Source organism: Curtobacterium sp. MCBD17_030, from assembly GCF_003224255.1.
Lineage (GTDB): Bacteria > Actinomycetota > Actinomycetes > Actinomycetales > Microbacteriaceae > Curtobacterium.
The window spans coordinates 1-55,513 of record NZ_QKLI01000002.1 but is presented as its reverse complement, the minus strand read 5'-3'; the positions used below and the strand labels follow the sequence as shown (position 1 = coordinate 55,513).

Genomic DNA, 55,513 nt, shown 5'->3' with positions numbered 1-55,513 from the left:
GCCGTGCCACAGGACGACCTCCGCGGCGAGCAGGTCCGCCGCGGTGTTGCCGCCGCCGGGCAGCCGCGGGTTCCACATCGGCATCCGGTCGGTGCTGATGCCCATCGCCTTCGCGGTGTTCCGGCCCAGGTGCTGGTCGGGGAAGAACAGCACGCGCTGCCCCCGCTCGAACGCCCACTCGAGCACGGTGGCGGCGTTCGAGGACGTGCAGACGATGCCGCCGTTCCGCCCGCAGAACGCCTTGAGGTCCGCAGCGGAGTTCATGTACGTGACCGGGATGACCGGCACTCGCCCGTCGGCGTCAGGCTCCGTGCCGTAGAGCGCTTCGAGCTCGGCCCAGGCGGCCTCGACGCTGTCGATGGCGGCCATGTCCGCCATCGAGCAGCCGGCGGCCAGGTTCGGCAGGATCACCCGCTGGTCGTCCCGCGCCAGGATGTCGGCCGTCTCCGCCATGAAGTGCACGCCGCAGAACACGATCGCCTCGGCATCGGGCTTCGTCAGTGCCGCGTTCGCCAGCTGGAACGAGTCGCCGAGGAAGTCCGCGTGCCGGACGACCTCGTCCCGCTGGTAGAAGTGCCCGAGGACGACCACCCGGTCCCCCAGCGTCGCCTTCGCCCGTTCGATGCGCTCGTGCAGTTCGTCGTCCGGGGCGTTCCGGTACTCGTCCGGGATCACGCCCTGCCGTGGAGCCGAGGTCGGGATGACATCGGACATCGACGAACCGGGGCCGTAGCCGGGGACGGTGTCGAAGTCCCAGGTCGGCGCCGCGAGGTCTGGCGTGCAGGTGGCACCGGCAGCCCGGCCGTTGGAGATCAGTTCGATGGTGGTCGCGATGGACACGGCGGTTCCCGTCTCAGGTGGGGGTCGGATGTCAGCGGGTCGTCAGCGGGCCGTTGTCCGCGTACGACAGGTCGGGGTTCGAGCGGTACAGCCGGGCCGGTCGGTGCCGCCCGCCGCTCGTGGTCTCGTCGGTCGGCAGGACCGCGTCGCCCTGGGCGACCTGCCGTCGGAAGTTCGCGGGGTCCAGCGTCTGCCCGAGCACCGCCTCGTACACGCCACGGAGTTCGGCGAGCGTGAACCGGTCGCCGAGGAACGCCTGTGCGATCCGGGAGTACGACATCTTGTTGCCCAGTCGCCAGAGCGCGTACTCGACGATGCGGTCGTGGTCGAACGCCAGCGGCGGGTGCTCGTCGGCGAGGAACCACCGCACGTTCCAGTCGTCCGGCACGACGTTCGCCTCGTCCGGGTGCACGAGTGCCCAGTAGACGACCGAGACCACCCGGCTCGGCGAGCGGTCGACGGCCCCGAACGCGTAGAGCTGCTCGAGGTACCGCGGCTGCACCTTCGTCGTCTCGCGGAGGCGCGCGGCGGCCGAGTCGTCGAGCCCCTCGTCCGACCCGACCCAGCCACCGGGCAGCGCCCAGGAACCCTCGAACGGCTCGGCGACGCGACGGACCAGCGGCATCCACAGCGCGGGGACGCCGGTGTCGGGGTGCGGGCGGAGCGCGACGATGACGGTCGAGACCGCGAGCCGGATCCCGGGGTCGCCCATCGCTGCTCCTGGTTGTTATGGTCATTCTGACCCGAACTGTTCGGGTACTGACGACCGTATCACGATGGTCACCGGACCGGAACGCAGCCGTGACGCCCGGGTAACACGTCGCTCGTAGCATCGGGCCATGGGCAGCACCACGAGGAAGCACGCCGTCGTGACCGGGACCGTGCAGGGCGTCGGATTCCGGTACTGGACGGCACGGAAGGCCGACGGACTCGAACTCGTCGGATACGCACGGAACCTGTTCGACGGCACCGTCGAGGTCGAGGCGGAGGGCCCCGGCCCCGCGGTCGACGCCCTCGTCGTGATGCTCCGCTCCGGTCCGCCCTCGGCGACCGTCACCGACGTGGCCGTCCGCGAGGTCACCCCGCTCGGCGAGGACGACGGCTTCCGCATCCTGCACTGACGCGAGCAACACGCGGAGTTCACCCCGCGTTCGGCAGCAGTCGGGAATGCTGTGGTGCTGTCAGGTCTTGCAGCCTCGGTACGCACCCGTCGTGCCCACTCGTCGTGGGTCCACCCGTCACACCACGAAGACACCAGGAGCCCCCTTGACCCAGGCCGTCGACTCCGCACCCCGCACCGGGTCCGTCGAAGAGTCCTCCCCCGCGGGCAACCGCCTCGTGATCGGGCTGCTGCTCGTCTCCGCGTTCGTCGTCATCCTCAACGAGACGATCATGGGCGTGGCGCTGCCGCGACTCATGGACGACCTCGGCATCAGCGCCGCCACCGGTCAGTGGCTGACCACCGGCTTCCTGCTCACCATGGCCGTCGTGATCCCGATCACCGGTTACCTGCTGCAGCGCTTCAACACCCGTCCGGTGTTCGTCTGGGCGATGAGCCTGTTCTCCGCCGGGACGCTGATCGCACTGCTGGCCCCCGGCTTCACGATGCTGCTCATCGGGCGCATCGTGCAGGCGAGCGGCACCGCGATCATGATGCCGCTGCTCATGACCACCGTCCTGACCCTCATCGAGCCGGCCCACCGCGGCCGCGTGATGGGCAACATCTCGATCGTCATCTCGGTCGCCCCCGCGATCGGCCCGACGATCTCCGGCCTCATCCTCAACGCGTTCTCGTGGCGCTGGCTGTTCGGGTTCGTCCTGCCGATCGCCCTCGCCGCCCTGGTGCTCGGCATGCTGAAGGTCCGGAACGTCTCGACCCCGCGCAAGTCCGCGATCGACGTGTTCTCGGTGATCCTCTGCGCCTTCGCGTTCGGTGGGATCGTCTACGGCCTGTCGAGCATCGGCGAGGCCCGCGACACCGGGTACGGGCTACCGATCGGTTCGCTCGTCGTCGGGTTCGTCGCCCTGGCGGTGTTCATCCTCCGCCAGACCCGTCTGCAGCGCCGCGACGCCGCGCTCCTCGACCTGCGCACCTTCAGCACGAAGGGCTTCACGATCCCGATCGTCGCGATGGCGATCAGCTTCATGGCGATGTTCGGCACGCTGATCCTGCTGCCGATCTACCTGGAGCGCGTGCTCGGCCTCGAGGTCCTGCAGGTCGGACTCCTGCTGCTCCCCGGTGGTCTGCTGATGGGGCTCCTGTCCCCGATCGTCGGTCGCATCTACGACCGGCACGGGCCGCGCATGCTGCTCATCCCCGGGTCGGTCATCATCAGCGCCGTGCTCTGGGCGCTCTCGACGGTCACCGCGGACACCAGCGTCTGGTTCGTCCTCGTCGCACACATCGTGCTGAGCCTGGGCCTGGCGCTGACCTTCACGCCGCTGTTCACCGCTGCGCTCGGCGGGCTCCCGCCGCGCCTGTACTCGCACGGCAGCGCGGTCCTCGGCACCGCCCAGCAGCTCGCCGGCGCGGCCGGCACGGCACTGTTCGTCACGCTGCTGACCCTCGGCGCCACCGCCGCGGCGACGAACGGCGACGTCGCGGGTGCCGCGACGGCCGCCGAGGCCACGGCCCGGGCGACCGCGTCCGGCGTGCACTCGGCGTTCCTCGTCGGCGCGGTGATCTCGATGCTCGGCATCGTCGCCTCGGCGATGGTCCGGAAGCCGGCCACCCCGGAGGGCGCACCCGCGCCCGCCATGCACTGACGGCGGCCGGACACACAGCGCACCGACCACCCAGCGTGCACGACGCGCCCCCTCTTCCCGAGGGGGCGCGTCGTCCGTTGCGCAGCCGTGACATCGTGGGCACATGCGGTCGACGACGAGCGAGCTGAACTGGTCCGGCACGGTCACCTACACGGCCGAGCGGGTGGTGCGGCCGACCTCGCTCGACGACGTCGCCGAACTCGTCGCCCGCAGTCCGCGGATCCACGGCCTCGGCACCCGGCACTCCTTCAACGACGTCGCCGACACCGCGGGTGTGCTGCTCGACCTCACCGCGGTGCCCACCGACCTGGTCGTCGCCGAGGACCGCCGCACCGCCACGATGGGTGCCGGCACCCGGTACGGACTGGTCGCGCCCGCTCTCGACGCCGCCGGGGTCGCCCTGCACAACGAGGGGTCCCTCCCCCACGTCTCCCTCGGCGGTGCGATCGCCACCGGCACGCACGGCTCCGGCACCACCCTCGGCTCGCTGAGCACCGCGGTGGCCGCGCTCGAGCTGATCGGCCCGGACGGCACCACGACGACGATCCGGCGCGGTGACGCGGACCTGCCCGGTGCCGCGATCCACCTCGGGTTGCTCGGCATCGTCACCCGCGTGACCGTCGACGTGCAACCCGCCTACCGGATGCGACAGGACCTCTACGGGCCGATCCCGTGGGACACCTTCACCGCTTCCGCCGCCCAGGTCTTCGCCGCCGGCTACTCGGTCTGCGCCTACACGCTCTTCGGCGACACCGTGTCGGAGGTGCTCGTGAAGTCCCGGGTTCCGGACGGCGCCGACGACGTCCAGGTCCCCGCGAGCCTCCTGGGCGCACCCCGTCTGCCCGGCTCACCCGGTGACGGCCACCACACCGCGCGCGACGGCTCGGTCGGGCCGTGGTGGGACCGCCTGCCGCACTTCCCGATCGAGTCGGTGCCCTCGGTCGGGTCCGAGGTGCAGAGCGAGCACTTCGTGCCGCTCCGGCACGCGGCCGCCGCGCTCGACGCGTTGCGCGGCCTGGCCGACCGGATCCAGCCACACCTGCACGTCTGCGAGCTGCGGACCATGGCGGCCGACGACCTCTGGCTCAGTCCGACGCAGGGCGAGGACGTGCTCTGCATCGCCTTCACCTGGCAGAAGCACCCGGACGAGGTCGCGGCCCTCCTGCCCGAGCTGGAGGCACGGCTCGCCCCGTTCGGCGGGCGTCCGCACTGGGGGAAGATGAGTTCCCTCGACGGGGCGGCGATCGCCGCGCTCCACCCACACCTCCCGGCGTTCCGCGACCTGGTCGCGCGACGCGACCCGGCCGGCAAGTTCTCGTCCGCGTTCGGCGAGCGGGTCCTGGGGACCTGAGCAGGGCCTCCCGGGAGGCACGTGATCCGCCCGTCAGACGAGCCGCGTGACCGTCTTCGTCCCGCCGTCCCAGTGCCGGACGCCGGCGACGTCCAGCGTCTCCGGCAGCGGCACCGACGCGAGCACCTCGAGCATCCGCGGCAGGTCCACGTCCCGCGGGCGGCGCGCCAGCGTCAGGTGCGGCGCCCACCGACCCGGCAGGGAGGTGTCGACGCCGCCGGGGGCCGCGCGGTGCACCGCCTCGTGGAACACGGCGAGCGAGCGGTCGACCACGACGGACACTCCCAGGACGTGACGCCCGGGGCCGGCCGGGAACAGCAGGAGACCGGCTGGGCGGATGCTCGTCGGCAGCGGCGCGTCGAAGTGGGACGGCACGGGCAGGGTCTCCCCAGCCGTCAGGGTGACGTGAGGGACGTTCGTGTCGGACGTGTGCCGGCCCATGCTCGGCAGGTCGGCGACGACCAGGGCCTCCCAGGCGGCCCGGACGGCCCGTTCGGCGTCCGGAGCGAGGACGAGTTCGATGCTGCGCACGCGTCCGAGCCTGCCCGTCGTCGAACGCCGACGTCTCAGGACGACGCCGTGCCGTCACGCAGCGACCTCCGCCGTAACACGACGGAACGCGAATCGACCCGGTCGCGCCCCGCCCGGCACACTCGTGGCTGTCCCGCGGCCCGACACCCGGCGTCGGGACCCCCACAGCACCGTCCCTGCCACCAGGGCGACCCCTTCACGAGGAGCACCCATGTCCGCCGCACCCGTCCTGCCCGACCGTCCGCAGCGCAAGCGCCCGATCGGGTGGATCATCGCCGCAGCCGTCGTCGTCGTCGCGATCGTCATCGCCGTCGTGGTCGTCGCCGTCCGCGGTGGCGGCTCCGACCAGGCCGGTGCCGCCGGGACGTCCGGCTCGGACCGGAAGGCCCAGACCGTCACGATCGGCGTCGCGGACAAGGCGCTGCCGTACTGGAAGACCTACACGGCGCTCGCGAAGGAACGACTCGACGTCACGGTGAAGCTGACCAACTTCGCCGACTACTCGTTGCCGAACCCCGCGCTGAAGGACGGGCAGGTCGACATCAACCAGTTCCAGCACATCCAGTACCTGGCGAACTACAACGTCACCGCGAAGGACGACCTGCAGCCGATCGGGTCGACCGCGGTCTACCCGCTGCCCCTCTACGCCACGAAGTACGACGAGCCGTCCGCGATCCCCGAGGGCGCGAAGGTCGCGATCCCGAACGACGCCATCAACGAGGCCCGCGCCCTGCTCGTCCTGCAGTCCGCGAAGCTCGTCGAGCTGAAGGACGGCGGCAGCGCGTTCTCGACCACCGACGACATCGAGTCGCACAAGGTGGACGTGCAGCCGCTCGACGCCTCGCAGACCGCGAACGCGCTGCAGCAGGGCTCCGTCGCCGCCGCCGTCGTGAACAACAACTTCGCCACCGCCGCCGGGCTGCCCGCCTCCGACAAGGTCTTCACCGACGACCCGTCCAGCTCCTCCGCGGCTCCGTACGTGAACGTCTTCGCCGTCCGGAGCGAGGACAAGACGAACAAGACCTACCTGGACCTCGCGGACCTGTTCCAGGACAGTGCCGTGCAGAAGGTGTTCAAGAAGGACTACCCGGACGCGGTCGCCCGGAACGAGAAGGCCTCGACCCTGCAGGACGAGCTCGCCGCCGTCGAGCAGGACGCGAAGGCAGCAGCGGAGTAGTGGCCGCCCTCGTCGAACTCCGCGGTGTCACCAAGAGCTACCGCCGCGCCGACACCGGAGAGACCGTCACCGCGGTCGAGGGCGTCGACCTCGACGTCCACCAGGGCGAGGTCCTCGGGGTGATCGGGTACTCCGGCGCCGGCAAGTCGACCCTCGTCCGACTCGTCAACGCGCTGGAGCTCCCGACCTCCGGCACCGTCACCGTCGCCGGACAGGAACTGACGGCGATCCCCGAGCGGGACCGCCGTCAGGCCCGTCGGCGCATCGGGATGGTCTTCCAGCAGTTCAACCTGTTCCGCTCCCGCACCGTCGCCGGCAACGTGGCGTACCCGCTGAAGGTCGCCGGTGTCGCGAAGGCCGAACGGGACCGTCGCGTCGCGGAACTGCTCGACTTCGTCGGGCTGCTCGACCGCGCGTACGCCTACCCGGAGCAGCTGTCCGGCGGCCAGAAGCAGCGCGTCGGCATCGCCCGAGCGCTCGCGTCGAGCCCCGAGCTGCTCCTCGCCGACGAGGCCACCAGCGCCCTCGACCCGGAGACCACGTCCGAGGTCCTCGCGCTGCTGCGCCGTGTGAACCGCGAGCTCGGCGTCACGATCATCGTCATCACCCACGAGATGGACGCCGTCCGGCGGATCGCCGACCGGGTCGCCGTGATGGAGCAGGGCCGCGTGGTGGAGGTCGGGGACGTCTACGACGTGTTCTCCGCCCCCACGACCGAGGCTGCGCAGCGCTTCGTCCGTACCGCCCTGCACGACCGCCCCTCGGCCGAGACCGTCGCACGGCTGCACGAACGCCACCCCGGACGCCTCGTGTCCGTCCGGATCACCGACGAGGCCGGACTGCAGGGCCGCATCGACCAGGCGTTCCGCGACACCACCGTCACTGCCGAACTCGTCTTCGGCGGTGTCAGCGAGATCCGCGAGCGCCGCATCGGGTCGCTCACCTACGAACTCGGTGGGACCGACGCCGACGTCGACCGGGCGGTCGGTGCCCTGCGGTCCGTCGGCATCACCGTCGTCGAGGAGGCACGCGCATGAACAACTCGTTCCAGAGCGTCATCGACACGTTCGACGTGTTCCTCGCCGCCACCCGGGACACGATCGTCATGTCCCTGGTGTCGCTCGTCATCGCGGGCGTCATCGGCTTGGCCCTCGGGCTGCTGCTCTACGCCACCAGGCCGGGCAACCTGCTGTCGAACCGCACCGCGTACACGGTCATCAACCTGGTCGTGAACCTGGTGCGGCCGATCCCGTTCGTGATCTTCCTCGCCGCGATCGCACCGCTCTCGCGCGTCGCTGTGCAGACCACGATCGGCGTCCCCGCCGTGACGTTCGCGATCTCCCTCGCGGCCGCGTTCGCGGTGTCGCGGATCGTGGAGCAGAACCTGCTGGCGGTCGATCCGGGCGTCGTCGAGGCGGCACGGGCCTCCGGTGCGCACCCGGTGTCGATCCTGCTCACCGTGCTCATCCCCGAGGGGCTCGGACCACTGATCCTCGGCTACACGTTCATCTACATCGGCATCGTCGACATGACCGCACAGGGCGCGCTGGTCGGTGGCGGCGGCCTCGGTGAGTACGCCATCACGTACGGGTCGCAGCGCTACGACTGGTGGGTCGTCTACGTGTCCGTCGCGGCGATCGTCGTGATCGTGCAGCTCGGCCAGTTCGTCGGCAACCGCCTGGCGCGCGCGACGCTCCGTCGCTGACGCCCGGCCCGGGCGTGGTGCGTCCGCCCGCGTCGGCCGCCGGGGTCGCACGATCTGCCGCCGGATCGCTCCCCGGGCGGCAGATCGTGCGACCCCGGCGGAACGCCGACGGCACGTCGTGCGACCTCGCCGAACCGACGCCGGCCGGGAGGCACGCGACCAGGCCGCCACGCGACTGCCCGCAGACGCCGAGCGGTCAGGCGACGGCGGACGCCGTCCCGGCAGCAGAGGCGGGCACGTCGTAGTCGGCGCGCACGAGGATCGGGCGGTGGTCGGAGATGCCCGCGGGCAGGGTCTCGACGCCGGCGATGTGCAGCCCGACGCTCGTGGCGAAGTCGAAGTGCCCGGTGAACTTGCGGTAGCGCAGGTACGTCGGCTGGTCCGAGAGCGACAGCGCGAAGCCGGACTCCTCGATCTTCCGGCGCAGGTTCGTCTGGAACCACGGGTAGTTGAAGTCGCCGACCATGATCGCCGGGGCCTCGCTCGACAGGTCGCGGACGAAGTCGTGCGCGGCCTCGATCTGCTTGCGGCGCAGGGAGTTCGTCGCGGTCAGGGGCGAGGCGTGGAACGACGCGACGATGACCTCGGCCTCGGCCTCCTTGTCGTACAGGTGCATGGCGATCAGTCGCTCGTGCGCGGGCGAGAGGACCCGGTCGTGCAGGGACTTCTGCAGCGAGTGGATGCCGAGGTCCTGCACGTCGAAGCGGTCGTCGCGCTTGTAGATGGCGAGACCGAGACGGTTCGCCTGGGTCGACGCGGCGAGGGTCAGCCCACCGACTGAGGTGGCGAGGTCGGTGCTGTCGCACTCCTGGACGCAGAGCACATCGGCCTGCGAGGCCTCGGCCAAGGCGGCGAGCTCGCTGTTCGCGGTGTGCTCACGGAGGTTGTAGCTCACGACACGCAAGGACCTCTGCCCGACTGCGGTGGTCGGTTCGGTCGATCCCTGCTCGTGTGGCGCCGCCATGCTGCCTTCCGTCCTGGGCCCTGAACGGCCCGCTCTCCTGCCGCGGTCACGGTACTCGGGCATCGCAGCAGGTTGCTGAGACTGTAGCGCGCTGCGCATCCCGGACACGTGACCTGCGGGTGCACGCCCGGTGACGAGCCGTGACGCCTGCTCAGCCCCGCGGAACGCCCGACGACCCGGTTCGCAGACGCCGCGACGGCCGCACCGTCTCCCCGGCGGTCCGGCTCATCAGGAACCCCTCGACGCAGGCGACGACCAGCAGCACCGCGATCACGACGAACGCGACCGCGTAGGGCCCGGAGCCGGCGAGTCCCTCCCCGCCGACCCCGGCGGCGGCCCGGAGCACGACGGCGACGACGGCGACGCCGAACCCGGCCGCGGTCTGCTGCAGCGTCGAGGACAGCGTGTTCGCCGCCGTCATGTCGGGCTGCTCGACGTCGGCGAACGCGATGGTGTTGTACGCGGTGAACCCGACCGAGCGTGCGGCTCCGCTGACGACCAGGAGCACGACGAGCAGCCAGAACGGGGTCGTCGGCGTGAGGAACACCATCGCCACGACGGACAGCGCGGCGACGGCCGAGGACACCACGATCACCGGCCGGTACCCCCACCAGCGGAGGAACGGCGTGGTCGCGGGCTTGATGCCGAGGTTCCCGACGAAGACCCAGAGCACGGCGGACCCGGCCTCGAGCGCGGTCCACCCCCAGGCGTCCTGGAACAGCAGCGGCAGCACGAACGGCACGGCGGACACGGCCAGGCGGAACAGGCTGCCGCCGGCGTGGGACACCCGGAAGGTCTCGAGCCGGAACGCGCCGAGCCCCATGATCGGGTGTGCGGCTCGGAGGAAGTGCCGGATCGCGAGCCAGGTGCAGAGCGCCCCGACGACGCCCGCGAGCACGGTCGGCACGACGGGCACGGTCTCGAGCGCGAGCAGCGACGCCATGACGACGAGCGTCCCCAGCCCCAGGCACGCCAGCAGCGACCCGAGCCAGTCGAACGGCACCCGCTCCGGCGCCCGCTCCTGCGGCACGATCAGGAGCGCCGCGACGACGGCGACCACCCCGAGCGGGATGTTGACGAGGAAGATCCAGTGCCAGGACAACGTGTCGACGAGCACCCCGCCGAGGAAGGGCGCGATGATCGGCGCCGCGAGCGCGGGCCAGGTCAGGATCGCGATCGCCGTGACGAGCTGGTCCCGACCGGCGCTCCTGAGCACCACGAGCCTCCCGACCGGCACCATGAGCGCGCCGCCGAGCCCCTGCAGGATCCGCCAGAGCGTGAGCTCGACGAGCCCGGTGGCGGCGGCGCAGAGCGCGGACGCGACCGTGAAGAGCGCGATGGCGCCGACGAAGACGGTCCGTGAGCCGACGCGGTCGGTGATCCATCCGCTGACCGGGATGAACACCGCGAGGGTGACCAGGTACGCGGTGATCGCGACGCCGACCGCTGCGGAGTCGACCCCCAGGTCGCGCCCCATGGCCGGGGCCGCGGTGGCCAGGATCGTGCCGTCCAGGAGCTCCATGAAGAAGGTGCCGGCCACGAGCACGGCGACCGCCGTGCTGCTCGTCCGTCGTGCTGTCGTCGTCGTCATCGCCTGGCATGCTAGTCCGGCTCGCGTCCCGGCTCGCGTTCCGGCCGACGCCGTCGGGAGGCCCGGATCACGCGCTCTGGACACCCGCACCGTCGCGCGTCCCTCCTCTCCAGGGATCGCCGACTACCGTGGCCTCGTGCAGTCTGCCGTACCCGACCTCCGCGGACCGCGCGCGTGAGCCGCCCGGACGGTGTCCTGACGGGCTCGGTCGCCGCGGGCCGCCGCCGCGTGGTCGACACGGTCGTCAGCATGCCGGCGTGGGCGGCCGTCCTGCTCCTCTGGGCCGTGGGACGTCTGCTGTCGACGATGTGGCTGATGGTCGCCTACCCCCTGATGGGCCGGGTCCAGCCCGACAACGCGCTCTGGGGCAACGACCACGGGTTCACGGCGTTCCTGACCTCATGGGACGGCCAGTACTACGAGGCGATCTCACTGCACGGGTACCCATCGGTGCTGCCGCTCGACGCCACCGGTCACGTCGCCCAGAACGCGTGGGCGTTCCTGCCGGCGTTCCCCTTCACGATCCGCCTGCTGACGGTCTCCACAGGTCTGCCGTTCACGATCGGCGGCCCGGCGGTCGCGATCATCGCCGGACTCGTCGCGGCGTTCCTGCTCCACCGACTCGTCCAGGACCACGCGGGCGACACGGCGGCGCTGTGGGCGGTCTTCTTCTTCACCTGCGGTCCGCTGTCGTTCCTGCTGCAGGTCGGGTACGCCGAGACCGCGTTCCTCGCGCTGACCTTCGGGGCGCTGCTGGCGATGGAACGACGACGGTACGGCTTGCTCACGGTGCTCGGGATCGTCGCCTCGTTCACACGTCCGGGTGCGCTCGCCATCCCCCTGACCCTCGGCGTCATCGCGCTCGTCCGGTACGTCGGGGCCCGTCGCTCCGGCGCCCGCAGCCTCGACGAGTTCCCCGTCCGCGAGCGGGTCCAGGTCGTGGTCGCCGGACTCGTGATGGCCGCCGCCGGAGCCGCGTGGCCGGTCATCGCAGGCTGGGCCACCGGTCGCCCCGACGCCTACCTGGCGACCGAGATGTCCTGGTGGGTGAACTTCATCGGCCGGGTGCACTTCGTCCCGCTGTCGCCGTGGTTCCTGACCACCGCGAAGTGGCTCGGTGTGGGCGGTGTGCTCATGGTCGTCGTGCTGCTCGTGCTCTACCCGATGTGGTTGGCGCGCCGGTCGACCCGGAAGCTCGGGACGACCACGCTCGTGTTCGCCGCCGGGTACGCGCTCTACGTGTTCGCCGTGTCGCTGCCGATGGCGTCGACCCCGCGGCTGCTCATGCCGCTCGCGCCGCTGATGGGCTCGCCGGAACTCGTCGCCAAGCCGGCGATGCGCTGGACCCTCGTCGCCGGGGCGCTGGTCCTGCAGCCGGTGTTCGTCGCGGTGCTCTGGCTGCTCGGGCCACCCTGACGGTACCCGGAGCGCTGGCACACGCACACGCACGCGCACCCGCCCGGGCCGGCGCGGCCCGGGCGGGTGCGCGCGGCTAGACCTCGAGCGTGCCGTGGCTGCCGACGTCCGGCTGGGACTGGTGCCCGAGCGCGGCCTTGAGGGTCTGCACGAGCGACCCGACCGGGCCGGTGTCCTGCGTCCAGTACTCGACCGAGACGCCCTCGACGGTGAGCAGCCGGATCGACGGGTCGTCGCGTCCCTCGGGGAACCACGCCTCGGCGAACGGCGACCACAGTTCGTCGACGACCGCCCGGTCCTCGGTGACGGTGGCCGTGCCGGCGATGGACAGGTAGCCGCCCTGGGACTCGATCGCGACGTTCACGTGCGGGTTCCGGGCGATGTCCTCGACCTTCTCGCTGCCGTCCTGCACCAGGAAGCGCAGGCTGCCGTGGAAGGACTTGTCCTGCACGGCGAGAGGCCTGGCGTGCAGCTGCCCGTCCTCGCTCACCGTCGTGAGGAGCGCCGTGCGGGCACCGTGGACGATGTCCGAGATGGCGGCACGGTGGTCGGTCTGGGTGTCGGTCATGATGCTCCTTTGCGTCGTGCGCCCCGTCCTCGCTGACACGTCAGCCGGGCGTCGGGCGCGAACCGTTCCGACCAGTGTGCCCCCGTTCACTGGACGCGCGCGAGGGGCCTGTCCGTGCCTCAGGCGCGCTCGCGGATCGTGGTCTCGACGTCGACGACCTGTGGGATCCGCGGCAATGAGGCGAACCCGAACCGCACGGGCGGGTCGAGCGGCGCGAGGTCGCCGAGCGCCTCCCCCGCCCAGGTGCCGCGGACGCCGACGACGTCGTGTGCCCCGGTGACCCCGTAGTACTCGCGTCGGCCGTTGCCGGCGGTGCCGGCGGTCCCGGCCCCCGGGGCGACGAGCTTCGCGACCGGGTCGATCACGGTCAGCCAGCGAGGGTCGCGGGCGATGCGCTTCGGGACGATCCGCAGGACCCTGCCGAGGGGGGAGATCGCGCCGACGTCGACCGAGGCGACGAGCGGGCCGGCGTCGAGCTCCAGGCCGCGGGCGGTGCGGCGGGCGTCGATGTCGACCACGGACACGGCGTCGAAGCGGTACGTGCCGGAGACGTAGGCGGCGACGATCTCGTCCGGGGCCAGCAGGACGCTCAAGCCGTCGGGCAGCTCCACGAAGACGTCGGTGAAGGCGCCGAACGGTGACGACTCCCACATGCCGACCACGAACCGGACGCCGGAGGTGCTCCCGGCGCCGAGGATCCGCCCGCGGAACCGTCGTTCGGTGGTCTCGTTGCTGCTCGGCGACATGCGCCCGACGCTACCCGCGTCGTCCCGGGAGCCGCCGGGCGGGCTTGCACCGGGCCTCCCGGCCGCCGTCGGCAGGCCGGGCCGGACGGGAGGCGCGCTCAGGGCACCGGGACCGGCTCGGCCAACAGCTCGCGGACCCGCGGCGCGACGCGCGTGCCGTAGAGCTCGATCGACCGCAACATGTCGGCGTGCGGGAGGCGTCCGGTGGCGTACCGCATGTCGAACCGCGAGACCCCGAGGATCCGCATGTTGCGCGCGGTCTTCCGCGCGACGGTCTCCGGCGACCCGACGTACAGCGACCCGCCGGCGGACAGCCCGGCGCGGTAGCCGGCCTGGTCGAGCGGCGGCCAGCCACGCTCCCGGCCCAGCTGGTCGGTGACGGCCTTGTGGAAGGGCCAGTAGCGCTCGGCCGCTTCCTCGTCGGTCTCGGCGATGAAGCCCGGCGAGTGCATGGCGATCGGCTGCTGCGGGAGTTCGAGCTGGTCGAGCGCCTGGCGGTAGAGCCGCGCGAAGGGGGCGAACTGCGCGGGCTGCCCGCCGATGATCGCGAGGAACAGTGGCATGCCGTAGGACGCCGCCCGGATCACCGACTGCGGGGAGCCGCCGACGCCGATCCAGGTCGGGATCGGGCCGTGCTCGAGCTTCGGGAAGACGTCCTGCTCGACGAGCGAGGCACGCTTGGTGCCCTGCCAGGTGACGGTGTCGCCCCCGCGGAGGGCGCTCCAGAGTTGGAGCTTCTCCTCGAACAGGACCTCGTAGTCGTGCAGGTCGAAGCCGAACAGCGGGAAGGACTCGGTGAAGGACCCGCGGCCCAGGATGACCTCGGCGCGCCCGTCCGAGATCGCGTCGACGGTGGCGAAGCGCTCGTACACGCGGACGGGGTCGTCGGAGGAGAGCACCGTGACGGCGCTGCCGAGTCGGATGCGCTCGGTGCGGGCGGCGATCGCGGCGAGGACGACCTCGGGGGCGCTCACGGAGTAGTCGGCGCGGTGGTGCTCCCCGACGCCGATGAAGTCGATGCCGACCTGGTCGGCGAGGACGGCTTCGTCGAGCAGGTCGCGGAGGGTCTGGGCGTGGGTCTGCACGCCGCCGTCCGCGGACTGGGTGACATCGCCGAAGGTGTCGAGGCCGAGCTGCACGGGGCCGATGCGGTCCGGTGCCGGGGGCGGCACGTCCGAGGGTCGGTCGGTGCCGAAGGCGTTGCTCATGCGACCCTCCCGGATCTCGCAGTCGATCAATGCGAACGCATGAAAAATAGCACGATCCGCCCGCCCCCGCACCCCCAGCACGGCTGTGTACGGTCCGACGCATGGTGCAGCCCTCGGACCTCCCCGACCAGACCGGCCGACGCATCGTCGTCACCGGGTCGAACAGCGGCACCGGCAAGGAGACCGCCCGCAGGCTCGCAGGAGCCGGCGCGAGCGTCGTCATCGCCGTCCGCACGGCGTCCAAGGGCGAGGCCGCCGCCGCCGAGATCCGCCGCGAGCACCCCGACGCCGACCTCGAGGTCCGCGAACTCGACCTCGCCGACATGTCGAGCGTGCACCGCTTCGCCGACGGGATCATCGCCGACGACCGTCCGCTCGACGTGCTCGTCAACAACGCCGGCGTGATGGCGCCCCGGGAGCGCTTCGAGACCGCGGACGGCTTCGAGCTCCAGTTCGGGACGAACTACCTCGGCCCGTTCGCGCTGACGAACCTGCTGCTGCCCACCCTGCTGCGTGCCGAAGCCCCCCGGGTCGCGACGATGTCGAGCATCGCCGCGGTGCCGGGCAGGATCCACTTCGGCGACCTGCAGTGGCAGACCGGCTACCAGCCGTGGCTCGCCTACGCCCAGTCGAAGCTCGCCGACCTGCTCCTCGGACTGCACCTGCACCAGGCGGCGGTCACCCGCGACTGGCACCTGTCCTCGACCATCGCGCACCCCGGCTACACCCGGACGAACCTGCAGTCGGCGGGTCGGTCGCTCGGCCGCGACCGCCCCGTGCAGTCGAGCGATCGGGCGCTGCCGTTCACGCAGGACGTCGAGCAGGGCTCCGAGCCGCTGCTGTACGCGGCCGTCGGGCGGAACGCCGCCTCCGGGGCCTACTACGGGCCGGCCGGGGCGTTCGGCCTGACCGGGCCGACCACTCTCACCTCGGTGCCCCGCTCAGCCCGTGGCGTCGACCTCGCCAGGTCCCTGTGGGCCGTGGCCGAGGACCTCACCGGCACGCGCCTGCCGGACTGACACGAGCGGGCCTCCCGACCGGTCAGCACGCGCCGGCCCAGTCGGGAGGCGCACCCCGCCCCCGCCCCGCCACCCCCTGGTCAGCCGGCGCTGTCGAGCCGCAGCTCCCCCGGCTCCGCGAGCCTGGTGTGCCGGAGCACCGTCCGCCCGGGTCCGACCGCCGCGGCCACGATCGACAGCGTCGCGAAGTGCCCCTCCGGCTCGACCGTGTCCCGGAGGATCGCGTCCCGGTCGTCCGGTGCCAGCGCGGTGGACCCGGCGAGCACCCCGAACCACGGCGCCCACCCGTCATCCGGCGTGGTGCTGAGTTCATCGACGGGTTCGGCGGCCGGAGGCCCGGTCGGAGCGGGCACCGCGCGGAAGGCGTCGAGCCACCGCCCGATCCGGGGTGCGGCCGGGTCGTCCGGCTCCCCGTGCGTGACCATGTGCACGCCCGGTCCGAGCGCCGTCGTCCGGACGGCGGTGCCGTCCCAGGTGACGACCTCGGCGCCGTCGGCGGTGGCACGGACCAGGTTGAACGCGCGGCTCGTCGGCAGCACGCCGTCCGCGCCCGGGACGACGTCGTCCACGACCGCGTCCAGCGGCAGGGTCCCCCGGGTGGTCCAGGCGCCGTCGACACCCGGGGTCGACTCCCACCGGTTGAGCACCACGGCCAGGCCGTTGCGGTCCGAGGCGGCCAGCCACGCGCCTCCCGCCTGCTGGTCCCGGACGCCGACGACGCCGGTGTCACGCTCCGGCCACCACGCGGCCGGCGGGTCCCACGGCCGGTCCGGGGACTCGTCCCGGAGCGCCAGGACGGTCACGGGCCACGCCGCGCCGGGATCGACACGGACGACGACGGTGCACATGCGGCCGATCCTGCCACCCGCGCTCCGGGAACCGACCCGGCGGCGTGCGGAGCCGCCCGGGTAGCGTGAGCGCTGTGAACGACGCAGCCACGCAGCCCGCCCGTCCCCGCACCGTCGTCGTCGGCATCACGGGCGGGATCGCCGCCTACAAGGCCGTCGGCGTCGTCCGCGACCTGGTCAAGCGCGGCCACGACGTGCACGTCGTCCCCACCGAGGGCGCGCTGCGGTTCGTCGGCCTGCCCACCCTGGAGGCCCTCAGCCGCAACCCCGTCTCGACCAGCGTCTGGGACGACGTCGCCGAGGTCCGGCACGTCGCGCTCGGCCGTCGCGCCGACCTCGTCGTGATCGCCCCCGCCACCGCCGACAGCCTTGCCAAGATGGCCGCCGGGCTCGCCGGTGACCTGCTCGGCACCACCCTCCTGGCCACCGGAGCCCCTGTCGTCGTCGCCCCCGCCATGCACCCGCAGATGTGGGAGCACCCCGCGACCCGGGCGAACCTCGCCACCCTGCGCGCCCGCGGCGTGCACGTCGTCGGGCCGGTCGTCGGCGCGCTCACCGGGGACGACGCCGGCATCGGTCGGATGTCGGAGCCGGAGGACATCGTCGTCGCGGCACTCGCGGTGCTCGAGGCCGCCGAAGCGCCGGACCGCACCGGATCGCTCGACGCCACACCGGGCCTCCACACCGGCGCCCGAGGCGAGCAGGGCGACCTGGCCGGCGTCCGTGTCGTCGTCAGCGCCGGTGGCACCCGCGAACCCCTCGACCCGGTCCGCTTCGTCGGCAACCGGTCGAGCGGCCGGCAAGGGTTGGCGCTCGCCGCCGAGGCCGCCCGCCGCGGTGCCGTCGTCACCCTCGTCGCCGCGAACACCGACCCCGGCCTCACCGAGGGCTTGGCGGTCCGCATCGTCCGGGTCGGGTCCGCGCAGGAGCTCGCCGCCGCCATGCACGCCGAAGCACCCGAGGCGGACGTCCTGGTGATGACCGCAGCGGTCGCCGACTACCGACCGGCCGAGGTGCTCGAGTCGAAGCTCAAGAAGGAGCAGCAGGGCGACCGGATGACGCTCGAGCTGGTGAAGAACCCCGACGTCCTCGCCGAACTCGTCGCAGCACGCCGGGCCGGTCAGGTCGTCGTGGGCTTCGCGGCGGAGACCGAACCCGACCGCGAGGCGCGCCTCGAACTCGGCCGCGCCAAGATCGCCCGGAAGCCCGCCGACCTGCTCGTCGTGAACCACGTCGGCTGGTCGCACGGGTTCGAGCGCGAGGAGAACGCCATCGAGGTGCTCGTCCCCGGCGGCTCGGTCGTCCGCGAGACCTCGGGCACGAAGGCCGAGGTCGCCACGGCGGTGCTCGACCTGGTCGCGACCGCGCTGACCTGAGCGCACCTGCGCTCCCCTGGACCGGACCTGGGCGTGGACCGTGTGCGGTCGGGCACGATGGGGCGATGCGACGCCGGACCGAACGCGCACGACGTGCCAGGAGGACCGCCGGGGTCCTCGCTCTCCTCCTGGGCAGCGCCGGGGTGACCCACTTCCTCCGGCCCCGAGGTTACGACCGGATCGTCCCGGAGGCCCTGCCGCCCCGGACCACGACGCTCGTCTCGGGTCTCGCCGAGCTCGGCATCGCCGCCGGTCTCCTCGTCCCCGCGACCCGGCGACGCGCGGGCTGGGCGGCGGCCGCCCTCTTCCTCGCGGTGTTCCCCGCCAACGTGAAGATGGCGAGCGACCTGCTCGAGCACCCACGGGCCTCCCGGGCGGCACGCCTGATCGCGGTCCTCCGGCTGCCGCTGCAGGCGCCGCTCGTCGCGTCGGCGGTCCGCGTCGCCCGGAACGCCCCACGCCGATGACCGACGACGGCCAGGAGCCACCGGCCGGGCTCGGGGCCGGTGACGCCGATCCACGCACCCGTGCCACGGTCGCCCTCCGACACCGGGCGGTGACGGTGCACGCCTGGGACGACGTCGTCTTCGCGCACTGGCGGTGCGAGCCGGAGACGCTGGCCCGCCTGGTCCCCCGGGGCACGCGGCCGGACATCGTGGACGGCAGCGCCTGGGTGGGCCTCGTCTCGTACGTATTCCGCGAGACGCAGGTGCCGCCGTTCCCGCCATCGACCCGCCTCGGCTCGATGACGGAGGTCACGGTCGAGGTCCTCACCGTCGACGACGTCGGCCGACGCGGCATCGCCTACCTCACCGTGGACACCCCGAACGTGCCCGCGATCGTCGCCGCGCACGCGCTGCTCGGCGTCCCCTACGCGTTCGCCTGGGCGCGCTCCCGTCGCCGCGGCGAGACCCTCGGGCACCGGTCGGTCCGCCACCCGGACCGGGTCCGGCACCCGATCCGCGCGGTCCGCCAGGCCCGTCGGACGGGAGGCGCGACCGGCCCCCGCCACGCCGCCTCGGTCCGCGTCGTGGCCGGTGAGGTCGACCGCTCAGCGCTGGCGGCGGACCTCACGACCCGCGCCGGGATCCACGCGCGACTGCTCGCGCAGACGCTGTACTGGCAGCGACAGCACGCGCCCCTCACGGTGCGGTCGGCCCGACTGGAGCGCCTGGAGGGTGACCTCCCCGATGCGGTGGGACTACCCGGACTGTTCGACCGCGAGCCCGACTCGCTCCTCGTGGTGGACGGCACCACGGTCCGGTACGCGTGGGGGGACGTGGTCCGGTGAACGACACAGCACGTGACCCGTACGGTCTCGACCGGTTCGTGGCCGCGCAACGGGGTGTCCACGACACCGCCCTGGCCGAACTCGCGGCCGGGCGGAAGCGCTCCCACTGGATGTGGTTCGTCATGCCGCAGATCGCCGGGCTCGGACGCAGTGCGACCGCGCAGCGGTACGCGGTGTCCGGGCTGGCCGAGGCGCGCGCGTACCTGGCGCACCCGGTGCTCGGACCGCGACTGCGCACGGTCGCGGTGACGGTGCTCGACGCGCCCGCGACCTCGGCCGAGGAGTTGTTCGGCGGGATCGACGCGGTGAAGGCCCGCTCGTCGATGACGCTCTTCGCCCGGGCGGCCGATGACCCGACGCCGTTCACCGCCGTGCTCGACCGGTGGTTCGCCGGGGCCGAGGACCCGGAGACGCTCCGCCTGCTCGGGCTCTGAGCGCACTGGGCTGCGAGGGCACCGGGCTCCGAGCGCGCTCGGCCCGGGCAACCGTCCGGTACCACATCAGGTACGGTGAGCGGGCACCCGTCCTGAACCCGGAAGGCCTCCCATGCCGGTCCCCAGCAGCGCCCCGACCGAGCACAAGCTGCTCCGCGACACCGTCCGTCAGAAGATCCACGAGGCGATCATGGACGGCACGCTCGAGCCCGGGGAACGCCTGAACGACGACGAGCTCATCGCCTGGCTCGGGGTCTCGCGGACGCCGATCCGCGAGGCACTGAGCCAGCTCGCGCGCGCCGGACTCATCGAGATGGCGCCGAACCGGTACACGCGGGTCACGACCCCCGACCCGGCCGAGGTGATCGAGGCCATGCAGACGCTGGGCGTGCTCTTCGGAGGCGTCGTCCGCCTGGCGGTCCCCCGACTCGGCACCGCGACACGCAAGCGGATCCTCGGAGCGCTCGACAAGACCATCACCGAGCTCGAGGCGCACGACGTCCCGGCCGTGAACCGCGACGCCCTCGGGGTGTTCGCCCTGTACGTCGCCGAGTGCGGCAACGAGAACCTGCGGCGGGTCTGCCATGACACGATGGACGGCCTGGCGTTCCGACTGCGCCTGCCGAACCTGGACGAGCTCCTCGACTGGGACCAGATGACCGCGGACTTCCGACGCCTGCGGGCAGCCACCGCGGACGGCGACAACGTCGCGGCGGAACTCGCGACGGAGGCGATCCACCTACTCCCGGGCGAGAAGCGCTGACCCGGACTCGCGGGATGTCCTGAGCGTCCGTACAGGAAACGATCGCCGTCCGTCGGTCGGGGCGGGCGAGCGGTGTGCCGGGCATCGGGCGCCGCCGGCCGGGACCGCAGCCGTGTCCCCCGTTCGACGCGTGTTCCCCGACCGCTACGATCGTGCTCACCACCCGAACGACACCCGCGGAGCGACCATGACCGACCTCGACCCGGACCGCACCGAGGTCGCCGCCCGCCTCGCCGCGGCCGTCGGCCGGATCAACCGGCGCGCACGCACCGACTCGGCCTCGCTCGGCTACGGCATCGTCTCGGCCCTGGCGTCGATCGTGCAGCACGGTCCCCTCCGCCCCGGCGACCTGTCGCGGATCGAGGTCGTCACCAAGCCCACGATGACCCGGATCCTCACCGAGCTCGAACAGCGCGGGTTCATCGTCCGGGACCCGGACCCGCGTGACGGCCGGGCCTTCATGGTGAGCGCGACCCAGGCGGGCATGGACGCCGTCGACGCGGCCCGGTCGCAGCGCACCGGCATCGTGGCCGGGCTCATCGCCGAGCTGTCCCCCGACGACGTCGACTCCATCGCGCAGGCACTCGACGCCCTCGAGCGGGTCGCACAGAGCCCGACGAGCCAGGCGACCCCCACACGCTGATCACCACCGGCTCGTTACTGAACCGTTACCGAACCGTGGAGCGACGGTTCTGGGAGTGGACTCGGACGGGGCACCCAGGATCGCAGGTCATCGTTGCCGCTTCGCCCCCGCGAGTGACGTGATCGTCACCCGCTCGGAGGCGGAACGGACGGGCCCCACATCACCGTCCGGTCCTCCCCCGGCTCGCGGGTCCACGCGACGACGCCGCTGACAGCAGGTCCCCCCCTCCTGTCCTCCCGGAGCCCTCACCGTCCCCCCGACGGTCGACGGGCACCGGTGACCGGCGTGCGCACCACCCGTGCGCACGCCACGCCTCGACGCCCACACGGACCCGCACCACGAGCCGGCCGACAAGCGGAAACGATGACGAGAACCACTCCCCGCACGAGCACCCCGGCCCCCGGCACCCGCCGCGCAGCCCTCGACACCCCGTCCCGCCGGATGCGCCGGACCCTCCGTCGGCACGGCGTCCTGATCGCCGGCAGCGCCGCGGTCGTCGCGATCGCCGGCGGCGCCCTCACCATCACGCAGCCCGCACTCGGCGAGGCGCTCGGTGTCCCCAGCGCCACCGCGACGCCCCACCTGTCCGGTACCGACCTCGACCGGGCCCAGGCCGCCGCCACGATCTCGACGGCACGCACGGTCGTCCGGGACGCGAACGAGGGGACCGACACCTCCCGGCTCGAACACCGGATCGCCTCGCTGTCCGACTACACCTCGCTCTCCGGCTCGGCGCTGACCGAACGGATCGCGTCGACCGTCGACACCACGCAGGACGTCGCCCAGGCGAGCGCGGACCAGGACCACGCCGACGCACAGGCCGCCGCCGCACGCGAGGCGGCCGCGAAGCGTGCCGCGGACGCGGCAGCAGCGGCGAAGGCCGCTGCTGAGCGTGCCGCGGCGGAGCGAGCAGCCGCCGAGGCCCAGGCTCGGGCGAACACCCCCGCCGGCGCGCGGGCGGCAGCCGCCGCGCTGGCGTCGTCGCAGTACGGCTGGGGATCCGACCAGTTCCAGTGCCTCGACAGCCTGTGGACCAAGGAGTCCGGCTGGGACTACCGCGCCGTCAACGCGAACGGTGGCGCGACCGGCATCCCGCAGGCACTCCCCGGCTCGAAGATGGCCTCGATCGCCGCGGACTGGCAGACGAACGCCGCCACCCAGGTCGCCTGGGGCCTGCAGTACATCGAGGGCTCCTACGGCACCCCGTGCAGTGCGTGGTCGCACTCGCAGGCGGTCAACTGGTACTGAGCCGGACCGGCTGCCGATGGATCCGAGCGTCGACGAGATCCGTCCGGCGTCGCTGCGGTTGCACGGTCCCCTCCTCCTGCTGACGGCGCAGATCGGCCTGCGTGTCGAGCTGCCAGGTGCACAGCGGGGCCGCCGTACGGCAGGGTGGACCCATGCCCGTCGTCACCGCCGTCTGCCGCGTCGAACAGCTGCACCGCGACTCCGGCACGATCGGCATCACCGCCATCGACAAACGCCCGGTCGACGGGCCGGTCCGCGTCCGCCCGCTCGGGCTGTACGCGGACGTGCAGGCGGACCGCAAGCACCACGGCGGCGAGGACCAGGCCGTCTACGTGTACGCCGACGAGGACGCCGCGTACTTCGCCGGACAGCTGGACCGACCGATCCCGCCCGGGCTGTTCGGCGAGAACCTCCGGACGACGGGCATCGACGTCACCGGCCTGGTCATCGGGGAGCGCCTGCGCATCGGCGACACCCTGGAACTCGAGGTCACGATCCCGCGGACCCCCTGCGGCACCTTCGCGCGCCGGATGCAGGTCGACAAGTGGGTCAAGCGCTTCGCCGAAGAGGGCCGTCCCGGCGCGTACTTCCGGGTCCGGCGCTCCGGTGCGGTCGCCGCGGGCAACGCGGTGACGGTGCTGGACCGCCCCGAGCACGGGGTCACGATCGGGCAGATGTTCGCCGGACTCACGGCGGAGCAGGCCACGGCGGTGCTCGCCTCGGGCGGCGGACTCGCGCCGAAGGTCGTCCGGGAGGCCCAGCTCGCCCTCCGGCGCGCAGCCGTCTGACCGCGGGGCCCGCGCTGGCCCGGCGGGTTCCGCGTCGGCCTGGCGGTCCGGCGCGCGCGTCAGGCCGGTCCGGCGCCACGGCCCGGGTCGTACGGGCGGCGGGCACGCGGCAGGCCGGCGACGACGAGGTCCCAGGCGTTCGCGACGAGGTCCTCGACCATCTGCTCGTCGATCCCCTCCCCCGGCGACAGCGTGATCCAGTGCCGCTTGTCCATGTGCCAGCCCGGGGTGATCTCCGGGTGGTCCCGCACCAGCGCGGCACCGTGGGGTGGGGCGCACTTGAGGTTCACGATCGCCACACCACGGAGCTCCGCGTTCATCGCGAACATCTTGTCGACCACCTTGTAGACGTCGGTCCCCTCGCCGAACGGCTGCGTCTCGGTCACGGCCGGCAGCGCCATCGCGGTCCGCGCGACGATCGTGTGCAGGGTGGTCCCGTCCATCGCACCAGGATGCCCGTTCCTGCCTCGTTGTGGGGGTGAAGTTCCCTCAAGGATCGGCAGTACCCTCGTCGTGCCGCACGTACCCGACGGTCGGCGAACGCACCTCCAGGAGGAACCCGTGACGACCACTCGAACCCTCGGCATCGCTGCCGTCGCCCTCGCCCTCACCGTCGGCGGTGTCGCCGGCACCGCGACGAGCGCCTCCGCCGCGCCGAAGGCCTACGCCAACTGCACCGCCGTCAACAAGGTGTACTCGGGCGGGATCGCCAAGAAGTCCGTCACCCAGAACAAGGTGACCTCCGGCGGCAAGACCTCGTACCGCGCACTCAAGGGCACCGTGAAGAAGGACGACGCCCTCTACAACGCGAACAAGAAGATGGACCGCGACGCCGACGGGATCGCCTGCGAGAAGAGCTGACCCGGCAGTCCCCGGGACGCCCGGGAGTTCGGCCTCAGAGCTCCGGGACGCCCTCGTGTCCGGACCGCGGACGTGCGGTGCCGGCGATCCCGGTCACGACGGAGTTCGCCGGCACGTCCTTCGTGACGACGGTCCCCGCGCCGATGACGGCGTCGTCACCGACCGTGATGCCGCCGATCAGCGCCGAGCCGGCACCCAGGACGACCCGGTCGCCCACCGTCGGGTGCCGCTTGGAGCCCGGCCCCGGGCCTCCACCCCGACCGCCCAGGGTCACGCCGTGGAACACGAGGACGTCGTCGCCGACCACCGCCGTCTCGCCGATGACGACACCGAAGCCGTGGTCGATGAAGAACCGGCGACCGATGCGGGCACCGGGGTGGATCTCGATGCCCGTGAGGGTCCGCGCGACCTGCGCGAGGATCCGAGCCGCCGTCCGTGAACCGGGCAGGCCCTGCGCGACCCACAGTCGATGCGTGACCCGGTACGCCCAGATCGCGTGCAGCCCCGAGTAGACGATCGCGTTCTCGAGGTCCCCGCGCGCGGCGGGGTCACCGCGGCGTGCGGCGGCGAGGTCCTCCCGGACCGTCCGCAGCACGCCGCGGCGTTGAGCCGTCGTCACGCAGAGAGCCCCTCGAAGAGCACCGTCGACAGGTAGCGCTCCCCCGTGTCGCAGACGATCGCGACGATGCGCTTGCCGGCGTTCTCCGGCCGCGCCGCGACCTGCAGGGCCGCGTGGATGATGGCACCCGAGGAGATGCCGGAGAGGATGCCCTCCTCCGTGGCCAGCGCGCGGGCGACCCGCAGGGCGTCGTCGAGCTCGACGTCGATGACCTCGTCGATCACGGAACGGTCGAGGACCTCGGGGATGAAGTTCGCCCCGATGCCGGCGATCTTGTGCGGCCCGGCCGTGCCCTTGGTCAGGAGGGGCGAGTCGGCCGGTTCGACGGCGATGACCTGCACACCGGGGACGCGCTCCTTGAGGACCTGCCCGACACCGGTGATGGTGCCGCCGGTCCCGACACCCGCGACGAACACGTCGACGTGCTCCTCGGTGTCGCGGAGGATCTCCTGCGCCGTGGTCCGACGGTGGATCGCTGCGTTCGCGGTCGTCTCGAACTGGTGGGCGAGGATCGCGCCCGGGGTCTCGTCGACGATCTGACCGGCGCGTTCGACGGCGCCCTTCATGCCCTCGGAGCCCGGGGTCAGGACGATCTCCGCTCCGTACGCACGCATGACGGCCCGGCGCTCGACACTCATGGTCTCGGGCATCGTGATGACGACCTTGTACCCGCGGGCCGCACCCACGAGGGCGAGGGCGATGCCGGTGTTGCCCGACGAACCCTCGACGATCGTGCCGCCGGGCTTCAGGTCACCGGACTCCTCCGCTGCGTCGATGATCGCGACGCCGAGACGGTCCTTGACGCTGGCGCCCGGGTTGTAGAACTCGAGCTTGGCGAGGACCTCGGCCCCGCCCTCCTGGGGCAGTCGGTTCAGCCGCACGAGCGGGGTGTTGCCGAAGGCCTGGGAGATGTTGTCGTAGATGGTGCCGGTCATGCGTTGCGTCCTCACGTCGGTCCCAGGGCCTCCATCCCAGGAGGCTCGGTGTGCGGCCTGATCTTAGCGAGCCGGTCCGGGGCGCATCCCTGGTGTGACGTCGTGGGTGCGCGACGACGGGGCACCAGTTCGGGGGTGCTCCGAGCGCCGCAGATCAGCGGACGTGGGCGGTGCGTGCGAACCGGCCGTCGGTGGCCTCGAGCACGCGGAGCACGTTGCCGCCCGCCAGCGCCCGCAGATCGCCGTCGCCCCAGCCGCGGCGGCGGAGCTCCTCGGCGAGCACCGGGTACCGCGAGACGTCGCGCAGGTCCGACGGCAGCACCGGCGTGCCGTCGTAGTCCCCGCCGAGGCCGATGTGTGCCGCACCCGCGACGCTGCGGGCGTGCTCGACGTGGTCCGCGACGTCGGAGACCGTGACGAGGGGCGGTTCGCCGGCGGCGCCGGCCTCTTCCCAGTCGGCCCAGACCCGGGAGACGAACTTCGGCACGAAGGTGAGCATCACCACGCCGCTGTTGTCGGCCAAGCGCGCGAGCACGTCGTCCGGCACGTTCCGGGGGTGGTCGTCGATCGCCACCGTCGACGAGTGGCTGAACACGACCGGCCGGGTGGCCACGTCGAGGGTGTCCCGCATGGTGGTGGGTGCGGTGTGGGACAGGTCGACGAGCATGCCGATCCGTTCCATCTCGGCGACGACGTCGCGCCCGCGGTCGGTCAGGCCTCCGTGCGCCCGGGCACCGGTGGCCGAGTCGGCCCACGGGGTGTCGTCGTTGTGCGTCAGCGTCATGTACCGGACGCCGAGCCGTGCGAAGTCGCGGAGGACGGCCAGGTCGTCACCGATCGAGTGCCCGCCCTCGGCGCCGAGCAGCGAGGCGATCCGGCCTGAGGCGATCGCCGCCCGCACCTCGGCGGCGGTCCGCGCGAGCGCCAGGTCGTCCGGGTAGCGCTCGATCATGCGATGGGCGAGGTCGATCTGCTGCAGCGTCGTCCGGACCGGGTCGGGCTCCTCGACCGGGACGAACACCGACCAGAACTGGCCGACGACCCCACCGGCACGGAGCTTCGGCAGGTCGGTGTGCAGCGAGTCGGTCTCGGAATCGATCCCCTCGACGCCGGACCCGTGCGTCTCGCGACGCTCCCACGGCAGGTCGTTGTGTCCGTCGATGACGGGGAAGGGGAGGGCGTCGAGGTCCATCCCCCGACCGTACCGGGCGGGGTCTGCCGGGCGGGGTCTGCCGGCTGTCGGCGTCAGATGCTGCCGGTGAGGGCCTGCAGGCCGAGGCTCGACAGCGACACCACGATCCAGAGCGACCCGCCGAGGACCAGCGGCCGGAACCCGGCGCGGCGGAACCCGGCGATGTCGGTGGACAGGCCGATCGCGCTCAGGGCGACGGTGATGAGGAACGCGGCGATCGTGGCGATCGCCGGGTGCGCAGGCCCCGGGATCACCCCGGTGGAGTTCACGGCGGCCACCAGCACGAAGCCGATGAGGAACCACGGCACGAGACGGAACACGCGGCGCGGTGACCACCTCGGTCGAGCGGGTGCGACGGCGGGGTCGATCCCGGTCCCGTCCAGCGCCACGTCCCCCGCTGTCGTCGCCGACCGCTCGGCCCGGCGTCCGACGAGCCACGCGAGGCCGAGGACCACCGGGATGATCATCAGCGTCCGGACGAGTTTCACGACGACCGCGAAGTCCGCCGCCCCCGAGCCGTAGGTGCTCGCTGCGGCGACGACCGAGGAGGTGTCGTTCACCGCCGTCCCCGCGAACAGCCCGAACGCGTGCTGGCTCATGCCCAGGGCGTGCCCGACCACGGGGAAGACGACGACCGCGGCCACGTTGAACAGGAAGATCGTCGACACCGCGTACGCGACCTCGATCGACACCGCGCCGATCACCGGGGTGACGGCAGCGATCGCCGACGCCCCGCAGATCCCCGTCCCGACGCCGATCAGGGTCCGGAGGTTGCCGACGACACCGAGCGCCCGACCGATCCCCCACGCTGCGACCAGGCAGACGACGAGGGTGCCGAGCATCACCGGCAGCGACTGCACCCCGACCCGGGCGACCTGCACGAGCGACAGCTGCGCGCCGAGCAGGACGACCGCGGACTGCAGCACGGTCTTGCTCGCGGTCGTGATCCCCGGCCGGAACACCTGACCGGGACGCCGTACTGTCCCGAGGACCGCGCCGATCACCACCCCGCTGACCGGCGCTCCGACGACCGGTAGGAACCGCCCGATCACGGTCGCGACCACGGCGATGCCGGTGGCGAGCGCGAGGCCGGGGACGAGCCTCCCGGCACGGTCGAGCGGGGTCAGGGCGGCATCGGTCACGTGACCATCCTGCCGCCCGTGCGCCAGGATCGAGGGGTGAGCGCTGCTTTCCAGATCGTGACCGACCTGCCCGTGCCGCCCGAGCAGGCGTTCGCGCTGTCCCTGGACATCGGCGCGCACCTGCGGTCGATGGCCGCGACCGGTGAGCAGGCCGTCGCCGGACGCACTGACGGGCTGATCGGGATCGGTGAGAGCGTGACCTGGCGTGCCCGCCACTTCGGGGTCGTCTGGCGGATGACGAACGGAATCACCGCGCTGGAGGCTCCCCACACGTTCGTCGACGAACAGGTGCGCGGGCCGTTCGCCCGGTTCCGACACCGGCACCGGTTCGAGGCGACGCCCACCGGGACCCGCATGGTGGACGAGATCACGTTCCGGGCACCGTGCGGCGTGCTCGGGCGGATCGCCGAGGGGCTGGTGTTGCGGCGGTACCTGGTGCGGTTGATCCGAGAGCGGAACCGGTCGCTCGCCGCCGAGCTCCGCGCGGCTGCCACCGTCGAAGGTCCGGGTGACGTCGATCAGGAGCCGGCGAGTTCACCGAGCGTGTCGTAGGCGTTCGCCACCGCTTCCACCCGGGTCCGACCGGAGGGGCCGGAGGCCTCGTACACGTCGTTCGTGATCGCCGCGACGACCGCGAACAGCGCCGCCAACGAGTCGAACGCGGAGGGCGAGTCGACCGGGCAGAGCACCGCGGTGGTCGCGGGCGCCGCGATGACGGCGGCTGTCGGGTCCCCGATGACGACGACGTCCGCCCCGGTCCCGACGCAGTGTCGGACGAGACGGTCGACCCCCGCGGCGTGCCGCCGGACCGTGACGATGACCACGAGGTCGCGGCGGTCGAGGTCGGCGACCTCCTCCCCGAGGCGCTGCCCCGGTGCCGGCCCGACGCGGACGTCGGGACGGACCTGCGCGAGCTGCGCACGGAGCTGCAGCGCGATCGGGTACGCGCCGCGCTCGCCGAAGACCAGGACCCGCCGTGCGCGGACGATCCGTCGGGAGAGGCGTGGACGGTCGGCTCGGGCGAGGGAAGCGAAGGCCGCATCGAGGTTCCGCGCCTCCACCGCACGCTGGTCGACGTGGGCGGCGTCCTCCGCCGCCCAGGGCAGGCCGGTCCCCCGCGCTGACATGAGGTTCTGGCGGACCTCGGCGGCGTCCTGGAACCCCAGCGACCGCACGAGACGCGAGACCGTCGCCTTCGAGGTGCCGGACTCGGCGGCCAACTGCGCCGAGGTGCCGACCAGCAGGAGCTCGGGGTCGTGGCGGATCATCGCGGCGACCCGGCGCTCGGCCGGTGAGAGGCGCTCCCAGACCGAGTCGATGCGTCCGCGGACGTCGGGGACGCTCATGCCTCCACCCCCGTCGTCACGTGTGGGTGCGTGTCGCTCGTCCGGGCGAGGTGCTCGACCGCTCCGACGAGCGCGTCGAGTCCGAGCGCGACGTCGGCGGCGGAGACGAACTCGTCCGGGTGGTGACTGATGCCGTCCGGGTTCCGCAGGAACAGCATCGCGACGTCGGTGACCAGGCCGAGGGACATCGCGTCGTGCCCCGCGCGTGAGAACAGCTCGAGCGGTTCCGGCTCGCCGGTGCTGACGATGCCCGCACGGACGGCGTGCATCAGGTGCGGGGCGCAGAAGACCGCCGGTGCCCGGTGCACCTCGGTCGGCGTGACGTCCACGCCGCGCCGCGCACCGATCTCACGGAACGCCTCGGCGATCTCGTCCCAGACACGGTCACGTCCGTCGTCGAACTCGCCGCGGAGGTCGACCGCGAACGTCGCGAGGCCGGGCACGACGTTGACCGCCCCGGGTTCGACGGCCATCGTGCCGACGGTGCCGATGTGCTGCTCCGTTCGACAGATCCGCTCGACCGCCAGGGCCGCCTCGGCAGCGGCGAGCAGGGCGTCGTGGCGTCGCTCGTACGGGGTGCCGCCGGCGTGACGCGCTTCGCCGACCGCCCGCACGGTGAACCGGCGAGCGCTCGCGATGCTGGTGACGACGCCGAGTGCCTGGTCGGCGTGCTCGAGGTACGGCCCCTGCTCGATGTGCGCTTCGAGGTACCCGACGAGCGAGCCGGGGTCGACCGCAGCCTGCCCGACCTGGGCCGGGTCCAGCCCGAACGACTCGAAGGCGGCACGGAGGGTCATGCCCTCACCGTCACGGAGGTCCCACCACGAGTCGTCCCACACCCCGGCGACCGCGGAGGACCCGAGCAGGGCCTTGCCGAACCGGGTGCCCTCCTCGTCGGAGAACGCGATGACCTCGAGCGCGAACGGCAGCTCGGCACGAGCCTGCTGCAGGCGCGCGGCGACCTCGATCGCCATGAGGACACCGACGACCCCGTCGTACCGGCCGGCGTCGACCACCGTGTCCAGGTGCGACCCGAGCAGCAGGACGGGTACGTGCGGCTCGGCTCGACCGGTCCGCCCGTGGAGGTTGCCGGCGGCATCCTGCCAGGTGTCGAGCCCGGCGTCCTGCATCCAGGTGCCGACGACGGCGTTCGCGCGGGCGTGTTCGGGCGACAGGTACACCCGGGTGATGTGCCCCGCGGTCTCGCTGATCACGGCGAGTTCGTCGCAGCGGGCCACGATCCGGTCGGCGGCAGCGCGAGCCGGAGCGCTGGCGACGGGGACCTGGACGGCCGCGCTCACGCCCGTACCCCGTCGTCCAACTCGGCGTCGAGTTCAGCGTCGAGGTCGGCGTCGGGTCCCGCACCGCGACCGGCGTAGACGTCGAGCGCCGCGTCGACGCCACCGCCCTGCGGCACGGACTTCCCGCCGCGACGGAGGGACTGCTCGAGGGCGGCCAGGGTCGTCACGACGGCGTCCTTCCGTGCGTTGTAGCCCATCGTCCCGATGCGCCACACCCGTCCGTGCAGCGGGCCGAACGACGTGCCGATCTCGATGCCGTGGTCCTCGAGCATCGCGGAGCGGACCGCGTCCCCCTGGACCTCGTCGGGGATCTCCACCGCGACGACGTTGTGCATCTTGTGGCCGACGTCCCCGAACACCGTGAGGCCGAGGCCTCGGACACCCTCGAGCATCGCGCGGCCGGCGCGGGCGTGCCGTTCGACCACGGCGTCGCGGCCTTCCTCGAGCAGGATCCGGGCGCACTCGTTCGCCGCGTAGAGCATCGACGCCGCTTCGGTGTGGTGGTTGAGGCGTCGCGGCCCCCAATAGTCGATGATCATCGCGAGGTCGAGGTAGTTCGACTGGATCGGGTGGTCGGACACCTCGTCACCGGGCTCGCGGATGCCGGCCTCGACGCTCCGACGCCCGTCGAGCACCGCGACCGCTCGCGGTGAGAGCGACAGCGGTGCACTGCCGGAGGGGCCACCGAGGCACTTCTGCAGTCCGGCGCTGACGGCGTCGATGCCCCAGGCATCCACCTCGAGCGGGTTCCCACCGACGGAGGCGGTGACGTCCGTGTAGAACAACACGCCGTGCCGTTCGCAGATCGCACCGAGTTCGTCGAGCGGCTGGTTCATCGTCGTCGAGGTGTCGCCCTGCACGACGGCCAGGAGCTTCGGTCGCACCCGGATGATCGCGTCCTCGATCACCGAGGTCGGGAACACCTGGCCCCACTCGGTCTCGATCGTGTGCACCGTCGCTCCGGCACGTCCGGCGATCTCGGCGAGGAGGTGCCCGAACCGGCCGAACACCGGCACCAGGACGCTGTCGCCGGGGGCGAGCAGTGAGACGAGGGAGGCTTCGATGCCGGCGCGGGAGGTGCCGTCGACGAGGACGGTGGCCTCGTTCGCGGTGCCGAACACCCGGCGGTAGAGCTCCTGCGTCTGGTTCATCGTCTCGGTCATCCACGGGTCGTACTGCCCGACCAGCGGGGTCGAGAGTGCGCGGAGGACGCGGGGGTCGGCGTCGATCGGGCCGGGGCCCATCAGGAGACGTGCGGGCGGGTTCACGGGGTGCATGGTTGATCCTTCCGTTCCAAGGTTGAGAGTAGTGGAACGCGCGTTACGAACGTGTTGCGGACGAAGAGGACAGGTCGATCGCGAGGTCGACCAGCGCGAGGTCGGCACCGGCCGGTCCGACGAGGCAGATCCCGACGGGAGCGTCCTGGAGGTGCAGCGCCGGCATGCTGACCGCCGGCAGGCCGCCGACCCCGGCCACGGACGTCATGCGGAGTGTGGCCCGACGCGTGACCAGCACGGCAGCGGTGCCGGCCGTGCGGCTCGGCGCGGGTCCGGGCACCGTGGGGAGGGCCAGTACACCGTCGTCGATCACCCGTCGGACCGCGGTCCGGAGTTCGACGAGGCGGACACGCGCTGCCGACTCCTGCTCTGCCGTGACGGCTGCCGCAGCCGCGAACCGCTCGGCGACGTCGGCTCCGAGTGCCCCCGGGTGCGCAGCGACCCAGTCACCGTGGTTCCGGTGCGCCTCGGCGGCCTGGACGACCCGCAGCGTCTCGGCGAGGTCGTCCAGGTCGGGCAGCTCGACCGACCGCACCGGGCGACCGGTCCGCTCGAGCCACGCCAGGAACGCGCTCTGGGTGCCGGGTTCGGCGGCGTCGAGCAACGCGTCGCTCAGGAGCAGCGGAGCCGTTCGGATCGCGCCGGCGTCAGCACCGCGCAGCTGCGCAGCGGTGTCACCGAGTGCGATGCCGACGACCTGCCGGAGCACCCCGGGGTCACGTGTCAGCCAGCCCACCGTGTCGAAGGTCTGCGCGAGGGGCAGCACGCCGCTCCGCGAGACGGTGCCGTGGGTCGTCCGGAGCCCCCAGAGCCCCTGGTACGACGCGGGCACGCGGATGCTGCCTGCCGTGTCCGTGCCCAGACCGAGGTCCGCCTGTCCGAGCGCGACCGCCGAAGCCGAACCGGAGGTCGACCCACCACCGATCCGCTGTGGTGCCGCACCGTTCGGCGTCGTCCCGGAGTGGGCGTTCCGGCCGGCGAGCGCGTAGGCGAACTCGTCGCTCCGGGCGATGCCGGTCAGCTCGGCTCCGGCGTCGAGGAGCATCGCGACCGCGGGGGCGTGCTCGTGCTCGACGGCGGCTGCGGCCTGCCACGTCGGGTTGCCCGCGCCGATGACCTGCCCGCGGACGGCGAAGAGGTCCTTCACCGCCACCCGGACCCCGACGAGGGGACCGGGGCGAGCACCAGGACCGGGACCAGCACCAGGACCGAGGCCGGCGTCGGCACCACCGCCGGGGACGAGCGGGTCGCCGAGCACGCGCCAGACGGACCGGTCGAACGCCGGCGCGCGTCCGGTGACGTGCGCCGTGCGGATCAGCCATGCGCCGTCGGTCCGGCACCAGAGCTGGGTCTGCAGGCCGCGCCCGCCGTCGACGAACTGCGATTCGCCCACGACCAGCACGGCGTCCGGGCCGAGGACCTGCACGTCCACGCCGACGAGTTCCCGGCGGGCGACACCGCCGCGGGACGAGCGGAACGCACTGATCTGCCCGTGCCCGCGCAGCAGGCCGGCGCCGTCACCGCGCAGGGTGCCCGGGCCGGGTTCGAACAGCGCGTCGAGCACGGCGGTGTCGTCCCGCATCAGGGCCGACTCGTACTCGTGGAACGCCGACTCGAGGCCGGCGGGCCACGTCCCCGTCAGCCGCACGGCACCACCGCGTCGAAGTCCGCTTTGCGGATGGTCGCGTGCGCGCCGCAGACGAGGTCGACGACCTGCGAGATGCGGAAGTCGGTCGCGGCGCTGAGGTACGCGTACGCCAGGTGCTCGTCGACGCCCCACCGTGCCCGGAGCAGGGTGATCGCCGCCCGGACGCATCGGCGTACGGCTTCGTCCAGGTCGGCGTCCATGCCCGTCGGCACGAGGAACTCGGTCGTCTCGGCGATCGGACCGACCAGGGCGCCGAAGCGCCGGAGCGCAGTGGCACGCGGGACCACGTCGAGGCGCAGGGTCAGGCGGAGCGAGGCCTCCATCGCGGTGAGGGCGACCTCGCCGTCGCCCTGGGCGAAGTGCGGATCGCCGACGTACACACCGGCTCCCGGCACCTGCACGGGCAGGTGCAGCGTCGACCCGGCCGTCAGCAGGGCGATGTCGATGTTCCCGCCGTGGGCCCCCGGCGGGACGGAGTGCGGCCGGACGTCGCTGTCGACGGTGATCCCGACGATGCCGGGGAACGGTCGGAGCGGGAAGGTCACCACGCGGGGACCGCCCGCCACCACCGGCAGCCGGCCGTGGTCGACGCCGTCGCGGGTCACGACGTCGGCGAACACCGAGACGGGGCCGTCACCGCGCGGGAGCTCCCCGGGGAGTGCTCCGCGTCCGTGCCGGTTCGAGATCACCCCGTACGGCACCCGAGGCACCGCCGCGAGGATCGCCACCGACACCACGTCGCCGGGTTCGGCTCCGGTGACGGCGATCGGTCGGGACACCACGTGCGGACCGTCGGCGGCGTTCCGGTCGAGATCCCGCACGATGTCGATCGCGTCCTGGAGCACGGCATCCGGTTCGACGCCGTGCCCACCGAAGAACGCCACCGGGTCGGACCCCTGGTCGGACAACAGCCCTTCGTGGCTGACGGTGTCGATCGTCACGACCGTGCCCGGGGCGACCGCGCGGACGGGGGCGTCGTCGCGGCTCGGCAGCTGCCCCCACAGGACGTCGTCGGGCGTCGACCCGACGTGCACGTCGGCGGCGGTGAGTGTCTCAGCCACGGTCCACCAGCTCCCCGGCGACCACGTCCACCGTCGTGACGCCGTCGGTGGTGCCGGTGACACGCCGCCCGCGGAGCCACGTCTGGGTGACCCGGCCGCGGACCTGGAGCCCGTCGAACGCGGACACCGGGTTCCGGTGTGCCAGGGCGTCGACGTCGATCGTGGACTCGGCGTCCGGGTCGAACACGGCGAAGTGTGCAAGCGCACCCGGCACGATCCGGCCACGGTCGGTGAACCCGGCGAGCGCCGCCGGTCCGGTGGTCACGGCGGGCAGGACCGCCTCGAGGGGCAACCCCCGGCGCGCGGCCTCGGTCCACAGCGCTCGGAAGCCCACCTGCAGGCCGGCGATGCCGCCCCAGGCGAGGCCCCAGTCGTCGACCTTGAGGTCGGCGGTCGAGGGCGAGTGGTCCGAGACCACCATGTCGATGGTGCCGTCGAGGAGGCCGGCCCACAGTGCGTCCCGGTTGGCGTCGTCGCGGATCGGCGGGCAGCACTTGTAGGCCGTGGCACCGTCCGGGATCGAGCCGGACTCGAAGGCCAGGTAGTGCGGGCAGGTCTCGACCGTGATCCGCACGCCGTCGTCCTTCGCCGCGCGGATCATCGGGAGCGCGCCGGCGTCGGAGAGGTGGAGGACGTGCACCCGGGCACCGGTATCCCGCGCACCGTCGATCACGCGGGCGATCGCGGACCGTTCCGCCTGGACGGGTCGGGTGTCGAGGAAGTCCTGGTAGCGCGGGCCGAGGGCGTCGTGCTCGACGAGGTGGTCCGGGTCCTCGGCGTGGACGATGAGGAGCGCGTCGAGGGCGGCGACCTCGGCGATCGCGGCCCGGAGCTGCGTCGGGTCGAGGTGCGGGAACTCGTCGACCCCGGACGGGGCGGTGAAGCACTTGAAGCCGAAGACCCCGGCGTCGTGCAGGCCGGCGAGGGCGCCGGCGTTGTCCGGGACCGCTCCGCCCCAGAACCCGACGTCCACCGCGACGCGTCCGGTGGCGCTGGCGCGCTTGACCTGCAGCGCGGGGACGTCCACGGTGGCCGGGATCGAGTTGAGCGGCATGTCGATGATGGTGGTCACCCCGCCGAGGGCGGCCGCGCGGGTGGCGGACGCGAAGCCCTCCCACTCGGTGCGCCCGGGCTCGTTCACGTGGACGTGGGTGTCGACGAGCCCGGGCAGCAGGACGTGGGCGTCGGGGACTGTCGCGTCGTGGTGCCCGGTGACGTCGGTGTCGAGCGGCTCGACGGACGCGACACGCCCGTCGCGGACGACGATGGCGGCGGGCCGGAAGGCGCCGTCGACCCACGTTCGGCGGGCACGGAGCACGAGGTCGGGGGGCGTGACGGCGTCCGCCACCGCGGCGGTCTGGAGGCTCGTCATGCGTCCGCTCCGACCATCGCGCGGGTGCCGTCGAGCTCGAAGGACGCGAGCGCCCCGGTGAACCGTTTGGGCGGCGGCGGCGCGTACTCACCGTGCTTGCCGGTGGTCAGCCCGAGTCGGACGAGTGTCTCGGCGAGGAGGGTCGTGGCGCTGACGCCGTCGACGACCGGGGCCCCGATCTCGTCGGACACCGATGCGCAGAACTCCGCCATCCCCGCACAACCGAGCACCACGGCGTCGGCGCCGTTCGCGATCACCTGACGGCATTCGTCGACCACGAGCTGCCGGGCGCCGGAGGCCGGGTCGTCGAGCCGGAGCACGGGGACCTCGCACGCCCGGACCTCGGTCAGCAGGGACGCGCAGCCGTAGCGGTCGGCGAGTTCGCGTGCACGGCCGGTCGTCCGCTCGAGCGTGGTCACGACGCCGAAGCGCCGACCGAGCATCGCGGCGGTCCGGAACGCCCCTTCGGCGATGCCGATCACCGGGCCGCGGGCGATCTCGCGCGCCGCGTCGATGCCCGGGTCCCCGAAGCACGCGACGACGGTGGCGTCCACCCCGTCGCGCTCCCCGGCGAGCACCTGTTCGAGGAGCCCCGGCACGGCCAGCGCTTCCTCGTAGTGGCTCTCGATCGACGCCGGACCCATGCTGGGCTGGACGGCTTCGATGACCGTTCCCGGTCCGGCGACAGCGGCTGCGGCACGGCCGATGGCCGCCGTCATCGAGACGGTGGTGTTGGGGTTGACGACGCGGATGCGCATCGTGGGTCCTTCCGGTGGAGCGGGTGGAGCGTGGGCGGTGACGATCCTCGCGGGCTGGTGGCGGGCCTCCCGGCTGTCCACAGGGGCACCTGCCGGAGTCGGTGCGCCGGTGCCCCTGTGCAGGGAGGGTCCCCCGGTCAGGCGCGACCGAGGGCGGTCAGGCGCGGCCGAGGGCGGCGCCGTCGTCGACCGTCGGGTCGTCTGCGTCGAGGAGCGGCATGGCGGGCGACCGACGCTCGAGCGCCCAGAAGACGACGAGCCCGAGGCCGCAGCCGATGAACCAGCTGTAGCTGCTCAGCCACGGGACGACCCCGAGGGCCGGCGGGAGCACAGCGCTGGCGACGGACACCGCACCGGTCGTGACGAGCGTCCAGATGGCGTTCGGGTTGAACCCCTTCCGGTACCAGTACCGGCCGGCCGGGTCCTTGGAGTACATGTCGTCCACGGCGACCCGCTGCTTGCCGACGATGTAGTAGCCGGCGATCAGGATGCCGAAGAGCGGGCCGATCAGTGCCCCGAGGACGCCGAGCGTGTAGAGGATCGCCTGGTCGTTGCCGTACCAGTTCCACGGGGTGAGCAGCACGGACCCGACCGCGGCGATCATCCCGCCCATCCGCCAGCTGATCCGGCGGGGTGCGACGTTCGAGAAGTCGAACGCGGGGCTGATGAAGTTGGCGACGATGTTGATGCCGACCGTCGCGGTGACGAAGGTGAGTCCGCCGAGCAGGATCGCGAACGGGGCGCCGATGGCCTGTACGGTCTCGATCGGGTCGGTGATGAGCTTGCCGAACACCGGGACGGTCGCACTGGCGCACAGCACGGTGAGGATCGAGAAGAACAGGAAGTTGATCGGCAGGCCGAGCATGTTGCCGCGTTTGACGGCCGCGAATGACCTGCCGTACCGCGAGAAGTCGCCGAAGTTGAGCATCGGGCCGGAGAAGTAGCTGACGACCAGGGCGATCGCGGACAGCATCACCGGGACGCTCGCACCGAAGGACATCGGCGCACCGACCGAGAGCGTCAGTGAGATGTTGCCGATGCCGGCGGTCGCGACGAGGTACGCGGCGAGCGCGATCATCACGACGTACACGGCGGGACCAGCCCAGTCGATGAACTTCCGGATCGCGTCCATGCCCATCCAGAACAGGGCGCCCTGTGCCACCCAGAGGACGGCGTAGGAGATCCAGCCGAGCGCGTTCAACCCGAGGAACGACGGCTCCAGGAGGGCGGCTGCGCCGGGGATGAACTTGAGGAACACGATATTGAGCGACTGGGCGGCCAGGAAGGTCTGCACGCCGTACCAGGCCATCGCGATGAGGCCGCGGATGATCGCAGGCACGTTCGCGCCGAGGACCCCGAAGACCGCCCGGTTGATCACCGGGTACGGCACCCCGGTGCGCTGCGAGGGCTTCGCGACGAGGTTCGCGAAGACCTGCACGATCAGGATGCCGACGACCAGGGCGACGAGCACCTGCCAGCTGGCGATCCCCAGTGCGAAGAGCGAGCCGGCGGTGACGTACCCGCCGACGGAGTGCACGTCCGACATCCAGAACGCGAACACGTTGTAGCTGGTCCAGGTCTGCTTCCGCAGCGGGGCGAGGTCCTCGTTCGTGAGGGCCGGGTCGTAACCGGGCTTCATCAGGCCGGCGCCCGCAGGGGCGGTCGGCGTGAGGGGGGCGTGGGGCGCTGCGACGGGTGCCGCGACTTCTGTTGCCATGACGTCCTCCGGAGTGGGAGAGGGTGAGGTCGGCGTCTGCCTGGGCACGAAGCTACGGACCTCGGTCGCGCCGCCCGTTTCCCCTGTGTGACGACCGTGTGACATCACACCCGCCTTGGAACGATCGTTCCGAAGTGGCGGGAGGGTTCGGCGCAGGACACCGGTGTTCGTCCGTCGCCGACGGGGGGCGCTCGGCAGGATCACGAGGTGGCCGCGATCTCCGCCTCCAGGGGGAGGCGGCCGGCTCCGGCGTCCCCGTACGGTGGGCGGCGATGATCGAAGTACAGCACCTCTCCAAGCGCTACGGCCCCAAGCTCGCGGTCGACGACGTCTCGTTCGTCGTGCACCCCGGCAGCGTCACCGGCTTCCTCGGCCCGAACGGCGCCGGCAAGTCGACCACCATGCGCATGATCATGGGGCTCGACGAGCCGACCTCCGGCACGGCGACGGTGAACGGTCGCCCGTACCGGAGCTACCGGGACCCGCTCCGGCAGGTCGGCGCACTGCTCGAGGCGAAGGCGGTGCACTCCGGTCGGAGCGCGTACAACCACCTCCTCGCGCTCGCCGCGACGCACGGCATCCCGAAGCGGCGGGTGCACGAGGTCATGGACATGACCGGCATCGAGTCCGTCGCCCGCAAGCGGGTCGGCGGCTTCTCGCTCGGCATGGGGCAGCGGCTCGGCATCGCCGCAGCGCTGCTCGGCGATCCGCAGACCCTGATCCTCGACGAGCCCGTGAACGGCCTGGACCCCGACGGGGTCCTCTGGGTCCGACAGCTCGCCCGTCGGATGGCCGGGGAGGGCCGGACCGTGTTCCTCTCCAGCCACCTGATGAGCGAAATGGCCCAGACCGCCGACCGCGTGGTCGTGCTCGGTCGTGGCAAGGTGCTCGCCGACGCCCCGATCGCCGAGTTCGTCGCCGGTGCCGGTGACCACGCGGGCAACGTGAGCCTGGCGCGCGTCGTCGTCCGCACCCCGATGCCGGACCAGTTGTTCACCGCCATCGGCCCGAACGCGACGGTCACCCAGCGCGAGGACGGCTCGTTCCTCGTCGTCGGACCGGACGCACCGACCGTCGGCGACATCGCCGCCCGCGCCGACGTCGTCCTGCACGAACTCACCCCGACCGGCGCGAGCCTGGAAGAGGCCTACATGGCCCTCACCCGCGACGACGTCGAGTACCGATCGGAGGGAGCCCGATGAGCGCCCCGCAGAAGACCGACCAGCCGACGACCCAGCAGCACCGCCACCGTGGGGACCTGTCCTCGCGCGACGTGCACCTCGGCTACACCCGACTCGTCCGCAGCGAGTGGATCAAGTTCCGGAGCATCCGGTCGACGTTCTGGTGCTACGCCGTCATCGCCGTCCTGACCCTCGGCCTGGCCGTCCTGCTCGGGTCCGCCTTCGAACCGGGACGGGCCGAGCAGAGCACCGTCGGCGCGAACGCCATGATCGTCAGCATCAACACGATCAGCGTCTACCTGACCGCCCTGGTCGTGGGCGTGCTCGGTGTGCTCATCATCACCGGCGAGTACGCCACCGGACAGATCCGGTCGACCTTCACCGCCGACCCCGGTCGGCTCGGCGCCCTGGTCGCGAAGGCGACCGTCCTCGCGGTCACCACCTTCGTCGTCAGCGCGGTGGCGAACTGGATCGGCGTCGCGATCTCGACGGCCCTGCAGGTCGGCAAGGGACTCGAACCCGACCTGGCCGACCCGTCCGTCTGGATGCCGATCCTCGGTGCGTCGGTGGACGTCACCCTGCTGGCACTGCTCGCCTTCGGTATCGGCCTGCTCGTCCGTTCGAGCGCGGGCGGCATCGCGATCACGCTCGGCATCCTGCTGGTCCTGCCCGTGGTCATCAGCCTCGTCGCCGGGCTGGCGAACCTCGACTGGCTGAACGACGTGACCCAGTTCCTGCCCGACGCGGCCGGTGCCCACCTGTACCAGTTCGACTCGGGTGCCCCCGCGCCGAAGGGCATCACGCTCAACGGCTGGAGCGGTGCCGGTGTGCTCCTGGCCGAGGTCGTCGTCGTGAACGCCCTGGCGATGACCGTCGCCAAGCGCCGCGACGTCTGACCCGGACGACACCGGCAGCACCACACCAGCAGCACCAGCAGCACGGGAGGCCCGTGGCGACTCCGCCACGGGCCTCCCGTGTCCCGGCCCTCCCCGTCCGGCATCGTCACACCGGTCCGGTCGGCACCTGTCCCGCCCGGAGCATCGCGCGCTCCAGCAACTCGACGTCGATCCCCACGTGCTGCCGTGCGATGCGCCCGGCGTCCGCCACCCGTCCCGCACAGACTGCCTCGACCAGTTCCTCGTGGTCCCGCAGCGCCCGGGCCTCCATCGCCGCCATCCCGTCGACGGTCCCCCAGAGGTGCGCCGGAGCCGCGATCGAGATCTGCGACTCGAGCGACGCGAGCGTGGTGCGGAGCACGTCGTTCTGCGCTGCGTCGATGATGCTGCGGTGTAGGACCGCGTCGGCCTGCTGCTTGGCGAACCCCGAGGTCGCGGTGCGGAAGGCCTCGAGTCGTTCCCGGAGTCCGGCCGCCTGGTCCGCGGTGATCCGTTCGGCGGCGGCCGCGGCGAGCGCACCGTGCAGGATCGCGATGGCGTCGGCCGTGTCCTGGATCCCCGCCCACCGTGCCAGGAGCGTGCGCCCCACTGAGTCCGAGGCGGCACCGGCCTCCTGGTCGCGGACGAAGGTCCCGCCACCCCGGCCGCGTCGGGTCTCGAGCAACCCGCGGTTGACGAGCCGGGCGAGCGCGCCGCGGACCGTGACGCGGGCGACCCCGAGCAGGCCGGCGAGTTCACGTTCGGGTGGCAGCCGGGAGCCGGGGAGGTACTCGCCGACGGCGACCGCGGTCACGAGCCGGTCCTCGACCTCGTCGACCCGGGTCTCCGTCGCGCGATCCGTCACCGGCACCCCTTCCGCCCTCCACCCTGACCCCGGTCGCCCGGGTGTCCTGTTACGGCCACGTTAAACGAGCGGAAAAGGTCTTGCCTGGGACCTTTCAACGGGCCATGCTCACCCCATGTCCCGCATCACCGAGAGCACGATGCCGTTCCAGGACGGCGAGACCTGGTACCGGATCACCGAACCCGACCGCCCCGTCCCGGGTGCGCTGCCCCTCGTCGTGCTGCACGGCGGCCCGGGGATGGCCCACGACTACCTCCGGAACCTCGAGGCCTTCGCCGACGAGACGGGTCGGACGGTGGTGCACCACGACCAGTTCGGTTGTGGCCGGAGCAGCCACCGCCCCGACGCCCCCGCCGACCTCTGGCAGCCGCAGCTCTTCGTCGACGAGTACCTCGCGCTCGTCGCACACCTGGACCTCGGCGAGCACCACGTCCTCGGGCAGTCGTGGGGCGGCATGCTCGGAGCCGAGATCGCCGTCCGACGACCGGGCGGCATCGCGAGCCTGTCGATCTGCAACTCCCCCGCATCCATGCAGCTGTGGGTCGACGGGGCGGCGGAACTCCGTGCGCAGCTGCCCGACGACGTGCAGGACGCCCTCACCCGGCACGAGGCCGCGGGCACCGTCGAGGACCCGGAGTACCTCGCCGCCACCCAGGTCTTCTACGAGCGCCACGTCTGCCGAGTGGTCCCGATGCCCGCGGACTTCGTGGCCTCCGAGGAGCAGATGGAAGCGGAGCCGACCGTCTACCACACGATGAACGGGCCGAACGAGTTCCACGTCATCGGCTCGCTGCGGGACTGGTCCGTCATCGACCGCCTCGACCAGGTGGACGTCCCGACCCTCGTCGTCGCCGGTGAGCACGACGAAGCGACCCCCGCCACCTGGCAGCCGTTCGTGCAGCACATCACGGACGCACGCCAGCACGTCTTCCCCGGCGCCAGCCACTGCACCCACCTGGAGCAGCCGCAGGAGTTCCGTCGCGTCATCGGCGCCTTCCTGGCCGAGCACGACGCCCAGCCCACCGGCTGACCCGCCCATCCCTGCACCGTCCCTCCTCCCCGAAACGGAACCCGACATGTCGCAGCAGCACAGCGAGCTCTCCGCACAGCAGCAGCTCGAGGCCTACGGCTACAAGCAGGAGCTCAAACGCTCCGTCTCCACCACCGACCTGCTCGTCTACGGGCTCGTCTTCATGGTGCCGATCGCCCCGTGGGCGATCTTCGGCACCGTCTACAACGCGTCGTCCGGCATGGTGCCGCTCGTCTACCTGGTCGGCCTCGTCGCGATGATCTTCACGGCCCTGGCCTACGCCCAGATGGCGAAGTCGATCCCCCTGGCCGGCAGCGTGTTCTCGTACGTCGGCCGTGGTATCCACCCGACGGCGGGCTTCTTCGCCGGCTGGGCGATCCTGCTCGACTACCTGCTCGTCCCGACCCTGCTCTACGTGTTCGCGGCCGAGAGCATGGTCGGCATCTTCCCGGGCACCCCGCGGTGGCTGTGGGCGCTCGTCTTCGTGGCGATCAACACCGTCATCAACCTGGCCGGGGTGTCGTCCCTGAAGCTGGCGAACCGGATCTTCCTGCTCATCGAGCTCGTGTTCGTGGTCGTCTTCGTCGTCATCGCGATCGTCGCCCTGACCGGTGGCACGGTTCCGGGAGCGTCCTTCAGCACCGACCAGGTGTTCGACCCGGCGAAGGTGTCGGCGCCACTGATCGCCTCCGCGCTGTCGATCGCGGTGCTGAGCTTCCTGGGCTTCGACGGCATCTCCACGCTGTCCGAGGAGTCCACCGGCCGCCGCGGCGGCGCCGGTCTCGCGATGATCCTGGCGCTCGTCATCGTCGCGTTCCTGTTCGTCGTGCAGACCTGGCTCGCCAGCGCCCTCGCCGCCGGCCGTGACTCCTTCTCGGACAGCGAGGCGGGCAACGCGTTCTTCACGATCGTCGAGCAGGCGTCGTCGAGCGGGTGGGCGACGGCGTTCTTCGCGGTCAACGTCCTGGCCGTGGGCATCGCGAACGCCATGGCCGCGCAGGCTGCGACGAGCCGCCTGCTGTTCTCGATGAGCCGTGACCGGCAGCTGCCCGCCTTCCTGCACAAGCTCAACGGCCGTCAGGTCCCGCAGAACGCGATCCTCGTCGTCTCGGTGCTGTCCGCGATCCTGGTGCTGTTCTTCGTCGGGCAGATCGACACGATCTCGTCGCTGGTGAACTTCGGTGCCCTGTTCGGCTTCATGCTCCTGCACGTGTCGGTGTTCGTGCACCACATCGTGAAGGGGAAGTCGCGCAACTGGCTGCTGCACCTGGTCGTGCCACTGATCGGGTTCCTGATCATCGGGTACGTGCTGCTCAACGCGGCCGTCGAGGCGAAGGTCGGCGGCATCGTCTGGCTCATCGTCGGCGCCGGCGTGTTCCTGTACTACCGCTCCACCGGCCGTTCCACCGAGGTCGGCTCCGAGGAGCCGGGCACCCTGGGTGAAGGCGACCCGACCGGCGCGCCCGCCAGCAGCACGACCGCCAGCCCGATCTCGACCGACGAGGACCACCGATGACCGCCGACCACCACCTGCCGAACACCCTCGGCCGTCCCGGGTACTCCGCCGACCGAGAGCCCGCGCTGACGATCACCCCCGGCACCGGCGAGACGATCGGCTTCGAGACGACCGACGCCGTCTACGCCGAACTCGACGAGCACCACGACATGGCCCAGCTGCAGGCACCGATCAACCCGGTGACGGGTCCGGTGTACGTCGAGGGCGCTGAACCGGGCGACACCCTCGCGGTGACGATCCACGACATCGAGCTGACCACGCACGGCTGGTCGGTCTCGCTGCCCGGCTCCGGAGCGTTGCAGCACGTGATGGGCGACCGGGTCTTCACCCGCCGCTGCCCGATCGAGGGCGGCGTCGTACGGGTCTCGAAGAGGCACGCCTTCCCGGTCCGGCCGATGATCGGCTGCATCGGCACCGCACCGGCAGAGGGCGAGAACTCCACGATCATGCCCGCGTACGCCGAGGGCGGGAACATGGACGTCACCGAGGCCCGCCCCGGCTCGACGGTGTACCTGCCGGTCCGGGTACCGGGCGCGCTGCTGTCGATCGGCGACATCCACGCGATCATGGCCGAGGGCGAGTCCTCGTTCGTCGCGATCGAAGCGCAGGGCACCGCCGTCGTCTCCGTCGACCTGGTCAAGGGCGGCCCCGCGCTCCGCGCACCACGCATCGAGACCGACGACGAGTGGCTGTTCGTCGGGCTCGGCGAGCCGGTGCAGGAGAGCATCCGCCGCGGGTACGAGGACGCCTTCGCGTTCCTCGTCGACGAGCACGGCTGGACCCCGGACGACGCCTACGCGGTGCTCAGCGCCGTGGGCGACTCGAAGCTCGGCGGGCCGACGGGGTCCGGCGCTCCGGACCCGCTGCACCCGTTCGATGCGGTCGGTGCCGTCACGCTGCACCGGGTGCCGAAGGCGGTGCTGACCGCCGGGGACTGACCCGGCGCCGTGCCGGACGGGAGGCCCGGATCACGTGACCGACGTCGGTCACGCGGTCCGGGCCTCCCGTCCGTCGGCGCGCTCCCGCACCCACGTCCCACCTCACCGCCGCGCGTCACGTGATGTCGCAACTCACCGCACGCAGATCGTCCGGGTGCCGAGATGCTGGCGTCTCGACCCGCGAGATGCCGGCATTTCGGCATCTCGGGCCGGACCCACGCGCACGACGCGAGGCGACGTGCGCGACGCGACGCGACCCGCCCGTCGAGCGCCGCGCACGCGCGTCAGGACACGTGTGCCCCGAGCAGGGTCCCGGCGCCGTAGGTGGCAGCGAGTGCGAGTGCTCCCCCGAGCACGACGCGGACGGTCGCCCGACCGCGGGGTGCGCCACCGAGGGTCGCGCCGGTGGTGCCGGTGACGGCGAGCGCGATGAGGACGGCGACGACGGTGACGAGGATCTGGCTCGACGCCGGGGCGAGCAGCATCGCGAGGAACGGCAGGGCGGCACCGACGGTGAAGGTCGCGGCAGAGACCCAGGCGGCGCGCCAGGGGCTGACGACCTCGTCCTCGGCGTCGCGGAGGGCGGCGGCGGCACGGCGGCCCCGGACCTCGGGGCGCACGAGTTCGGCGGCGACGGTCTCGGCGACGTCCGGGGAGACCCCGAGACCGCGGTAGTGCGCGGCGATGGTGGCCTGGTCCTCGGACTCGGCCTCGAGCTGTGCCTGGTGTGCGGCCTGCCCGGTGCGCTGGGCGTCACGGGCACCGCTGACGGACACGTACTCGCCGAGCGCCATCGACACGGCGCCACCGACGAGGGCAGCCGTGCCCGCGGCCAGGACCGGTCCGGCGGCCGCGCCGGTCCCGGCGACACCGACGAGGACGGCGGCGACGGACACGATGCCGTCGTTGGCGCCCAGGACCCCGGCGCGCAACCAGTTCAGGCGGGCGGCGCTCGTGGCGTCGTCGTGCCCGGTGGCGGGGAGCGCGAGGTCAGCAGCGGTCGACATGAGGAAAGGAAAGCACTTGTCAGCTGATCGCACCAGCAAGGGAAGGCTCCCCTGACCGGGCATTTCGTGGTGAGGCAAGCCTTCCCTCAGCACGGCCTGCGCATGAGGAGCACGATGGATGACGCCACGACCGAGTCTCACCGAGGAGGACCATGTCCGCCGTGCCCGCCCGCACCGATCCCGTCCGCTACGTCGCCATCGGGGACAGCTTCTCCGAGGGTGTCGGCGACGACGGGGGCGTCCCGTTCCCCGGTTGGGCGGGGCGCCTGGCGGTCGGCCTGGCGGACCACCTGTCCGGGCCGGTGTCGTACGCCAACCTGGCGATCCGCGGTCGTCTGCTCGCGGGAGTCCTCGACGGGCAGCTGGACGCCGCACTCGCCCTCGACCCGGCACCCACGCTCATCACCTTCTGCGGCGGCGGCAACGACATGCTCCGCCCCGGCTACGACGTCGACGTGCTGCTCGGACGCCTGGCCGAGGCCGCGGACGTCGTCGCCGCCCGCGGGATCCGGCTCGCACTGCTCAGCCCCGCCGACCCGAGTGCACGGCTGCCCCTCGGACGGCTCATCAACGCCCGCGGTGACGCCTGGGCCGAGGCGCTGACCGGGTTCAGTCGCGAGCGCGGGCTGCCGTTCGTCGACGTCTCACGCGACGCGCACCTCGGCCGCGCCGAGTTCTGGTCCGAGGACCGCCTGCACATGAACCCGCTCGGACACCAGCGGGTCGCCGACCTAGCACTGCACGCGATCGCCGACGGTCCGGAGGCCGCGGTCCCGCGCGTGCCGGACGCGACGAAGACGTCGGTGGGCGCGGAGCTCCGGTACTACCGCGACCACGTCGTCCCGTGGGTCCGGCGTCGAGTGACGGGTCGGTCCTCCGGGGACGGTCGGGTCGCCGGGCAGGGCGACTGGGCGCCGGTCGTGCCGTCCCGGCCGGGAGGCGCGGGTCAGACCACGTAGGTCCGCGTCGGTCGGCCGCTCAGCGCGTGCGGGAACGGCTCGCCGACCGGCCGGAACCCCGCGCTGCGGTAGAGGCGGAGGGCGGGGGCGTTGTCCTCGAGCGCGTGCAACATGCAGTGTTCGTGTCCGGCGGCGCGGGCTTCCTGCACCGCGGCGACGAGGAGCGCACGGCCGAGACCGCTGCCCTGCGCCGACGGATCGACAGCGAGCAGGCTCAGGTACGCGGCGTCCGAGGGGCTCGCTCCGCCACCGCTGCCCGGTGTCGTGACGAGGGCGAAACCACGGACCGCGCCGTCTGCCCCCGGCGCGACCACGAAGGCGACGCGTCCGGCGGCGAACTTCTCCGCCGCTCGTGCCCGGACCGCCGGGTCCTCGGGGCGACCGTCACGTGCGGCGACCGCCGCGGCCCAGAGGTCGATGCAGGCAGCATCGAACTCCCGCGACCCTGGCTCGGCGACCCGCACGGCTGCCGTCGACTCCATCACCCGCCCACCCTACGACCGGGCCCCTGCGTGGCCTCGCCGGTCGGCGGGCGCCGGCCGGACCTCCGATGGTCAGTCCGTCATGCCGACGCGGGCTCCCGCACCCGGAACGACGCTCCGCGGTGCTCCTCCGGCAGCCGGTCCCCGCGCCCGGACAGCTTGTTCCGCAGCGACCCATCGCGGTACCCCTCGGGGTAGGCACCGCGGACCCGGAGCTCCGGGATGACGAACTCGATGACGTCCTCCCACGTGCCCGGCGTCACCGCGTACGCCAGGTTGAATCCGTCGACGTCGGTCTGCTCCTGGATGTCGACGAGCCGCTGCGCGATCGTCGCCCCGCTGCCGACCTCGACCGGGCCCAGGCCGCCGATCGCCGTCTGCCGCGCGATGTCGCGGACCGTCCAGGTGGTGCCGTCCTCACCCGTCGCGGCGGACAGGTTCGCGGCGGCCGACTGGATGGCGTTGGACTCGATGTTGCCGAGCGGTTCGTCCAGGTCGTACTGCGACAGGTCGACACCCATCCAGCCGGAGTTGAGCACGAGCGCGCCCTCCTCGGACGCGTACGAGAGGTAGTCGCGGTACTTCGCCTGCGCGAGCTCGTCGGTCTCGTCGGTGATCACGGTGAGCAGCGTGTAGACCTTGGCGGCGTACCGGTCGCGACCAGCAGCCTCCAGGGCGTCCCGGATCTTGCCGACGGTCACCGCGAGCTGCGGCAGGGTGGGCGCCCCGACGAAGACGGCCTCGGCGTTCTCGGCCGCGAAGCGGATGCCGCGCGGTGACGCACCGGCCTGGTAGATGACGGGTGAGCGCTGCACGGAGGGCTCCGACAGGTGGATGCCCGGCACGTCGAAGTGCTTGCCGTGGTGTTCGATCGGGTGCACCTTCGCCGGGTCGGTGAAGACGCCGGTCTCGCGGTCCTCGATGACGGCGTCGTCCTCCCACGAGCCCTCCCACAGCTTGTAGAGGACCTCGAGGTACTCGTCGGCGACGTCGTACCGGTCGTCGTGGCTGAGCTGGTCGGTCTGCCCCATGTTGCGGGCGGCGCTCGGCAGGTACCCGGTGACGACGTTCCAGCCGACGCGGCCCTTCGTCAGGTGGTCGAGTGTCGAGATGCGTCGGGCGAACGGGTACGGGTGCTCGTAGGCGGTGCCGGCGGTGATCCCGAACCCCAGGTGCTCGGTGACGGCCGCCATCGCCGACACGAGCAGGATCGGGTCGTTCACCGGTACCTGCGACCCGGTGCGGAGCGCCGCTTCGTTCGTGCCGCCGTACACGTCGTACGTGCCCAGGACGTCGGCGATGAAGATGCCGTCGAACGCACCGCGCTCGAGCGTCTTCGCCAGGTCGGTCCAGTAGGACAGGTCGTTGTAGTGCCGGGAACGGTCGCGCGGGTGGCGCCACAGTCCGGAGGACTGGTGGGCGACGCAGTTCATGTCGAACGCGTTGAAGCGGATCTGCCGGGGCTCGCGGTTCGTGGTCACGACGCGACCGTACGACGGGTACCGGGGGTGCGTCACGGACCGTGACGCCCCGTGACGCCGGCGTCCGCCGCCCCGCGCTCGGTGCGCTGCGCGCTGGGCCGACGACCGCGTCAGGCCTTGTCGTGCAGCGTCACGTGGTAGCCGTCCGGGTCGGCGAAGGTGAACGTCCGACCGAACGGCCCGTCGATCGGCGCGGCGACGATGCGGTGGCCGTCGGCCTGCAGCGCGTCGTGCATCGCCTGGACCTCGGTGCCGTGCAGCCAGAGCGCGACGCCGACGCCGGGCTGGTCCGCCGCGGCGAGGTCGGTTCCGGGGACGATGTCCCGCAGCGCGAAGGCGACCGGTGTCGTGGTGAAGACCACGGCGTGCGGGGGGCCGGCGGGCGAGCGGACCAGGCCGAGGTACCGCTCGTAGAACGCCTGCGAGGCGTCGAGGTCGCGGACCTGCAGGGAGACGAAGTCGGGGCCGTTGACGGGCATGGGGTTGCTCCTTCTGTTGATGTCAGGCTTCTGACATGTACGAGCGTATGTCAGACTACTGACATGAGTCAAGACGGACACGGCGTCGACCTGCCGACCTCGATCGGGTACCTCCTCAAGGAGACCGCGAGCGCGCTCCGTGCGTCGATGGAGGCCGTCCTCAGGCCGCTCGGCATGACCGTGACGCACTACGCCTGCCTGGAACTGCTCGCCCAGCGGCCGGGCTCGTCGAACTCCGAACTGGCCCGCGGCACGTTCGTGACCCGGCAGTCGATGAACGTCCTCCTGCGGACACTGGAGCGGGACGGCGTCGTCACGAGGCCCACGGAGGCCCGTGCCGGCAGGGTCATGCCGGCACGACTGACCGATCGTGGGCGGCGGGACCTGGCCGCGGCGACCGCTGCGGTCCGCTCCGTCGAGGACCGGATGCTCGGCGACCTCGACGAGGACGACCGCGCAGCCGCCAGGCGACTCCTGCGGAGCATGGTCCGGTCGCTCCGCAGCGACGGAGCCGACCGGCAGCCCGACCCGGCCGACGTCGCCGACTGACCGGCGTCGGAGTCGGGCGCGTCAGACGGGAGACACGGCGACGGGAGGCACGGTACCCGCTGGCACCGCGCCTCCCGTCCGGTGGGCGGGCGTCGCCGCTTCCGCGATCCGCGGCGTGGGACCGCGACTCAGCGCGCCGCGACCGCCTGCTGCGCCGCCGTCTCGGCGGCGACCCAGGCGAGCATCCCGCACTTGACGCGCATGACGAACTTCGAGACACCGTGGAACGCGACGAGGTCCTCGAGCACGTCCTCGTCCGGCTCGCCGACGCCGCGGGAGCGCATCATCGTGCGGAACTCCTCGGTCAGCGCCAACAGTTCCGGAACGGTGCGCCCGACGGCCATGTCGGTCAGCACGGATGCGGAAGCCATCGAGATCGAGCAGCCGTCCCCCTGCCAGGCGACCTCCGCGACGCGGTCGGTGCCGGGCTCCAGACGCAGCCGCACGGTGATCTCGTCCCCGCACGTCGGGTTCCGTTCGAAGTGCTCGGCGTCGGCGTGCTCGAGCGGGCCGTCACCGTGCCGGGCCTTGGCGTGGTCCAGGATGACCTGCTGGTACAGGCTGTCGAGGCTGCTCACGAGGCGTCCTCCGCGTCGGCGCCGAAGTACCCGCGGATCTCGCTGACGGCGGTGACGAAGCGGTCGACGTCCTGCTCGGTCGTGTAGACGTAGGTGCTCGCCCGGCTGGTGGCGGTCAGGCCGAGCCGGCGGTGCAGCGGCTGGGCGCAGTGGTGGCCCGACCGGACGGCGATGCCCTGCGCGTCGAGGTACTGCGACACGTCGTGGGCGTGCACCCCGTCGACGACGAACGAGGCCAGGCCGCTGCGCGCGACCCCGGCGGGCGGCCCGACGACGGTGATGCCCGGCACCGCGGTGAGCCCGGTGAGCATCCGCTGCGCCAGGTGCTCCTCGTGCGCCTGCACCCGCTGCATGCCGATCCGTTCCAGGTACCGGACGGCCTCGGCGAGCGCCACGGCCTGGGACACGGGTTGGGTCCCGGCCTCGAAGCGCTCGGGTGCCGGCATGAAGTCGGTGTGCTCCATCGTCACGGTCGTGATCATGGACCCACCGGTGCGGAACGGCGGCAGCGCGTCGAGCAGGGCCTGGCGCCCCCACAGCACGCCGATGCCGTTCGGTCCGAGCATCTTGTGCCCGGAGAACGCGGCGAAGTCGACGTCCAGTGCGCGCACGTCGAGCGGACGGTGCGGCGCGGACTGGCAGGCGTCCAGGACGACGAGGGCCCCGACCGCGTGCGCCGCGGCGACGACCTCGGCGACCGGGGCGATCATGCCGGTGACGTTCGAGACGTGGGCGATCGCGACGACCCGGGTGCGGTCGGTGACGTGCGCGAGTGCGTCGGCGGCGCTCCAGCAGCCGGTGTCGTCCACCGGCACCCAGCGGAGCGTCGCACCGGTGGCCGCGGCGAGCTCCTGCCACGGCACGAGGTTGGCGTGGTGCTCGGCCTCGGTGACCAGGATCTCGTCCCCGGCACCGATCCGGAACCGGTCGGCCTCGGGACCACCGCGGCCGGCGCTGGCGTTCCGGATGCCGTACGCGACGAGGTTGAGGGCATCGGTGGCGTTCGCCGTCCAGACCACTTCGGACGGGTTCGCGGCGCCGATGAAGCGGGCGACGGTGGCCCGGGCGTCCTCGTAGGCGTCGGTGCTCAGCGCGGCGAGGGTGTGTGCGCCGCGGTGCACGGCGGCGTTGTCGTGCTCGAGGAAGCGGCGTTCGGCGTCGAGGACCTGCACGGGTCGCTCAGCCGTGGCCCCGGAGTCGAGGTAGGCGAGCGGCTGCCCGTTCACCTCTTGCTGCAGGATCGGGAAGTCGGCCCGGATGCGGGCGACCTCGTCCTCGGTGAGCGGCTCGACGGAGTCGTCCGTCGGCGCTGGTGCAACGATCGTCACGGTGCTGGCCCTCCTGTGCGTCTCCGGCAGACAACCCGTCAATCGTGGTCGTTCTTCCCGGTGCAGTCCAGTCGGGCCAGCGCCGCGCCGGGCTACTCGTTGCCGACGCGCTTGTCCGCCTCGTCGCGGGCCTTGTCGATCTTGTCGTCGTACTTGCCGCCGGTGGCCTTCTTCACGGCGTCGGCGACGCCGTCGAAGACCTTGTCGCTCACGCCCTCGGCCTTCTCGCTCTTGAGCGCGTCCTGGACCTTGCCGTCCCGCAGGAAGGACTGGGCCTTCTTCGTGATGTCGTCGAATCCCGCCATGACCGGCTCCTCACCTCGCCGCGGTGCCTGGTGCTCCGCGTCCTGGCGCCGATGCTAACCACGGCACGACCGGTCGGTCCGGCTCGTCCACCGGATGCCCAGCAGCGTCCCCGCGAGGGCCGACGGCCGGGTCGTCAGGCCATCTGGGCGCTGCGGCGGCGGGCCAGCACGTACCCGACGGCGACCGATCCGCTGACGGCCAGGAGGGACGGGATGAGGATGTCGGTCCCCTGCTGCGTGAACTCGACGACGAGCACGAGCGCCGTGAACGGTGCGCGCATCGTCGTCGCCAGGAACGCGGCCGCCCCGATGAACGCGAACGAGGCGATGCTGCCGCCGTCCACCGGCCAGAGCAGCAGCCAGGCGGCACCGAGGAACCCGCCGAGTGCCGAGCCGATCGCGATCGACGGCGTCAGGGTGCCACCGACCGCGCCGGCGCCGATCGTCGCGGCCGTGGTGACCGTCTTCAGCAGGCCGAGCACCAGCAGCGCCAGGAGTGGTGTCATGCCGAGCAGGGTCGGACCGTCGAGGTCGGCGTTCATGGCCGCGATGCCGAGGGCCCGGCCGTTGCCCATCACCTCGGGGAACGGCACCGCGACCAGGCCGACGAGTGCGAAGACGACCGGCAGCACCACGAGGAGCTTCCACCCGGTCGGGGCGATGCCCTGCAGCCGGTTCGTGGTCTTGACGAACCCGACACCGGCGAAGCCGAGCAGCGGCCCGACGACGACCGCCCAGACGAGCAGCGAGGGCGAGAGGTGCATCGCGGGCACGTGGTAGAGCACCTCGTCGGGGATCACGAACCGGGCGACGAAGGCCGCGACCGCACTCGTCACGAACGCGGGCAGCGCGGTGGCGAGGGTGAGCTCGCCGAGCAGGACCTCCACCGCGAACAGTGCCCCGCCGAGCGGGACGTCGTACACCGCCGCCAGGCCGGCCGCCGCTCCGCAGGCCACCAGCACCTTGGTCTCTCGCCGGCTCAGACCGGCCCGCACCGTGAGCAGCTGGGCAGCCCAGGCACCGATCTCCCGCGGTGCGACCTCTTTGCCGATCGAGGCGCCGAGCCCCACCGCCAGGATCTGCACGCCCGCGTTGCCGAGGGTCACGAGCGACGGCATCCGCTTGCCGGCGACCGCCGCGGGCACGCCGACGACGGGTCGCCCCCAGCGTCGGATCGCCCACCACGCGATCGCGGTCAGGACCCCGGCGGCCAGGACCGCCAGGAACCGGTTCAGGCCCGACGGTGCATCGGCGGCCTCGTGGTGGCCGGCGAAGGGGTACCCGAACGCGACGAACTGGATGAGCTGGAGCGCGAGCCACACGGCGATCCCCGCGGCCCCGCCGGCGACCCCGACGAGCCCGGTGACCACGGCGAGCTTCAGCACCCAGGCCGGGCTGGCGTGACCGTTGTGTGGCATGTCGGCAAGCGTAGTGGGAGCGCTCCGCCGGAACGGCCGGGAGGCCCTGCTCGCCCCCGCGATCCGGTCCCGACCTGCGGATGGTGATCCGGGCCTCCCGGCCTACTGGTGGCGCCCTGCCGGCCGACGCGCTGTCGCGGTCAGAACCAGCGTTTGACCTTGAACACCGCGTACAGGACCGCCGCGAACAGGACCATCGCGAGGATCGACAGCGGGTAGCCCCACGTCCACGACAGCTCCGGCATGTGGGTGAAGTTCATGCCGTAGATCGCCGCGATGAGCGTCGGGGCGAACAGGATCGCCGCCCACCCGGAGATGCGCTTCGTGTCGTCGTTCTGCTTCTGCGCGGCCAGGGTCGAGTCGACCGTCAGCGCGTTCTGCAGCAGCTGCCGGAAGGTGTCGAGACGCTCGACGACCCGGATGACGTGGTCCAGGACGTCGCGGAACCGCCGCTGCAACTCGACCGGCAGGTGGTACTTCTCGGCGCCGCGGTGCAGGTCCTCGATCATCCGGATGAGCGGGCGCGCTGCCCGCTGGAAGTCGACGACCTCGCCGAACAGCTCGTAGACGCGGCGGGACACCCCGGCGCTGCCCGAGAACAGCTGGCCTTCGATCTGGTTGATGTCCTCCTCGAGACCGTCGATGACCGGGCGGTAGTCGTCGACGATCGAGTCCATCAGCGCCCAGAGCTGCGCCTGCGACCCGGCGGTGACCAGGCCCGGCTTGCCGCTCATCCGCTGCAGGGCGCGCGGCACGGTCCTGGGTCCGCGCGGGTCCGCCTGCACGACGGCCAGGAAGAAGTCCTCACCGACGAAGGCGTGCACCTCGCCGAACTCGACCTCTTCCTCGGCGTCCCGGTACACGGCGGGCTTGAGCACCGCGAAGAGGGTCGAACCGTACCGCTCGAGCTTCGGCCGCTGGTGCCCCTCGGCGGAGTCCTCGACGGCCAGCTCGTGCAGCCCGAGGGCCACCGCGACGTCCCCGAGCTCGACGGCGTCGGGCCGGTCGAGCACGATGCACGCCGAGGCGCCGTGCTCCTCGATCATCCGGAAGCTGTCGTCGAGCGTGCTGCTCGCCGTCGGGGCGATGCGGTCCACGTACACGGTGTTCAACTCGACGGTCACGGCACCACCGTACGCACCCTGGGCAACCGGTGGGCGAACGGCAGCGGGACGGCGTAGCGTCCGGATCCTCAGCATGCTGACGAGAGGACGACCATGCGGTGGATGCGGAAGATCGTGATCGCAGTGAGCGCTGTCGTCGCCGTGGTGGGCTCGTTCATCGGGTCCGGTGCGGCCGGGGGCACCCCGATCGCGGAGGCGGCAGACGGGGCGCTCTCGGCTTCCGCCACCGCGATCGCACCGGGAGGACCGGCGTTCGGGATCTGGAGCGTCGTCTACGTGGGGCTCATCGCCTTCGCCGTGTGGCAGTTCCTCCCCCGCACCGCCGACCGCGCCCGCCACGACCGACTCGCCGTCCCCGCGACACTGTCCCTGCTGCTCAACGCGGCGTGGATCCTGTGCGTGCAGTTCGGGTACCTGTGGCTCAGCGAACCGATCATCGTCGCGCTGCTCGGTGTGCTCGCCTGGGCCTTCGTGGTGCTGCGGCGCACGACGCCGTCCGGCTGGGTCGAGGCGATCGTCACCGACGGCACGTTCGGGCTCTACCTCGGCTGGGTATGCGTGGCGACGGCGGCGAACACGGCCGCGGTCCTTTCGGCAGCGGGCTTCCGGGGTCTCGGCCTCGGTCAGGACGTCTGGGGTGTCGTCGTCGCGGCGGTCGCTGGGCTCGTCGGCGTCCTCGTGGCCGTCACCGGACGTGGGCGCATCTCGCCGACGCTCGCGCTCGGCTGGGGGCTCGCGTGGGTCGCGGTCGCCCGGCTGGACGGGCCGCTGGTCTCGGTGCCGACCGCGGTCACGGCCGTCGGCGCCACCGTGGTGGTCGTCGTCGTGACGCTCGTCGCGCGTGCCCGCGCCGGGCCGGGCCGGGCCGCCGGGCCGGGCCGGGCCGGGGGCTACGC

The 55,513-nt window shown here is 72.3% G+C and carries 58 protein-coding genes (1 of these 58 cut by a window edge); 26 read left to right on the top strand and 32 right to left on the bottom strand.

Annotated features, from left to right (window positions below; all coding sequences use genetic code 11):
• On the bottom strand, positions 1-840 hold the 5' portion of the coding sequence (nadA, locus tag DEI89_RS03000; protein WP_258368674.1) for a quinolinate synthase NadA. It extends 528 nt beyond the left edge of the window; 840 of the gene's 1,368 nt are visible here — the first part of the coding sequence; it begins with the start codon at positions 838-840; its stop codon lies off the left edge, out of view.
• Positions 841-871: 31 nt separating this feature from the next.
• Positions 872-1,552, bottom strand: coding sequence for an NUDIX domain-containing protein (locus DEI89_RS02995; protein WP_110902567.1), 681 nt, complete (start codon positions 1,550-1,552; stop codon positions 872-874).
• Between the two features lie 127 nt (positions 1,553-1,679).
• Here DEI89_RS02995 and DEI89_RS02990 point away from each other — a divergent pair, with 127 nt between their 5' ends.
• The 3 genes from DEI89_RS02990 to DEI89_RS02980 all read left to right on the top strand — a co-directional run bounded on the left by DEI89_RS02990 (position 1,680) and on the right by DEI89_RS02980 (position 4,957).
• The gene (locus tag DEI89_RS02990; RefSeq protein WP_110902566.1) at positions 1,680-1,961 is read left to right on the top strand and encodes an acylphosphatase; all 282 of its coding nucleotides are present in this window, start codon (positions 1,680-1,682) and stop codon (positions 1,959-1,961) included.
• A 145-nt stretch (positions 1,962-2,106) separates the two neighbouring features.
• On the top strand, positions 2,107-3,606 hold the full coding sequence (locus tag DEI89_RS02985) for an MDR family MFS transporter (protein ID WP_258368673.1): 1,500 nt from the start codon (positions 2,107-2,109) through the stop codon (positions 3,604-3,606).
• A 103-nt stretch (positions 3,607-3,709) separates the two neighbouring features.
• Positions 3,710-4,957 carry an FAD-binding protein gene (locus DEI89_RS02980; RefSeq protein ID WP_110902564.1) on the top strand — a complete coding sequence of 416 codons (1,248 nt, stop codon included), beginning with the start codon at positions 3,710-3,712 and terminating at the stop codon, positions 4,955-4,957.
• 33 nt (positions 4,958-4,990) lie between these two features.
• Here the strand turns inward: DEI89_RS02980 and DEI89_RS02975 are convergent, their stop codons facing one another.
• The gene (locus tag DEI89_RS02975; RefSeq protein ID WP_110902563.1) at positions 4,991-5,488 is read right to left on the bottom strand and encodes a 2'-5' RNA ligase family protein; all 498 of its coding nucleotides are present in this window, start codon (positions 5,486-5,488) and stop codon (positions 4,991-4,993) included.
• A 211-nt stretch (positions 5,489-5,699) separates the two neighbouring features.
• Between DEI89_RS02975 and DEI89_RS02970 the strand changes: the two genes are divergently transcribed.
• Genes DEI89_RS02970 through DEI89_RS02960 form a run of 3 tightly spaced genes read left to right on the top strand, consistent with a single transcriptional unit; the run spans position 5,700 to position 8,370 of the window.
• Positions 5,700-6,665: a MetQ/NlpA family ABC transporter substrate-binding protein gene (locus DEI89_RS02970; RefSeq protein ID WP_110902562.1), complete on the top strand. Its 966-nt coding sequence runs from the start codon at positions 5,700-5,702 to the stop codon at positions 6,663-6,665.
• Entirely contained in the window at positions 6,665-7,702 is a 1,038-nt protein-coding gene (locus DEI89_RS02965; protein ID WP_110902561.1) for a methionine ABC transporter ATP-binding protein, read from the top strand. Before DEI89_RS02970 ends, DEI89_RS02965 begins: the two co-directional genes overlap by 1 nt.
• Positions 7,699-8,370 (top strand): methionine ABC transporter permease, encoded by a 672-nt coding sequence (locus DEI89_RS02960; RefSeq protein WP_110902560.1) that lies wholly within the window; start codon positions 7,699-7,701, stop codon positions 8,368-8,370. The genes DEI89_RS02965 and DEI89_RS02960 overlap by 4 nt, the downstream gene beginning before the upstream one ends.
• A 196-nt stretch (positions 8,371-8,566) precedes the next feature.
• Here the strand turns inward: DEI89_RS02960 and DEI89_RS02955 are convergent, their stop codons facing one another.
• The gene (locus DEI89_RS02955; RefSeq protein ID WP_258366296.1) at positions 8,567-9,274 is read right to left on the bottom strand and encodes an endonuclease/exonuclease/phosphatase family protein; all 708 of its coding nucleotides are present in this window, start codon (positions 9,272-9,274) and stop codon (positions 8,567-8,569) included.
• A 211-nt stretch (positions 9,275-9,485) separates the two neighbouring features.
• Positions 9,486-10,925 (bottom strand): MFS transporter, encoded by a 1,440-nt coding sequence (locus DEI89_RS02950; protein ID WP_110902558.1) that lies wholly within the window; start codon positions 10,923-10,925, stop codon positions 9,486-9,488.
• A gap of 174 nt (positions 10,926-11,099) precedes the next feature.
• Between DEI89_RS02950 and DEI89_RS02945 the strand changes: the two genes are divergently transcribed.
• Positions 11,100-12,341: a hypothetical protein gene (locus DEI89_RS02945; protein ID WP_110902557.1), complete on the top strand. Its 1,242-nt coding sequence runs from the start codon at positions 11,100-11,102 to the stop codon at positions 12,339-12,341.
• Between the two features lie 76 nt (positions 12,342-12,417).
• On the opposite strand, the gene DEI89_RS02940 is transcribed toward DEI89_RS02945, so the two are convergent.
• The 3 genes from DEI89_RS02940 to DEI89_RS02930 all read right to left on the bottom strand — a co-directional run bounded on the left by DEI89_RS02940 (position 12,418) and on the right by DEI89_RS02930 (position 14,863).
• A complete protein-coding gene (locus DEI89_RS02940) occupies positions 12,418-12,909 on the bottom strand; it encodes a pyridoxamine 5'-phosphate oxidase family protein (protein WP_110902556.1) in 492 nt (163 codons plus the stop codon).
• A 119-nt stretch (positions 12,910-13,028) separates the two neighbouring features.
• Positions 13,029-13,655, bottom strand: a complete 627-nt coding sequence (locus tag DEI89_RS02935; protein WP_110902555.1) for a hypothetical protein — start codon at positions 13,653-13,655, stop codon at positions 13,029-13,031.
• 98 nt (positions 13,656-13,753) lie between these two features.
• Positions 13,754-14,863 (bottom strand): LLM class flavin-dependent oxidoreductase, encoded by a 1,110-nt coding sequence (locus DEI89_RS02930; protein ID WP_110902755.1) that lies wholly within the window; start codon positions 14,861-14,863, stop codon positions 13,754-13,756.
• Positions 14,864-14,964: 101 nt separating this feature from the next.
• On the opposite strand from DEI89_RS02930, the gene DEI89_RS02925 reads away from it, so the two are divergent.
• Positions 14,965-15,882 (top strand): SDR family oxidoreductase, encoded by a 918-nt coding sequence (locus tag DEI89_RS02925; protein WP_110902554.1) that lies wholly within the window; start codon positions 14,965-14,967, stop codon positions 15,880-15,882.
• A gap of 80 nt (positions 15,883-15,962) precedes the next feature.
• On the opposite strand, the gene DEI89_RS02920 is transcribed toward DEI89_RS02925, so the two are convergent.
• The gene (locus DEI89_RS02920) at positions 15,963-16,730 is read right to left on the bottom strand and encodes an NRDE family protein (RefSeq protein WP_110902553.1); all 768 of its coding nucleotides are present in this window, start codon (positions 16,728-16,730) and stop codon (positions 15,963-15,965) included.
• 74 nt (positions 16,731-16,804) lie between these two features.
• On the opposite strand from DEI89_RS02920, the gene DEI89_RS02915 reads away from it, so the two are divergent.
• The 8 genes from DEI89_RS02915 (at position 16,805) to DEI89_RS02880 (ending at position 23,273) form a co-directional block, all read left to right on the top strand.
• The gene (locus DEI89_RS02915) at positions 16,805-18,106 is read left to right on the top strand and encodes a phosphopantothenate--cysteine ligase family flavoprotein (RefSeq protein WP_110902754.1); all 1,302 of its coding nucleotides are present in this window, start codon (positions 16,805-16,807) and stop codon (positions 18,104-18,106) included.
• Between the two features lie 65 nt (positions 18,107-18,171).
• Positions 18,172-18,573 carry a hypothetical protein gene (locus DEI89_RS02910; protein ID WP_110902552.1) on the top strand — a complete coding sequence of 134 codons (402 nt, stop codon included), beginning with the start codon at positions 18,172-18,174 and terminating at the stop codon, positions 18,571-18,573.
• Positions 18,570-19,397: a DUF2071 domain-containing protein gene (locus tag DEI89_RS02905; protein ID WP_110902551.1), complete on the top strand. Its 828-nt coding sequence runs from the start codon at positions 18,570-18,572 to the stop codon at positions 19,395-19,397. The genes DEI89_RS02910 and DEI89_RS02905 overlap by 4 nt, the downstream gene beginning before the upstream one ends.
• A complete protein-coding gene (locus tag DEI89_RS02900) occupies positions 19,394-19,831 on the top strand; it encodes a DUF1810 domain-containing protein (RefSeq protein ID WP_110902550.1) in 438 nt (145 codons plus the stop codon). Before DEI89_RS02905 ends, DEI89_RS02900 begins: the two co-directional genes overlap by 4 nt.
• A 112-nt stretch (positions 19,832-19,943) precedes the next feature.
• Entirely contained in the window at positions 19,944-20,594 is a 651-nt protein-coding gene (locus tag DEI89_RS02895) for a GntR family transcriptional regulator (protein WP_110902549.1), read from the top strand.
• Between the two features lie 187 nt (positions 20,595-20,781).
• Entirely contained in the window at positions 20,782-21,237 is a 456-nt protein-coding gene (locus DEI89_RS02890) for a MarR family winged helix-turn-helix transcriptional regulator (protein WP_110902753.1), read from the top strand.
• A 363-nt stretch (positions 21,238-21,600) separates the two neighbouring features.
• A complete protein-coding gene (locus tag DEI89_RS17550) occupies positions 21,601-22,485 on the top strand; it encodes a phospholipase (RefSeq protein WP_181421467.1) in 885 nt (294 codons plus the stop codon).
• Between the two features lie 152 nt (positions 22,486-22,637).
• Positions 22,638-23,273 carry an MOSC domain-containing protein gene (locus DEI89_RS02880; protein ID WP_110902548.1) on the top strand — a complete coding sequence of 212 codons (636 nt, stop codon included), beginning with the start codon at positions 22,638-22,640 and terminating at the stop codon, positions 23,271-23,273.
• A 59-nt stretch (positions 23,274-23,332) separates the two neighbouring features.
• Here DEI89_RS02880 and DEI89_RS02875 read toward each other — a convergent pair whose 3' ends face one another.
• Positions 23,333-23,716, bottom strand: a complete 384-nt coding sequence (locus DEI89_RS02875) for an MmcQ/YjbR family DNA-binding protein (protein ID WP_110902547.1) — start codon at positions 23,714-23,716, stop codon at positions 23,333-23,335.
• Between the two features lie 118 nt (positions 23,717-23,834).
• Between DEI89_RS02875 and DEI89_RS02870 the strand changes: the two genes are divergently transcribed.
• Positions 23,835-24,134, top strand: coding sequence for an excalibur calcium-binding domain-containing protein (locus DEI89_RS02870; RefSeq protein WP_220033243.1), 300 nt, complete (start codon positions 23,835-23,837; stop codon positions 24,132-24,134).
• A gap of 34 nt (positions 24,135-24,168) precedes the next feature.
• Here DEI89_RS02870 and epsC read toward each other — a convergent pair whose 3' ends face one another.
• The 4 genes from epsC to DEI89_RS02850 form a co-directional block, all read right to left on the bottom strand.
• Positions 24,169-24,753, bottom strand: a complete 585-nt coding sequence (gene epsC / locus DEI89_RS02865) for a serine O-acetyltransferase EpsC (RefSeq protein WP_258368671.1) — start codon at positions 24,751-24,753, stop codon at positions 24,169-24,171.
• Positions 24,750-25,688, bottom strand: a complete 939-nt coding sequence (gene cysK, locus DEI89_RS02860; protein ID WP_110902545.1) for a cysteine synthase A — start codon at positions 25,686-25,688, stop codon at positions 24,750-24,752. Before cysK ends, epsC begins: the two co-directional genes overlap by 4 nt.
• A 154-nt stretch (positions 25,689-25,842) precedes the next feature.
• The gene (locus tag DEI89_RS02855; protein WP_110902544.1) at positions 25,843-26,880 is read right to left on the bottom strand and encodes a dipeptidase; all 1,038 of its coding nucleotides are present in this window, start codon (positions 26,878-26,880) and stop codon (positions 25,843-25,845) included.
• A gap of 53 nt (positions 26,881-26,933) precedes the next feature.
• The gene (locus tag DEI89_RS02850; RefSeq protein ID WP_110902543.1) at positions 26,934-28,022 is read right to left on the bottom strand and encodes a YeiH family protein; all 1,089 of its coding nucleotides are present in this window, start codon (positions 28,020-28,022) and stop codon (positions 26,934-26,936) included.
• 36 nt (positions 28,023-28,058) lie between these two features.
• Between DEI89_RS02850 and DEI89_RS02845 the strand changes: the two genes are divergently transcribed.
• Complete coding sequence (locus DEI89_RS02845) at positions 28,059-28,574, top strand: SRPBCC family protein (protein ID WP_110902542.1); 516 nt, start codon at positions 28,059-28,061, stop codon at positions 28,572-28,574.
• On the opposite strand, the gene DEI89_RS02840 is transcribed toward DEI89_RS02845, so the two are convergent.
• The 8 genes from DEI89_RS02840 to DEI89_RS02805 all read right to left on the bottom strand — a co-directional run bounded on the left by DEI89_RS02840 (position 28,541) and on the right by DEI89_RS02805 (position 38,502).
• On the bottom strand, positions 28,541-29,368 hold the full coding sequence (locus DEI89_RS02840) for a MurR/RpiR family transcriptional regulator (RefSeq protein ID WP_110902541.1): 828 nt from the start codon (positions 29,366-29,368) through the stop codon (positions 28,541-28,543). The two genes, DEI89_RS02845 and DEI89_RS02840, sit on opposite strands and share 34 nt — an antisense overlap.
• Positions 29,365-30,669, bottom strand: a complete 1,305-nt coding sequence (locus DEI89_RS02835; protein WP_110902540.1) for an allantoate amidohydrolase — start codon at positions 30,667-30,669, stop codon at positions 29,365-29,367. The genes DEI89_RS02840 and DEI89_RS02835 overlap by 4 nt, the downstream gene beginning before the upstream one ends.
• Positions 30,666-31,946, bottom strand: coding sequence for an alanine--glyoxylate aminotransferase family protein (locus DEI89_RS02830; RefSeq protein ID WP_110902539.1), 1,281 nt, complete (start codon positions 31,944-31,946; stop codon positions 30,666-30,668). Before DEI89_RS02830 ends, DEI89_RS02835 begins: the two co-directional genes overlap by 4 nt.
• A gap of 43 nt (positions 31,947-31,989) precedes the next feature.
• The gene (locus DEI89_RS02825) at positions 31,990-33,594 is read right to left on the bottom strand and encodes an AtzH-like domain-containing protein (RefSeq protein ID WP_258368667.1); all 1,605 of its coding nucleotides are present in this window, start codon (positions 33,592-33,594) and stop codon (positions 31,990-31,992) included.
• Entirely contained in the window at positions 33,585-34,655 is a 1,071-nt protein-coding gene (locus DEI89_RS02820; protein ID WP_110902538.1) for an acetamidase/formamidase family protein, read from the bottom strand. The genes DEI89_RS02825 and DEI89_RS02820 overlap by 10 nt, the downstream gene beginning before the upstream one ends.
• Positions 34,648-36,027 (bottom strand): allantoinase AllB, encoded by a 1,380-nt coding sequence (allB, locus tag DEI89_RS02815; RefSeq protein ID WP_110902537.1) that lies wholly within the window; start codon positions 36,025-36,027, stop codon positions 34,648-34,650. Before allB ends, DEI89_RS02820 begins: the two co-directional genes overlap by 8 nt.
• Positions 36,024-36,785 carry an aspartate/glutamate racemase family protein gene (locus DEI89_RS02810; RefSeq protein ID WP_110902536.1) on the bottom strand — a complete coding sequence of 254 codons (762 nt, stop codon included), beginning with the start codon at positions 36,783-36,785 and terminating at the stop codon, positions 36,024-36,026. Before DEI89_RS02810 ends, allB begins: the two co-directional genes overlap by 4 nt.
• A 157-nt stretch (positions 36,786-36,942) precedes the next feature.
• Positions 36,943-38,502: an NCS1 family nucleobase:cation symporter-1 gene (locus DEI89_RS02805; protein ID WP_110902535.1), complete on the bottom strand. Its 1,560-nt coding sequence runs from the start codon at positions 38,500-38,502 to the stop codon at positions 36,943-36,945.
• Between the two features lie 272 nt (positions 38,503-38,774).
• On the opposite strand from DEI89_RS02805, the gene DEI89_RS02800 reads away from it, so the two are divergent.
• The gene (locus DEI89_RS02800) at positions 38,775-39,704 is read left to right on the top strand and encodes an ABC transporter ATP-binding protein (protein WP_110902534.1); all 930 of its coding nucleotides are present in this window, start codon (positions 38,775-38,777) and stop codon (positions 39,702-39,704) included.
• On the top strand, positions 39,701-40,579 hold the full coding sequence (locus DEI89_RS02795; protein WP_110902533.1) for an ABC transporter permease subunit: 879 nt from the start codon (positions 39,701-39,703) through the stop codon (positions 40,577-40,579). Before DEI89_RS02800 ends, DEI89_RS02795 begins: the two co-directional genes overlap by 4 nt.
• Before the next feature lie 106 nt (positions 40,580-40,685).
• Here DEI89_RS02795 and DEI89_RS02790 read toward each other — a convergent pair whose 3' ends face one another.
• Positions 40,686-41,423, bottom strand: a complete 738-nt coding sequence (locus tag DEI89_RS02790) for a FadR/GntR family transcriptional regulator (protein ID WP_110902750.1) — start codon at positions 41,421-41,423, stop codon at positions 40,686-40,688.
• 115 nt (positions 41,424-41,538) lie between these two features.
• Between DEI89_RS02790 and DEI89_RS02785 the strand changes: the two genes are divergently transcribed.
• Genes DEI89_RS02785 through DEI89_RS02775 form a run of 3 tightly spaced genes read left to right on the top strand, consistent with a single transcriptional unit; the run spans position 41,539 to position 44,907 of the window.
• Positions 41,539-42,453, top strand: a complete 915-nt coding sequence (locus DEI89_RS02785; protein WP_110902532.1) for a proline iminopeptidase-family hydrolase — start codon at positions 41,539-41,541, stop codon at positions 42,451-42,453.
• A 46-nt stretch (positions 42,454-42,499) separates the two neighbouring features.
• Positions 42,500-43,969, top strand: coding sequence for an APC family permease (locus DEI89_RS02780; RefSeq protein ID WP_258368665.1), 1,470 nt, complete (start codon positions 42,500-42,502; stop codon positions 43,967-43,969).
• Positions 43,966-44,907 carry an acetamidase/formamidase family protein gene (locus DEI89_RS02775; protein ID WP_110902531.1) on the top strand — a complete coding sequence of 314 codons (942 nt, stop codon included), beginning with the start codon at positions 43,966-43,968 and terminating at the stop codon, positions 44,905-44,907. Before DEI89_RS02780 ends, DEI89_RS02775 begins: the two co-directional genes overlap by 4 nt.
• Positions 44,908-45,191: 284 nt before the next feature.
• On the opposite strand, the gene DEI89_RS02770 is transcribed toward DEI89_RS02775, so the two are convergent.
• Positions 45,192-45,914 (bottom strand): VIT1/CCC1 transporter family protein, encoded by a 723-nt coding sequence (locus DEI89_RS02770; protein WP_110902530.1) that lies wholly within the window; start codon positions 45,912-45,914, stop codon positions 45,192-45,194.
• A 152-nt stretch (positions 45,915-46,066) separates the two neighbouring features.
• On the opposite strand from DEI89_RS02770, the gene DEI89_RS02765 reads away from it, so the two are divergent.
• On the top strand, positions 46,067-46,873 hold the full coding sequence (locus DEI89_RS02765) for an SGNH/GDSL hydrolase family protein (protein WP_110902529.1): 807 nt from the start codon (positions 46,067-46,069) through the stop codon (positions 46,871-46,873).
• On the opposite strand, the gene DEI89_RS02760 is transcribed toward DEI89_RS02765, so the two are convergent.
• From DEI89_RS02760 to DEI89_RS02750, 3 genes are all read right to left on the bottom strand, one after another.
• Entirely contained in the window at positions 46,861-47,355 is a 495-nt protein-coding gene (locus DEI89_RS02760; RefSeq protein ID WP_110902528.1) for an N-acetyltransferase, read from the bottom strand. The genes DEI89_RS02765 and DEI89_RS02760 overlap by 13 nt on opposite strands.
• Positions 47,356-47,435: 80 nt before the next feature.
• Entirely contained in the window at positions 47,436-48,836 is a 1,401-nt protein-coding gene (locus tag DEI89_RS02755; RefSeq protein ID WP_258368663.1) for an LLM class flavin-dependent oxidoreductase, read from the bottom strand.
• Positions 48,837-48,946: 110 nt separating this feature from the next.
• The gene (locus tag DEI89_RS02750) at positions 48,947-49,315 is read right to left on the bottom strand and encodes a VOC family protein (RefSeq protein ID WP_110902527.1); all 369 of its coding nucleotides are present in this window, start codon (positions 49,313-49,315) and stop codon (positions 48,947-48,949) included.
• A gap of 63 nt (positions 49,316-49,378) precedes the next feature.
• Between DEI89_RS02750 and DEI89_RS02745 the strand changes: the two genes are divergently transcribed.
• A complete protein-coding gene (locus tag DEI89_RS02745; RefSeq protein WP_110902526.1) occupies positions 49,379-49,864 on the top strand; it encodes a MarR family winged helix-turn-helix transcriptional regulator in 486 nt (161 codons plus the stop codon).
• A gap of 128 nt (positions 49,865-49,992) precedes the next feature.
• Here the strand turns inward: DEI89_RS02745 and sufU are convergent, their stop codons facing one another.
• The 5 genes from sufU to DEI89_RS02720 form a co-directional block, all read right to left on the bottom strand.
• A complete protein-coding gene (sufU, locus tag DEI89_RS02740) occupies positions 49,993-50,442 on the bottom strand; it encodes a Fe-S cluster assembly sulfur transfer protein SufU (protein WP_110902525.1) in 450 nt (149 codons plus the stop codon).
• On the bottom strand, positions 50,439-51,770 hold the full coding sequence (locus tag DEI89_RS02735; RefSeq protein ID WP_375537761.1) for a SufS family cysteine desulfurase: 1,332 nt from the start codon (positions 51,768-51,770) through the stop codon (positions 50,439-50,441). Before DEI89_RS02735 ends, sufU begins: the two co-directional genes overlap by 4 nt.
• A 92-nt stretch (positions 51,771-51,862) precedes the next feature.
• On the bottom strand, positions 51,863-52,075 hold the full coding sequence (locus tag DEI89_RS02730; RefSeq protein WP_110902524.1) for an antitoxin: 213 nt from the start codon (positions 52,073-52,075) through the stop codon (positions 51,863-51,865).
• A gap of 134 nt (positions 52,076-52,209) precedes the next feature.
• On the bottom strand, positions 52,210-53,493 hold the full coding sequence (locus DEI89_RS02725) for a chloride channel protein (protein WP_110902523.1): 1,284 nt from the start codon (positions 53,491-53,493) through the stop codon (positions 52,210-52,212).
• A 140-nt stretch (positions 53,494-53,633) separates the two neighbouring features.
• Positions 53,634-54,617, bottom strand: coding sequence for a magnesium and cobalt transport protein CorA (locus DEI89_RS02720; protein WP_258368661.1), 984 nt, complete (start codon positions 54,615-54,617; stop codon positions 53,634-53,636).
• Positions 54,618-54,719: 102 nt separating this feature from the next.
• Between DEI89_RS02720 and DEI89_RS02715 the strand changes: the two genes are divergently transcribed.
• A partial coding sequence (locus DEI89_RS02715; protein ID WP_258368660.1) for a tryptophan-rich sensory protein occupies positions 54,720-55,513 on the top strand: 794 nt, incomplete at its 3' end.

What these genes read in the sequence shown, in the direction of transcription:
- DEI89_RS02995 (WP_110902567.1), bottom strand. Translation starts at nt 1,552, where the DNA reads ATGGGCGACCCCGGGATCCGGCTCGCGGTCTCGACCGTCATCGTCGCG.
- DEI89_RS02990 (WP_110902566.1), top strand. Translation starts at nt 1,680, where the DNA reads ATGGGCAGCACCACGAGGAAGCACGCCGTCGTGACCGGGACCGTGCAG.
- DEI89_RS02980 (WP_110902564.1), top strand. Translation starts at nt 3,710, where the DNA reads ATGCGGTCGACGACGAGCGAGCTGAACTGGTCCGGCACGGTCACCTAC.
- DEI89_RS02970 (WP_110902562.1), top strand. Translation starts at nt 5,700, where the DNA reads ATGTCCGCCGCACCCGTCCTGCCCGACCGTCCGCAGCGCAAGCGCCCG.
- DEI89_RS02960 (WP_110902560.1), top strand. Translation starts at nt 7,699, where the DNA reads ATGAACAACTCGTTCCAGAGCGTCATCGACACGTTCGACGTGTTCCTC.
- DEI89_RS02950 (WP_110902558.1), bottom strand. Translation starts at nt 10,925, where the DNA reads ATGACGACGACGACAGCACGACGGACGAGCAGCACGGCGGTCGCCGTG.
- DEI89_RS02940 (WP_110902556.1), bottom strand. Translation starts at nt 12,909, where the DNA reads ATGACCGACACCCAGACCGACCACCGTGCCGCCATCTCGGACATCGTC.
- DEI89_RS02935 (WP_110902555.1), bottom strand. Translation starts at nt 13,655, where the DNA reads ATGTCGCCGAGCAGCAACGAGACCACCGAACGACGGTTCCGCGGGCGG.
- DEI89_RS02930 (WP_110902755.1), bottom strand. Translation starts at nt 14,863, where the DNA reads ATGAGCAACGCCTTCGGCACCGACCGACCCTCGGACGTGCCGCCCCCG.
- DEI89_RS02925 (WP_110902554.1), top strand. Translation starts at nt 14,965, where the DNA reads ATGGTGCAGCCCTCGGACCTCCCCGACCAGACCGGCCGACGCATCGTC.
- DEI89_RS02920 (WP_110902553.1), bottom strand. Translation starts at nt 16,730, where the DNA reads ATGTGCACCGTCGTCGTCCGTGTCGATCCCGGCGCGGCGTGGCCCGTG.
- DEI89_RS02910 (WP_110902552.1), top strand. Translation starts at nt 18,172, where the DNA reads ATGCGACGCCGGACCGAACGCGCACGACGTGCCAGGAGGACCGCCGGG.
- DEI89_RS02905 (WP_110902551.1), top strand. Translation starts at nt 18,570, where the DNA reads ATGACCGACGACGGCCAGGAGCCACCGGCCGGGCTCGGGGCCGGTGAC.
- DEI89_RS02895 (WP_110902549.1), top strand. Translation starts at nt 19,944, where the DNA reads ATGCCGGTCCCCAGCAGCGCCCCGACCGAGCACAAGCTGCTCCGCGAC.
- DEI89_RS02890 (WP_110902753.1), top strand. Translation starts at nt 20,782, where the DNA reads ATGACCGACCTCGACCCGGACCGCACCGAGGTCGCCGCCCGCCTCGCC.
- DEI89_RS17550 (WP_181421467.1), top strand. Translation starts at nt 21,601, where the DNA reads ATGACGAGAACCACTCCCCGCACGAGCACCCCGGCCCCCGGCACCCGC.
- DEI89_RS02880 (WP_110902548.1), top strand. Translation starts at nt 22,638, where the DNA reads ATGCCCGTCGTCACCGCCGTCTGCCGCGTCGAACAGCTGCACCGCGAC.
- DEI89_RS02875 (WP_110902547.1), bottom strand. Translation starts at nt 23,716, where the DNA reads ATGGACGGGACCACCCTGCACACGATCGTCGCGCGGACCGCGATGGCG.
- cysK (WP_110902545.1), bottom strand. Translation starts at nt 25,688, where the DNA reads ATGACCGGCACCATCTACGACAACATCTCCCAGGCCTTCGGCAACACC.
- DEI89_RS02855 (WP_110902544.1), bottom strand. Translation starts at nt 26,880, where the DNA reads ATGGACCTCGACGCCCTCCCCTTCCCCGTCATCGACGGACACAACGAC.
- DEI89_RS02840 (WP_110902541.1), bottom strand. Translation starts at nt 29,368, where the DNA reads ATGAGCGTCCCCGACGTCCGCGGACGCATCGACTCGGTCTGGGAGCGC.
- DEI89_RS02830 (WP_110902539.1), bottom strand. Translation starts at nt 31,946, where the DNA reads ATGCACCCCGTGAACCCGCCCGCACGTCTCCTGATGGGCCCCGGCCCG.
- allB (WP_110902537.1), bottom strand. Translation starts at nt 36,027, where the DNA reads ATGACGAGCCTCCAGACCGCCGCGGTGGCGGACGCCGTCACGCCCCCC.
- DEI89_RS02810 (WP_110902536.1), bottom strand. Translation starts at nt 36,785, where the DNA reads ATGCGCATCCGCGTCGTCAACCCCAACACCACCGTCTCGATGACGGCG.
- DEI89_RS02805 (WP_110902535.1), bottom strand. Translation starts at nt 38,502, where the DNA reads ATGGCAACAGAAGTCGCGGCACCCGTCGCAGCGCCCCACGCCCCCCTC.
- DEI89_RS02800 (WP_110902534.1), top strand. Translation starts at nt 38,775, where the DNA reads ATGATCGAAGTACAGCACCTCTCCAAGCGCTACGGCCCCAAGCTCGCG.
- DEI89_RS02795 (WP_110902533.1), top strand. Translation starts at nt 39,701, where the DNA reads ATGAGCGCCCCGCAGAAGACCGACCAGCCGACGACCCAGCAGCACCGC.
- DEI89_RS02785 (WP_110902532.1), top strand. Translation starts at nt 41,539, where the DNA reads ATGTCCCGCATCACCGAGAGCACGATGCCGTTCCAGGACGGCGAGACC.
- DEI89_RS02780 (WP_258368665.1), top strand. Translation starts at nt 42,500, where the DNA reads ATGTCGCAGCAGCACAGCGAGCTCTCCGCACAGCAGCAGCTCGAGGCC.
- DEI89_RS02775 (WP_110902531.1), top strand. Translation starts at nt 43,966, where the DNA reads ATGACCGCCGACCACCACCTGCCGAACACCCTCGGCCGTCCCGGGTAC.
- DEI89_RS02770 (WP_110902530.1), bottom strand. Translation starts at nt 45,914, where the DNA reads ATGTCGACCGCTGCTGACCTCGCGCTCCCCGCCACCGGGCACGACGAC.
- DEI89_RS02765 (WP_110902529.1), top strand. Translation starts at nt 46,067, where the DNA reads ATGTCCGCCGTGCCCGCCCGCACCGATCCCGTCCGCTACGTCGCCATC.
- DEI89_RS02760 (WP_110902528.1), bottom strand. Translation starts at nt 47,355, where the DNA reads ATGGAGTCGACGGCAGCCGTGCGGGTCGCCGAGCCAGGGTCGCGGGAG.
- DEI89_RS02750 (WP_110902527.1), bottom strand. Translation starts at nt 49,315, where the DNA reads ATGCCCGTCAACGGCCCCGACTTCGTCTCCCTGCAGGTCCGCGACCTC.
- DEI89_RS02745 (WP_110902526.1), top strand. Translation starts at nt 49,379, where the DNA reads ATGAGTCAAGACGGACACGGCGTCGACCTGCCGACCTCGATCGGGTAC.
- DEI89_RS02730 (WP_110902524.1), bottom strand. Translation starts at nt 52,075, where the DNA reads ATGGCGGGATTCGACGACATCACGAAGAAGGCCCAGTCCTTCCTGCGG.
- DEI89_RS02725 (WP_110902523.1), bottom strand. Translation starts at nt 53,493, where the DNA reads ATGCCACACAACGGTCACGCCAGCCCGGCCTGGGTGCTGAAGCTCGCC.